We start from the raw sequence: 56,453 nt of genomic DNA on the forward strand, positions 1-56,453 counted from the left end.
CCTTAACTTGACAATTGAATTATTTTTTAATGCAAAAAAAAATAACGATGAGTTGGCAATGCAGGCAGCTTTACTGCGTATATCAACCTTTTTATCAGGACTATATAGCGTTTTTGAACAGACAAAGGAGGATATAGATCGATTTACCTTGCTTCCAGATACTGTAGATTTTCCTGATGATTATAAGATCCCAGAACATTACCATTATCCTATTAAATAATTCTAAGGTCTCGGCCCTTATGGCCGAGATCTTTACTGGTTCTTGCGTTAGGGTCTTATCAGTTTTTTTAACAATATTGCTGGATAGCGCAGGGGATTAGTTTGGAGTGAGATGGAACATAGTGATTATGACAATTTTTATGATGTATTAAACGTAAGCGCATTAAAAAATAAAGACGTATTTGTCATGGCGGATGATGCTGGTATACCTGATATTCAGGATGAATATCAATCTGATAGCTGAAAATGTCTATGATGTTACGGTATTGTCACCAAAATTATTTATCTATAATAATGAAATTATAATACAACCTTTATTACCATCAGAGAGGTTTCGTGTTGGGTTAAGACCAGGACGTTCGTAGCGGGAGACAGCCTGGCGCAGGCGGTAACAGGCGCGGCGGCACCGTACCTGGCAGAGGTTATTCATACTCAGACGCTGAACGCGGACGGTTCGGTGAACGTGCAGGCGAACCTGATGGCGCACGCGGTGGTAGGGGCGGTGACGGCTTACGCGGCGGGTCTCGCGGGCAGATAGCGGGCGAGGGGGACCCGGCCGCGCTGGCCGGCAAAGGCTATCGTTGCATCTCTGGCTGGTGCATCTGGGCTGAAGAGTGTGGCAGAGAAAGCAGCGGGGAACGCGGCGGCTGAATAGCCTTCAACATCTGAAAGAGTATCAGCCCCGGTACTGGCTTATCCGGCAGTTTGCGCCAGCAAAAATCGGGCCAGCGTCTGGATCTGTAATAGGATTTACTTTGTTCGCAGCTGGCGTCATAAAAAAACCGCCCGCAGGCGGTTTTTAGTCAGCTCAGCGCATAGTGCATAGCGCTACTCGCGCGTTTTGCCCTCTTCAATAAACTCTTCATCAATCTCTTCGGCGTTGTCGCGGTTATCGCGGCCGGAGAGGAGATTCCAGCAGGCGATGAACAGAGCGGCAATCAGCGGGCCAATCACAAAGCCGTTGATGCCGTAGATTTCCATGCCGCCCAGCGTGGCGATCAGGATCATATAGTCCGGCATCTTGGTGTCTTTACCCACCAGCAGCGGGCGCAGAATGTTATCTACCAGGCCGACAATCACCACAAAGAAGCCGACCAGGAAGAGGCCTTTCCACAGCGCGCCGGTGGCAAAGAAAAAGATCGCTGCCGGCACCCAGACGATGGCGGATCCGACCGCCGGGATAAGCGACAGAAACGCCATCAGCGCACCCCACAGCAGGCTGCCGTCGATGTCAGTGATCCAGAAAGCAAAGCCGCCCAGTACACCCTGAACAATTGCCACTACCACGGTTCCTTTCACCGTCGCGCGCGACACCGCAGCAAACTTCATCAGCAGATGATGCTTCACATAGGTGGAGAGCGGCAGCGCTTCGAGGATCAGCCCCACCAGCCAGGCACCATCTTTCAGCAGGAAGAACAGTAAATAGAGCATCACGCCAAAGCTCACGGTAAAGGTAAACGTGCCTTTACCAATCAGCAGCACGCTGCCCGCCATATACTGGCCACCTTTCAGCGCGAACTCAGAGAGCTTTTGCTGAATCTGGGTAGAGTTGTTGAGATCGTGGTCGGCCAGATAGCGCTGCGCCCAGCCCGGCAGATGCTGCAGCAGCTCAGCAAACACTGTCGGAAACTGCGCTGAATTATTCTGCAGCTTGACGTAAACGGTATTGATCTCCACCACCAGCGATGAGGTGATGATCGCCAGCGGCGTAAATACAATCAGACAGATAATCATCAGCGTGACAAAAGAGGCAAGCCCGTTACGGTCGCCCATTTTACGCCGCAGCAGCACCTTCAGCGGGGCAAAAATCACCGCCAGGATAGCCGCCCAGAGAATGGCAGAGAAATAAGGTGACAGCACATCAAAAAAGGCGATGGTGACAATCGCCAGGATAAGAATAAAGAAACCGATATTTAAGCCTTTAACACGCATTCCATAGCCTCGCAAATAAACGTAGCGAAAGAACTATAGAACGGCTGGCGCAGAATGTAATCTGTTTCACATGATTGAATGCAGTAACGGATAAAAATCTGTCCTGAGCCTGCGCTAAACCGGAGAATCCTATGCTTGAACTGCGACCTAACTGTGAGTGGTGCGATACCGATTTACCGCCGGAAAGCGCGGAGGCACGTATCTGCTCATTTGAATGCACATTCTGCGCAACCTGCGCTGAGCATGTTCTGCTGCAGCGCTGTCCGAACTGCAGCGGCGAACTGGTCCGTCGCCCGATACGACCTGCCGCAGCGCTGGCGCGGCATCCGGCTTCTCTGCTGCGGCACATCCGGCAGCCGTAATTCCGGCGCGCGCAATGAGTGACCAGCAGATAATTAATTGTGCTACTTATAATGTTATCCGCAGTGAAACCAGAGATCAGAAAGGGCAGTTATTTTCCTGTTGCCAGCCCCAAAAGGTAATTATTTTAATTTTATGTTTTTTATGAGATTTTAATTCCGTCACTGGCGTGAGGTCAGAGCACTGACCTTATTTATAAGCAGCGTTAATCTGCCTGGCAGCGTTAAGTAATATTCCTAAATCCGATTAATTTTATTTATTGTTTTAGCGGTGAAGTGTTATTCTGCGCGCGCAATGCTGGTGATGTGGCGTTGTGTGCTTCAGTTTTACCCTCTGATTTGCAGGGTTTCCCTGTTTCTGAATAATGAAACATTTTTATTTACCCGATCCCTGCGGTCGGGTTTTTTTATGTTTTTTTCTCTGCGGTACTTATTTGTATCCGGCCGGACATCTTCGTTAAGAAAGCGCTAAGGCAGTGTAATTTACTGTAATAATGAGGTTTTTAAGAATGAAAGAACTATTATTCGCTGCGTGACTGGTTAATAGTCTCTGCCGGCAGCGCACTTATTGCTGCTGTGATGGAGACCATGATGAAAAAAATTAAAACGCAGATCGCTATTACCCTTATTGCATGCAGCACGCTGTTTTCTGCGCTGAGTCAGGCAGAAGGTCCTGGCGGTCCCCGCTGGAATACACATGAAAGCCAGCACGCATCCGGGCGGGAAGCCGATCGCCGTGGGCCAGATAATGAGCGTCACGGCGAGCGGGGCGGGCCGGAAGGGCATCATCACGCTGACCGTTTTGCCTGGCAGGGGCATGAGTTCCGGCGCGGCCAGCCGATGCCACCCGCCTATCGCGGTGCCGGATACCGCGTGGATAACTGGCGCGATCGCGGCCTTACCGCACCGCCGCGCGGTGAGCACTGGGCCTTTATCGACGGCAATTATGTGCTGGTAGCGGCTGCAACCGGCATCATCACCGCCATATTACTCAACGGCGCCTTCGATTAATCTCTTGCCGGGAGGAACCACGCCTCCCGCTATCCTTCTGCTTTTACCCTTTGCCAGGCTATTCTGTGAGCTACCGCTAATACACATGTGCTAAGGAGTGATGATGGCCGCAGTAAAAATGGTAGCAGTGGATATGGATGGCACCTTTCTGGATGACCGTAAGCAGTATGACCGTCCGCGGTTCATGGCCTGCTACCAAATGATGAAACAGCGCGGTATCCGGTTTGTCGTCGCCAGCGGCAATCAGTATTACCAGCTGAAATCCTTTTTTCCGGAAATAGCCCATGAGATCGCGTTTGTTGCGGAGAACGGTGCGTGGATCCTCGATAGTGAAGAGGAGCTTTTCTGCGGTGCGTTCAGCCGTGAGGCGGTGTATGCCGTACTGGATACGCTGCAGCAGGGTAACTATCCCGGCCTGCGCTTTCTTATCTGTGGTCGCAACAGCGCCTACTACTTTGCCGGTGCGGACGCGCAGTGGCTGCAGAAGATGCGGCATTATTGTCACCGCCTGCGGCCCATTGAGACGCTGGATGAGATTGCCGACGATCGACTGTTTAAATTTGCCCTGAACCTCTCTGATGACTATGTGCCGGTTTTAATGGCAGACATTGAGCGGCTGCACCAGGGATCGGCTGCGGCCACCTCCAGCGGCCACGGCTCAGTAGATTTGATTGTGCCTGGCCTCCACAAGGCCAACGGACTGCGTCTGCTGCAGCAGCGCTGGGGAATTGAGAGCAGCGAAGTCCTGGCATTCGGCGATGGTGGCAACGATCTGGAAATGCTGACGCAGTCGGGATTTAGCTTTGCGATGCAGAACGCGCCGGCGCGGGTGAAAGCCGCGGCGCGCTATGTCACCGCGGATAATAATCATGCTGGCGTGCTGCAGGTCATTGAGCAGATGCTGGCGGGTGAGGGCCCGTTTGCCTGAGCAGAGCGCGCCGGCAGGCTCAGAGCACGCGCCACGCCTGAACAAGCATGTCGGTCATCTGCGCGCTGTTATAGGTTACCCGGCTATTTTTACTGTTGGCGCGTGCGACAATCCAGTCCACCTCTGTGGCAGAGATCGCAGGTCCCTCCTGCCAGAACGGCACAATAGCGTGCTGCTGCAGCCAGGCTTTCAGCGCCAGCGGGGCAGGCGCAGAGGCGCCGGGCATCAGCTGCGCCGCAAACGTGCTCATCAGGCGCTGCTGTTCAGGGTGGTCGCTTTCTGCCAGCTGATCCAGAAACGGAAACAGCAGGCGGCCGCAGGCTTCACCATGGTGAATCGCTTTGATCGCTCCCAGCTCGCCTGCGATGCCATGGATCACGCCCAGGCCGGCGCTGCTCAGGCAGAGGCCGCCCAGCCAGGACGCCATCATCATTGCCTCACGCGCCTCGTCACCCTGCCGGTCAGCGCGGTTCAGGTAAGGCCAGGCCTGAAAAAAGAGCCGCAGGCCGCTGAGCGCCATCTGCTGAGTAAATACGTTGCCTTTCTTTGACAAGTACGCTTCGAACAGATGCGTAAAGGCGTCAATTGCGCAGGTAGCGAGGACGCTATCAGGTGCGCCGCGCAGCAGGTCGGGATCGAGAATCGCGACGGAAGGAACAAAGTTTGGATGGCGCAGCGACGCTTTTATTTTGATGTGCTGCTGATCGGTGACCACAGCGTTTTGCGTGACTTCACTGCCGGTGCCGGCGGTAGTGGGGATGGCGATCAGCGGCAGCGTGTCGCCCTGCACCGGTGTATCCCCCACTTTTTCCAGGTAGCGCGCCGTCGGCAGCGGATGCTCTATCATGGCGCAGAACGCTTTTGCCGCATCCAGCACGCTGCCGCCGCCAATCGCCACCACCCGTTTAACCCGTCCGCGCCAGCGCGCGACCCAGAGGTCAATCTCTTCCGGAGAAGCTTCATGACTGACGATTTCATAGTCCTGTATAGCGTGTTGCAGCTCACCCTTCAGCTGCTGCCACGTCTCGCTATTGAGAAATGAGCGGCCGCAAAACAGCAGCGCAGGCTGCGGATCCTCAGCCAGCAGCGCGGGCAGAGTGCGAATGCTGCCGCGTCCGCACAGGGTTCGCTGGTTACTGTAAAGTGCAATCAGGTTCTCACTCACCTGTCTATCCTTTCAAATGATTTCAGGCAGCCAGTGTAGCGAAAAGCGCTGCTGACGCAGGTATAAACGCCGGTAGCTTAATGAGCAAAAGTTGATCGCCTTCGCAAAAACGAAATTCAGCCCGCTGCTCTGATGTTACCGGCCCGGTGTTGCCCTTAACATGATACCGGTAACAGTATGACGCATTTCGCAACATCCGGCCGCATCTGGCCGATCCGGTAGTACAACGCAACCCGCTGGCAACTGACGCCGCGCGTAAAAAGTGGAGAATAACCATGCCATTACTCTATGTGGCCATCGGCGTAGCGCTGCTGCTGCTGCTGATGATTCGCTTCAAACTTAACGGCTTTATCGCGCTGATTCTGGTGGCGCTGGCGGTGGGCATGATGCAGGGCATGCCGGTCAATAAAGTGATCGGCTCAATCAAAACCGGCGTAGGCGGGACACTTGGCAGCCTGGCGCTGATTATGGGCTTTGGAGCCATGCTGGGCAAGCTGCTGGCTGACTGCGGCGGCGCGCAGCGTATCGCCACCACCCTGATTGCAAAATTTGGTGAGAAGCATATCCAGTGGGCACTGGTGCTGACCGGTTTTACCGTGGGCTTTGCGCTGTTTTATGAGGTAGGGTTTGTACTGATGCTGCCGCTGGTATTCAGTATCGCTGCCTCAGCGCGCGTGCCGCTGCTTTACGTCGGCGTTCCCATGGCAGCCGCGCTCTCGGTAACGCACGGTTTTCTGCCGCCGCATCCGGGTCCGACCGCGATCGCGACGCTGTTTAACGCTGATATGGGTAAAACGCTGCTTTACGGCACGCTGCTGGGGATCCCTACCGTGATTCTGGCTGGCCCGGTGTATGCGCGTTTTCTGAAAGGCATCGATAAGCCAATTCCGGAAGGGCTGTGGAATCCCAAAACCTTTACAGAAGCAGAGATGCCAGGATTTGGCGTCAGCGTCTGGACCGCGCTGGTGCCAGTGATCCTGATGGCATTGCGTGCGGTGGCTGAGATGCTGCTGCCGAAAGGACACGTACTGCTGCCTTACGCTGAATTTTTTGGCGACCCGATTATGGCAACGCTGATCGCCGTTCTTATCGCTATTTTTACCTTCGGTCTGAATCGCGGACGCAGCATGGATGAGGTGATGGGCACCATCACCGACTCCATCAAGATCATTGCAATGATGCTGCTGATTATTGGCGGTGGCGGAGCCTTTAAACAGGTGCTGGTAGACAGCGGCGTGGATAAATATATTGCGGGCATGATGCATGCGACCAATCTGTCGCCGATTTTTATGGCCTGGTCGATTGCGGCGATCCTGCGTATTGCGCTGGGTTCAGCCACGGTTGCCGCCATTACGGCTGGCGGGATTGTTGCACCGCTGATCGTGACCAGTGGTGCCAGCCCTGAGCTGATGGTGATAGCAGTAGGCTCCGGCAGCGTTATCTTCTCGCACGTTAACGATCCCGGCTTCTGGCTGTTTAAAGAGTATTTTAATCTCACCATCGGTGAGACTATCCGATCGTGGTCGGCGCTGGAGACGATTATTTCCGTATGCGGTCTGGCAGGCTGTCTGCTGCTCTCTGCTGCGCTGTAATGCTTATAACGGGCCACAGAATTGTGGCCCGACAGCCTTAATGTGGCTGCTTAAAACCCGCTTTCACCATCTGCTCGTGCAGTGCACGGGTAATTTCATAATTCCCCCCCGTTATTGGGTAGATGACATTATTTACCACATCATCCACACAGGGCTCATCAAACTCCTGCATGGTCAGCTGTGTACCGCCTTCATCGTTAATAGCGATACTCCCTTTAATATGGCTGCCGACCTCCTTCGCCTTCAGGCTATAACGTCCCATGCTGGTATTAATCGTACTCATAATTTCTCCTCGTTTCGCTAACAGAGATAACCATTGAGGCCCGTCACAGGCGCTTTAAGTTTAGCGCGTCGAAATCTGTAAAGAGCGCCTGCAGGGCCAGTTAATGGCTGAGCTGCGACCCTGCTCGCAGAAATAGCACGGGCTTATTCACCTGGCCGGTGAAGCGAAACGCGTATCGGCAGCGTGCGGCGCGTTCAGGATATTCAGCTATACTCATCGGCGGATGCATAAATTTTCAAACTGAAGGAGCGAATAATGAAAATATTTCTGTGGATCATTGCGATTGTCTTTATTGTCGGGCTGCTGACTATTACGGGTGTATTCAAGCTGATTTTCTGACGTGTTCAGGCACCTGCGGGTGCCTGAAATTGTTATCGCGCATAACGTACAATAGCCTCTCTGACGGCTATTTCAGGCGGTTTAACATCCGAACTGTTTAGCGGCTTTCTGCATACGGCACAGCGTGCGCCGTGATGAGTTGCCGGCTCTGAAGCTTCACTCCGCTGGCACGTATAAAAGAATTTTTTACTGCCGCACTGGCTGCAACAAATCGTCACCGTTTCTCTCCCTGTTCCCTCCCGGAAAATAAGAAATATCGCAATCAGACCCTGGCTTCAAATGATTAATTCTGTTTATCTGTATGGTGGCAGACAAAATTTACGTTATTTTATGATAAATAACATTTTTTTGCTTTTAGCCGATTTTCAAAACTGCACTTTATGTCACAAAAGCACTTTTTCTGATTCGTTTAACTGCGGTTTTATTCGTAACGGCCTTCGCAGGTACAATAGGCCCTTGCATGCGCGTTATTTCAGGCTATATCTGAAAAGGATTACCGCTACTTTTGGCAATTTCAGACGCAAAAATGCAGCAATCACTTTTGCAGAGCTGGCTACAGAGGTTCTGCACGCTATTAAATTTTGCAATAACAGGGTTTTATCCGTGAATCGACACGTTTCAGCAGCCATGTCGGGCTGCGTGTTGACCTTACTGGTCTCATTTTCTGCCTCAGCCGCTACGGCAGGCGCCGCGCTTAAAGCGGGATGGAATAGTTTCAGCGATAATGTGGCTCAGACCTGGTCTGCGCCGCAGCATTACGATCTTTATGTGCCTGCCATCACCTGGCACAACCGCTGGACGTATGATGATGCGCACATCAGAAAATATAACGAACGGCCGTGGGGGGCAGGGGGCGGCATCTCGCGCTGGGACGATAAGGGTAACTGGAACGGGCTCTACGTGATGGCGTTTAAAGACTCCTTCAACAAGTGGGAACCGATTGCCGGCTATGGCTGGGAAGCGACGTGGCGTCCGCTGCAGGATCAGCGTTTTCATCTGGGAGCTGGCTATACGGCTGGCTTCACCGCGCGCGATAACTGGAAATATATTCCGGTGCCGCTGGTGCTGCCGCTGGCATCCGTAGGCTACGGACCCGCCACGTTTCAAATGACTTACATTCCCGGTACTTATAACAACGGCAACGTCTATTTTGCCTGGCTCAGATTCCAGTTTTAAGCGAGCACATAAGTGCAAAAGTGTGATGCAAAGACAAAAATCCGATATTTATCACTTTTTCATCAATTCGGACTGGACAAATGCCACTGCAATTGCTGTACTAGATGACGACACAGTTTAGTGTCCATTTTTCATGTAAAGGTAATATAGATGTCCAAGATCAAAGGTAACGTTAAGTGGTTTAATGAGTCCAAAGGATTCGGTTTCATTACTCCAGAAGATGGCAGCAAAGATGTATTCGTACACTTCTCTGCTATCCAGAGCAACGGCTTCAAAACTCTGGCTGAAGGTCAGCGTGTAGAGTTTGAAATCACCGACGGCGCTAAAGGCCCATCTGCTGCTAACGTTACCGCTCTGTAAGTTAACAGTCAGAATTTTAAAAACCCGCCTGATGGCGGGTTTTTTTTATTCTTTTTTCAGTTCTGCCACCAGGTGATTAGCCAGGCGGCTACCACTACCGCAGCAAAAGTCAGTGCCAGCATCTCTTCCGAAGAACGTGGGATCCAGTTTTTCATTCTACTCGCCTCAGATGTGATTTCCCTCAGCATGCCAAAGCAAGATTAAGTCAGCCTTAAGCTCAGATGACAGAAATATGACGTCGCAGAGTGCGCTCAATGCTTCACAAACCAGAGTTTTAACCACTGCCGCTTGCAGCTTTTCCCGTTCACAGGCTATATAAACATCAGCCCGATATAAGGAGAAGCACTATGCATATACGTGAGGCGCGGCCTGATGACTGTTTCGCCCTGAGCGCGCTGCTGGCTGAGCTTGGCTATAGTGGCACTGAGCACTTTATTGAAGCGCGGCTGGTGCAGCTTTGTACTCATCAGGATGAGATCCTGCTGGTGGCTGAACACGGAACGCAGGTACTGGGATTTTTGTCGCTGCATTTTATTCCGCAGCTGGCGCTGGCAGGTGATTTTGCCCGCATCAGCTACTTTTGCATTGCTGAAGGTGGACGCAGTAAAGGCAGCGGCCAGCAGCTGCTGTCCCACGCTGAACAGCTGGCGCGGCAGCGAGGTTGCGATCGTATGGAGGTGCACTGTCACGCTTCGCGGCTTAAAGCTAATCAGTTTTACGCACGTGAAGGCTATGTGGAGTCACCGCGCTACCATACAAAAGATCTCTGTTAGCGCACCGGTATCGGAGGAGAGACAATGAGAGCGGCAATGGGGCAGTTCGCCGTCAGCAGCGAATGGCAGGAGAATATCGTCACCTGTCGCGATTTGATGCAGCGTGCGCGGGCAGGAGGAGCCGATCTGCTGGTGCTGCCGGAAGCGGTACTGATGCAGGACAGAGAGCATCCCGATCGTATTCTGCAGGCGGCCCAGCCACTTGATGGGCCGTTTGTCAGCGCGCTGCTGGCTGAGAGCGCAGAGAACAGCCTCACCACGATTATGAGCGTGCACGTACCGGCTGCCGCAGGAAAAACGCAAAATGTGCTGATCGCCCTGCGTAATGGCAGGATCATTGCGCACTACGCCAAACTGCATCTCTATGACGCCTTTGCGATGCAGGAATCACAGCGCGTTACGGCAGGCAGCACTATCCCGCCGCTGATTGAGGTCGCCGGCATGAAGGTCGGGCTGATGACCTGCTACGATATCCGTTTTCCTGAGCTGGCGCGACGCCTGGCGCTTGACGGGGCAGAGGTACTGGTGCTGCCCGCTGCGTGGGTCAGAGGGCCGCAGAAAGAGCGTCACTGGGCGTTACTGACAGCGACCCGGGCGCTGGAAAACACCTGTTATCTGGTCGCCACTGGTGAATGCGGGCCGCGTAATATTGGCAACAGCATGACGATCGATCCGCTGGGGGTGACGATCGCGCAGGCTGCTGAATCTGCCACGCTGATCTTCGCCGATCTTGAGGCGGAGCGACTCGCTTACGCACGCCGCATTTTGCCGGTGCTGGAGAACCGTCGCTTTGCCACGCCGCAGCTGCGTCAGGAGTGACCGATCCGATCTTACTCTGTTACAGAATTCTGTTGAGTGCCGGCGCAGAGTGCGCGTTAATAAAGGCTGTCTGTTATACGTGAGAGCTGAAGGTAGAGTATGGAAGGTATCAGTATTGCCAAGCTGCTGATTATCGGTGCACTTATTGTTCTGTTATTTGGTACCAATAAGCTGCGTTCGCTGGGCGGTGATTTAGGATCGGCGATCAAGGGCTTTAAAAAAGCCATGAAAGACGACGACAGCACCGTTGCAAAGAGCAGTGCAGATGAGATCCCGGCAGAGCGCGTCAGCCATAAAGAGTAAAGGCGTGCCCGGGCCGCACAACTGTAACAAGTTGTGATGAAAAAAAACCAGACTCACAGAGGCTGGTTTTTTTGTATCAGGAGGATGTCAGCAGAGGATTATTTTACTTCCAGTCCTTTAGCCTGCATATCCGCATGGTAAGAAGAGCGCACAAACGGGCCGCAGGCGGCGTGAGTGAAGCCCATCGCCATCGCTTCTTCTTTCATCTCATCAAATTCCGCCGGGCTGACATAGCGCTGTACCGGCAGATGATGGCGGCTCGGCTGCAGATATTGTCCCAGCGTCAGCATGGTCACACCGTGACGGCGCAAATCGCGCATCACTTCCACGATCTCCGCGTTGGTTTCGCCCAGGCCCACCATCAGGCCCGATTTGGTCGGAATATCAGGATGCGCCTCTTTAAAGCGCTCCAGCAGCTTAAGTGACCACTCATAGTTAGCGCCGGGACGCACCTGACGGTAAACGCGCGGCACGTTTTCCAGGTTGTGGTTAAACACGTCAGGCGGCGTGGCGGTGAGGATCTCCAGCGCACGATCCATACGCCCGCGGAAATCAGGGACCAGCGTTTCAATTTTGATGCTGGGACTCTTCTCACGAATAGCCGTGATGCAGTCAGCAAAGTGCTGTGCGCCGCCGTCACGCAGATCGTCACGATCGACAGAGGTGATAACCACGTACCGCAGCGCCATATCGGCAATGGTCTGCGCCAGCTTCAGCGGCTCGTTCGCATCAGGGGCGTTAGGACGACCGTGTGCCACGTCGCAGAACGGGCAGCGGCGGGTACAGATGGCGCCAAGGATCATAAAGGTGGCGGTGCCGTGGTTAAAACACTCTGCCAGGTTAGGGCAGGACGCTTCTTCGCAAACAGAGTGCAGGCCATTTTTGCGCATCGCAGCTTTAATGCCCTGGATGCGGCTGGAGTCAGCCGGCAGCTTGATCTTCATCCACTCCGGCTTACGCAGAATTTCGTCGCGCTCGGTGACCACGGTTTTCACCGGAATCAGCGCCATTTTGTCGGCATCGCGATACTTGACGCCGCGTTCCATCTGAATTGGTTTACTCATAAATCTGCAGGTTCCGATCGGGATTGCGATTTGAAAGCTTCCTCACTCAAACTGAGAACCAGGCTTTCAACTTTTTTTGAAAAATTTGCAAAAATTATATCATCTCGCCGCTGCATAAGCAGCCGCTATGCGGTGAGAAAGGTTACAATTTTGTAAATACGCACGCACAGACAAGGTCAGTCCGCGCTTTCATCCTGCCACGCCATCTCTTCAAATCCTGTCAGACGTGCAAAGTGTGCCACCAGACGCGGACGCACATCAGTTGGCATAGCGTCAGGCCGGAACCGGCTCAGCTGCGTCATCTTCATCCCGGCATAGCCGCATGGATTGATACGCAGGAACGGAGCCAGATCCATTGCGATATTCAGCGCCAGCCCGTGGAATGAACAGCCTTTACGGATGCGCAGTCCGAGTGAACAGATTTTGTCATCACCCACATAGACGCCGGGCGCATCTGCGCGCGCGCGCGCCGTCACGCCGTACTCTGCCAGGGTGGCAATGACGGTCTCTTCCAGCGCCGTAACCAGCTCGCGCACGCCCAGCCTGCGCCGCTTAATATCCACCAGCACGTACATGATCTGCTGCCCCGGGCCGTGATACGTCACCTGACCGCCGCGATCGCTCTGCACCACCGGGATATCGCCCGGCATCAGCAGATGTTCAGCTTTACCAGCCTGTCCCTGCGTAAAGACCGGCGCGTGCTCAACCAGCCAGAGCTCATCGGGCGTTTCCGCATTGCGGGTATCGGTGAAGTGATGCATGGCATCGGAGACGGGCTGCCAGTCGCGCAGGCCGAGGTTGCGTACAAGGAGCGTATTTGCAGACACAGCGGAGGTCCGGTAAAGAGGGAAAGCCTGAGTATAACGCTGGCAAAGCGGGCTTTGCCAGCGCCGGTGTTACAGTACCATGCGCACGATATCGATGTTACCCAGCTCTTCATAGAGCGTTTCAACCTGCTCAATATGGGTCGCGTTAATAGTAATGGATACAGAGTGATAGTTGCCTTTGCTGCTGGGCTTTACATCAGGTGTATAGTTGCCAGGCGCATGCCGCTGCACCACTTCAACCACTTGATCAACCAGCTCTGGCTGCGCCAGTCCCATAACTTTATAGGTAAACGGGGTAGGGAATTCGAGCAGTTCATTCAGTTTGGTTTTCATATTGGCTCCGGTGCTTAAAAAAACAGGCTCCCGCCTGGGCGAGAGCCTTGATCATATCTTATTTATGGGCGAGCTGGTGGTTTTTCAACCGTAAATCAGCCAAACCAGTGATGGAACATCAGTTTGATGTAGTCGATGATACGGCCAAAGAAACCGCCTTCCTCAACTTCATTCAGTACTACCAGCGGACGCTGTTCAACCGTTTTACCATCCAGCTGGAAGTTAATGCTGCCAACCACCTGGTTTTTCTTCAGCGGCGCGTGCAGTTCGGTGTTGTTCAGCACATAGCTCGCTTTCAGATCTTTCATCCGGCCGCGCGGGATAGTCAGATAGGCATCTTTCTCCACGCCCAGCTGAACGCGATCGGTATTACCGAACCAGACCGGTTCAGAAGCAAACTCTTTACCCGCTTTCAGGGGTGCCACGGTTTCAAAGAAGCGGAAGCCCCAGGTCAGCAGCTTTTTGCTTTCGGTCTCGCGTCCTTTAAAGGTGTGACCGCCCATTACGGCGGAGATCAGGCGCATCTGGCCTTCGGTGGCAGACGCCACCAGATTGTAGCCCGCGGCTTCAGTATGGCCGGTCTTGATGCCGTCCACCGCCAGACTGCTGTCCCACAAAAGGCCGTTGCGGTTCATCTGACGAATATTGTTAAAGGTGAACTCTTTTTCACGATAGATAGCATACTCATCCGGCACGTCGCGGATCAGCGCCTGACCAATCAGCGCCATATCGCGCGCGGAGCTGTACTGGCCGTCAGCATCCAGCCCATGTACCGTCTGGAAATGGGTGTTTTTCAGACCTAGCGCCCCGACATAGTTATTCATCAGGTTAACAAACGCGTCCTGACTGCCAGCCACATAATCCGCCATTGCGACACAGGCGTCGTTACCGGACTGCAGCACGATGCCGCGTGTCAGCTGGGAGACCGGCACGCGATCGCCTGGCTTAAGGAACATCAGCGATGAGCCTCTGAATACCGGGTTGCCGGTAGCCCAGGCGTCTTTACCCACGGTAACAATGTCATCCTGATGGATTTTACCGGCTTTAACCGCCTGACCAATGACGTAGCTGGTCATCATTTTCGTCAGGCTGGCGGGATCGCGGCGCGCATCGGCGTTTTTTTCGGCCAGCACCTTACCGGAGTTATAGTCGATTAGTACATAAGCCTCAGCATCAATGTCCGGCACGCCCGGAATCATAGTTTTGAGATTGATATCATCAGCAAAGGCAACATGGCTGAGAGAGAGGGCGACCAGTGATCCCACTGTCAGGCGTTTCAGCAAACGAGAAGGTTTCAGCGTATTCATGTTAAGGACTACAACATCCGTGGGGTTAGGGTGAAAAAAGTGCCTTACTATAGCAAATGCGGGATCGGGCAGCATCCCGCATTGCCGGTCAGTTTTAGCCGTAAATGTTACTGTCCGTCACTATCAGGGACGGGCTGTGGTAATAAAGGCGTTAATCTGCGCTTCGGTACTGAGGCGCTGCTGCAGCGCTGCGGCGTCAGCCCGACGGGCAAAGCTGCCAAGCTGAACACGATAGACATTACCGCTGGTCTCAACCTTACCCGGCACGCCGAAGCGCTTACCGAGCGTGCTGGCCAGCTGCTGCGCGCGACCCGCATCGTTCAGCGCGCCAGCCTGAACAACAAAGCTGCCGCTGGCCGGTGCGCCCGCGCTGGCCGCGGCGGCGGTAGCAGCAGGTGCCGCTACCGCGGGTGCTGGCGCAGGGGCCGGAGACGGCTCGCTGCCCTCCAGCACGCCGGTTGCTAACGGCTGCGGCGCGCCCAGAAAGCCGCTGCTCTGTACCGGCGCACCCAGGCTGTCGTCGCCCTGCAGCGAACGGTTATCAACCTCGCGTACGTCTGATTCTGTCGGCTGTGGCGCACTGCCGCCGTTCATCACATTGCCGCCGCTGAGATCGGGACGGGCAGGCAGCGCATAGCTCTGCTTCGCCACCCTGGTGCCAATTGTACCAGGGCCGGAGAGTGAGCCATCAGGCGCAACGTTGATAAAATCGACCCGCACACGGGTGTTATTAGAAATGTTCAGACGATCGCCGGCGGCGCGTGACAGATCGATAATGCGCCCGGGCATGTAGGGACCGCGATCGTTAACGCGCACCACAATCTGCCGGCCGTTCGCCATATTGGTAACGCGTACGTAGCTCGGCAGCGGCAGGGTAGGGTGCGCAGCGGTCAGTGCATCAGGATCGTAAGTTTCACCGATAGCGGTACGGTTGCCTTTAGCCTCATCGCCATACCAGGTTGCCAGGCCAACTTCGCTGAAGTCAGATGGATTTTTGACCACGCGCCAGGTTTTGCCATTCACGCTGTAATCCTGGCTGGTAGCCGGATTAATCGGTTCATAGCGCGGCTCAACGCCCGGGATCTCCACTACCGGACCGTTATACGCCGGCTGTGGCGGCGGCGTATTTGTTTGCGGTTCCTGTGTGGTACAGGCACTTAATACCAGTGACGCCAGTGCAACCCCAAGCCAGTCCTTACGCATGTGCAGCCTCTTAAACGCTTTTAGACAACATTTTTCGATGAGTATGGATCGACATGACAATGCCGAACCCCGCCATTAATACGATCAGCGCCGAACCGCCGTAACTGACCAGCGGCAGCGGTACGCCAACCACCGGTAAGATACCACTTACCATGCCGATATTAACGAAAACATAAACAAACAGAATCAGCATTAATCCGCCTGACATCACGCGACCAAACGTGGTTTGCGCCCGTGCGGCGATGATCAGGCCGCGCATAATCAGCAGCAGATAGAGCAGCAGCAGCAGCAGCACGCCGACCAGGCCCAGCTCCTCTGCCAGCACGGCAAAGATAAAGTCGGTATGGCGCTCCGGCAGAAACTCCAGCTGTGACTGCGTGCCGTGCAGCCAGCCTTTACCGCGCAGCCCGCCTGAGCCGATAGCTATTTTGGACTGAATAATGTGATACCCCGCGCCGAGCGGGTCGCTTTCGGGATCGAGCAGCATCATCACGCGATCGCGCTGGTAGTCATGCATCAGGAAAAACCACAGCACCGGAATAAAGGCCGCAACCAGCAGCACCGCAACGCCAATCAGTTTCCAGCTCATACCGGACAGGAAGAGCACAAACAGGCCGGAAGCGGCGATCAGAATAGAGGTGCCGAGGTCGGGCTGTGCGGCCACCAGCAGCGTGGGCATAAAGATCAGCACCAGCGCGATGCCGGTATTTTTCAGCGTGGGCGGACAGACGTCGCGGTTAATAAAGCGCGCAACCATCAGCGGCACGGCAATTTTGGCGATCTCTGACGGCTGAAAGCGGACGAATCCAAGATCCAGCCAGCGCTGTGCGCCTTTACTGATATGACCAAAGGCGTCAACGGCTATCAGCAAAATCACGCAGACAATATAGAGATAGGGCGCCCAGCTCTCATAAACGCGCGGCGGAACCTGCGCCATGACCAGCATAATCACCGTGCCCATGGCAATCTGACCCAGCTTACGCTCCATCATGCCCGGATCCTGCCCGCTGGCGCTCCAGATCACAATGGCGCTGTAGGTCAGCAGCGCGAGAATAATTAACATAAACAGCGGGTCGATATGGATACGCGTCCAGATCGTCCTTTTCTGCGGACTATCGTTCATCGACATGATTATTCACCTTCGTAGCCGGGCGGCGTCGGGGCGGCTTCAGGCAGCACCGTATTATTGTCACCCAGCATTATGTGATCGAGGATCTGGCGCATCACGGTTCCCACCGCCGGGCCGGCACCACCGTTCTCCAGAATGATGGTCACGGCCACCCGCGGTTTGTCGTACGGCGCAAACGCGGTCATAAGTTTGTGATCGCGCAGGCGCTCGGCAATTTTATGCGCGTTATAGGTCTCATTCTCTTTCAGACCAAATACCTGGGCGGTACCTGATTTGGCAGCAATCTTATAGGGCGCATCAGCAAAGCTTTTGTGCGCAGTCCCGTTAGGCCGGTTGGCGACGCCATACATGCCATCTTTGGCAATTTCCCAGTACCCGGAGTGAATATCGCCAATCGGCGCATCAGGCGGCTGACGATAAGGCACCATGGCGCTGCCCTCACGCGTAGCGCGCAGCAGATGCGGCACTTTGATCACGCCGTCATTAATCAGGATCATCATCGCTTTGTTCATCTGTACCGGCGTAGCGGTCCAGTAACCCTGTCCGATGCCGACCGGAATGGTGTCACCCTGATACCAGGGCTTTTTAAAACGCTTCATTTTCCAGTCGCGCGTCGGCATGTTACCGGCGCTCTCCTGCGGCAGGTCAATACCGGTGCGATGACCATAGCCAAATTTAGTCATCCACTCGGAGAGGCGATCGATGCCCATATCGTAGGCGACCTGATAGAAGAACGTATCGGCTGACTCTTCCAGCGATTTGGTCACGTTAAGACGGCCGTGGCCCCACTTTTTCCAGTCGCGATAACGCTTTTCAGAACCGGGCAGCTGCCACCAGCCAGGATCAAACAGGCTGGTATTACGGTTAATGACCCCCGCGCTCAGCGCTGATACCGCTACGTAAGGTTTTACCGTTGAGGCGGGCGGATAGGCAGCCTGCAGCGCACGGTTATAGAGCGGCCGGTTTTCATCACTGAGCAGCGCCTTGTAATCTTTACTGGAGATCCCATCGACAAACAGGTTGGGGTCGTAGCTTGGCGTGGAGACCAGCGCCAGGATCTCACCGGTGCGCGGATCGCTGACGACTACCGCCGCCCGGCTGCCGGTCAGCAGCGTTTCAATGTACTGCTGCAGCCGCAGGTCAACGGTCAGCCAGATATCGCGGCCCGCCTGCGGGGATTGCTCATGCAGCTGGCGTATCACGCGTCCGCGGTTATTGACCTCAACCTCTTCATAGCCGGTTTTGCCATGCAGCACATCTTCGTAGTAGTTTTCGATACCGAGCTTGCCAATATCATGCGTGGCGGCATAGTTAGGCCACTTGCCCTCTTCATCAAGGCGTTTTACGTCACGATCGTTGATTTTCGATACGTATCCCACAACGTGGGTCAGCGTCTGACCATAAGGATAATAGCGGCGCTGGTAGCCTTTAACTTCCACGCCGGGAAAGCGGTATTGATTCACGGCAAAACGTGCGACCTGTACTTCATTCAGGCCGGTTTTTACCGGAATAGAGGTAAAGCGACGCGAGCGCTTGCGCTCTTTTTCAAAAGCGTCGATATCGTCGTCAGTCAGATCCAGCACTGGTCGCAGCGCCTGCAGCGTCTGCTTAAGGTCGTCAACTTTTTCCGGCACCAGTTCAGCCTGGTAAATCGTGCGGTTCAGCGCCAGCGGAACGCCGTTGCGATCGTAGATGATGCCGCGACTCGGGGCGACCGGCACCAGCTTGATACGGTTTTCATTCGAGCGGGTGCTGTAATCATCAAAGCGCAGGATCTGCAGATGATAGAGGTTGAAAACCAGCACGCAGGAGAGCAGCAGAATGCCGATGAACGCCACAAGGGCGCGGCGGACAAACAGTTTTTGTTCGGCAGTGTAATCGCGAAAAGCGTTGCTCTGTAGTTTCATCCGCTGCGTTTTTATCTGGAGGTTGTCGGGCGTTTATTCACGATGATAAGGGTGATTCGTGGTGATACTCCAGGCGCGGTATAGGCTCTCAGCAACCAGCACGCGTACCAGCGGATGAGGCAGCGTCAGCGCCGACAGCGACCAGCTCTGTTCAGCAGCGGCTTTACACGCCGGAGCCAGGCCTTCAGGACCACCAATCAGCAGGCTGACATCACGACCATCCAGCTTCCAGCGCTCCAGCTGCTGCGCCAGCTGCGGGGTCTCCCACGGCTGTCCGGGAATGTCGAGCGTGACAATACGGTTGCCTTTGCCTGTTGCCGCCAGCATCGCTTCACCTTCTTTTTCCAGAATGCGTTTGATGTCAGCGTTTTTGCCGCGTTTCCCGGCCGGAACTTCAGTCAGCTCAAACGGCATATCTTTCGGAAAGCGCCGCAGATACTCCATAAAACCGGTCTGAACCCAGTCGGGCATTTTGGTGCCAACGGCTACAAGTTGCAGTTTCACTGCTTAGCTCCAGAGCTTTTCCAGCTCATAAAGCTGACGGCTCTCTTCCTGCATTACATGCACAATGACGTCACCGAGATCGACGACAACCCAGTCTGCCGCTGCTTTACCTTCCACGCCCAGCGGAGTCAGGCCAGCTACGCGGGACTCCTGCATAACGTGATCGGCAATAGCGGAGACGTGGCGGGTTGAGGTGCCGGTGCAGATGATCATGTAATCGGTGATGCTGGATTTGCCCTGGACATCAATCGCAATGATATCCTGGCCTTTCAGATCATCAATCTTATCAATAACGAACTCTTGGAGTGCTTTGCCTTGCAAAAGGTTCCCCTTAAAAACAGGTAATGCGGGCTGGCTGAATGCCCGGAAATGCAGCCAAAAATTAAGCGGCGCAGTATAGCATGCTACAACCGGAGGAGATATATATCCGGGTTATTTACCCGCGCCGGCGGGCGGAGCATTCAGATAGAGGCCAGCGCGATCGATATAGTCGATCACCGCTGGCGGCAGCAGCGTGCTGCAGGATTCTCCCTGATGGCGCCGCTGGCGGATCTCGGTGGCAGAAATCGCATAAAGCGGCGTCTCCGCCAGCCAGATATGGCCTGCCGGTGCCTGATGCAGCGCCGCACTGTCCTGCGTCTGATGCTGCTCCAGCCACCGCTGCATCTCAGGCGAACCCATTTTCGTCGCATAGCCCGGCCGTTTGCAAACCAGCAGATGGGAGAGTGACAGCAGTTCCTGCCAGCGATGCCATTTATGCAGCGACAGCAGCGAATCCTGACCGATGATAAAGCCCAGCGGCTGCCGCGGGCCGCGCTCCTGGCGCAGTGCTTCCAGCGTAGTCACTGTCCAGGAGGGGGTCTGACGCTGCAGTTCGCGCGTGTCGATATCAAACAGCGGCCGGTCGGCAATCGCACACTGCAGCATCGCCACCCGCTGTGCGGCACTCGCTTCCGGCTGTGGCCGGTGGGGGGGAACATTGTTAGGCATCAGCGTGACTTTTTTCAGTCCGACCTGCTGCGCCAGCGCCTCTGCCGGACGCAGATGACCATAATGCACCGGATCAAACGTGCCGCCAAACAGGGCGCAGAGTTCAGACATAATGTAATCCTGACGGAAAGTGACGCTGACAGAGCAGCAGCGAGAGCGTTTCCAGCTGCGGCCAGAGGTTCTGGCCATAATCCTGCTTCATGGTGAGCTCCAGCTCAGCCAGCAGGTGTACCGCCTGATGCAGTCGTTCGGCGTCCAGCCGCTGCAGCGCCCCGGTGAAGAGCGCGCGCCGGTTTTGCCAGATGCGCTGCTGATCCATCAGCGTGCGCAGAGGCTGCTTAGCCTGATTGCGCTGCAGATGCAGCAGCGTCAGCAGATCGCGCTGCAGGGTGCGCAGCAGGATCACCGGTTCGCTCTCCTCTTTCTGCAGCTGATGCAGGATATGCAGCGCCCGCTTGCCTTTCCCCGCCAGCAGCGCATCCACCCAGTGAAATGGCGTAAAATGGGCCGCATCATTGACTGCGGCTTCCACGCGCGGCAGCGTCAGTTTGCCGTCAGGCCAGAGCAGCGACAGCCGCTCCAGCGCCTGAGCCAGTGCCAGCAGATTGCCTTCATAGCAGTAGCACAGCAGCTGAACCGCTGCCTCATCGACGCTGAGCTGCATCGCTTTGGCCCGCGCGGCGACCCAGCGCGGCAGCTGTGCCTGTTCCGGCGTCTGACACGGCACCAGCACCGCCTGCGGACTCAGCGCTTTGTACCAGGCGCTGTTTTCCTGCGCTTTGGTCAGCTTTGTCATACGCAGCACCAGCAGGATATCGCTATGCAGCAGGGCAGAGAGGGTAACCAGCTGCTCAGCCATCGCAGCATTCGGGCCGTTTTCCGGCAGCGTCAGCGTCAGCGTCTGGCGCAGGGTGAACAGGCTCAGCGCCTGACAGCTGGCAAAAAGCGCCTGCCAGTCAGTCTGGGCATCCAGCGTGACCGAAAAGTGCTCTTCAAATCCCTGACTGCCGGCAGCAGCGCGGATAGCATCCGCACTCTCCTGGATCAGCAGGGGTTCATTACCGGCGAGAAAATAGCAGGCGCGCAGCCCCTCACGAAGCTGCGCGCGCAGTTGCTCAGGATAAATCCTGATCATTGCAGACTGGTGGCGGAAGAGGAGGGCACTTCCGGTGAATCAGAACCCGGGGCGATGATCTCCGGCTCCGGCAGCGTCTCTTTATTATTGAGCTGCGCGGCATGGACCGTCAGCAGTTTACGCACCAGCTGCTCTGCTCCACGCTGACGCATCTCCTGCAGGATCATATCCTGTTCCGCATCCTTTGCCAGTGCGGCGTTAGGGTTGTCGAAGAACGAGCGGTAGACCGTGGTGCTGATAGGGTAAATCCCTTTGCCGGGCAGCACGACCTGTGCGGTCAGCGTCATCACCAGCGAATATTCTGCCGTGGTACCGCTGATAAACACTGAAGCCGTGTCACGCGCCTGCCGCACGCCTCCCAGACGCAGCGTCGGGTAGGTTGCGCTGGCCTCTTTGCTGTCCTCAATGATGTTTACATCGTTGATGCGCAGCTGCTGACGCACGGTGCGCGCCAGCGGGCCGTAAGGATCGCCACTCTGTACAATCAGCGTTTTCATCTCCGGTGGCACCTGAGTGGTGCCGCGCGGATGAAATCCACAGCCTGCGGTGACCAGCACCGCAAACAGGACAAACAGCCTGATAACTAGTTGTCGCACAGTTCCTCCTGAACTTAACCCACGACCAGGTTAAGCAGTTTGCCAGGGACATAAATCACTTTTCGCAGGGTGACGCCGTCCAGATATTTTGCCACCAGTGGCTCCTGTGCGGCTCGCGCCTGCACCTGCTCCTGAGTGGCATCTGCTGCCACGGTGACTTTACCGCGTACTTTACCGTTAACCTGAACGACAACCAGCATTGAATCGTCGACCATTGCGGCTTCATCCGCTACCGGCCACGGCGCATTATCAATGCTGCCTTCGCCACCCAGCGCCTGCCACAGGACATAGCTGGCGTGCGGCGTGAACGGATAGAGCAGGCGCGTAACGGCGACCAGCGCTTCCTGCATCAGTGCGCGATCCTGTTCGCTCTCCTGCGGCGCGCGCAGCAGCTTGTTCATCAGCTCCATGATAGCAGCGATAGCGGTGTTAAAGGTCTGGCGACGACCAATGTCATCTGCGACTTTCGCAATGGTTTTATGCAGATCGCGACGCAGCGCTTTCTGTTCATCATTCAGTGCGCTGACATCCAGCGCGACAGTTGCGCCTTTCGCTACGTGATCGTAAGCCAGTTTCCAGACGCGTTTCAGGAAGCGGTTAGCGCCTTCCACACCAGACTCCTGCCACTCCAGGGTCATATCTGCCGGCGATGCAAACATCATAAACAGGCGTACGGTATCGGCGCCGTAACGCTCAACCATCAGCTGTGGATCGATGCCGTTGTTTTTCGACTTCGACATTTTGCTCATGCCGGCGTAGATAACGTCGCGGCCCTGATTGTCCACTGCTTTGGTAATACGTCCTTTATCATCGCGCTCAACGGTAACATCAACCGGAGAGACCCAGTTGCGCTCGCCGTTAACGCCAACATAGTAGAACGCGTCCGCCAGCACCATGCCCTGACACAGCAGGCGTTTTGCTGGCTCATCGGAGTTAACCAGGCCCGCGTCACGCAGCAGCTTGTGATAGAAGCGGAAGTACATCAGGTGCATGATGGCGTGTTCGATACCGCCTACGTACTGGTCTACCGGCAGCCAGTAGTTGGCCGCCGCCGGATCCAGCATGCCTTCGTTGTAGTTAGCGCAGGTATAGCGCGCGTAGTACCAGGAAGATTCCATAAAGGTGTCAAAGGTATCAGTTTCGCGCAGTGCTGGCTGACCATTCACGGTAGTTTTAGCCCACTCCGGGTCCGCTTTGATCGGGCTGGTGATACCATCCATGACCACATCTTCCGGCAGGATAACCGGCAGCTGATCTTCTGGCGCAGGGACGACCGTGCCATCTTCCAGCGTGACCATCGGAATAGGTGCACCCCAGTAGCGCTGACGCGAAACGCCCCAGTCGCGCAGACGGTAGTTAACTTTGCGTACGCCAACGCCTTTTGCCGTCAGCGCGTCGGCGATTGCGTTAAAGCCCGCCTGGTGATCCAGACCGTCAAACTCACCGGAATTAAACAGCGTGCCTTTTTCGGTCATGGCACCGCTGCTCAGATCGGGTTCTGTGCCATCGAGGTTGCGGATAACAGGCTTGATGTTCAGGCCATATTTAGTCGCAAACTCCCAGTCGCGCTGGTCATGACCAGGTACCGCCATCACCGCACCGGTGCCATATTCCATCAGTACAAAGTTCGCGACCCATACCGGAATGGCTTCACCGGTCAGCGGATGGATAGCAGACAGGCCGGTCGCCATGCCTTTTTTCTCCATCGTGGCCATATCCGCTTCTGCGACTTTAGTCGTACTGCACTCGGCAATGAAATCGGCCAGCACCGGATTGCCTGCGGCAGCCTGTCGCGCCAGCGGATGACCCGCCGCCACGGCGACGTAGGTCGCGCCCATAAAGGTATCGGGACGGGTGGTGTAAACCGTGACCTTTTCGTCGCTGTGCGCAACGTCAAAGGTGATTTCAACCCCTTCTGAACGGCCGATCCAGTTGCGCTGCATGGTTTTAACCTGCTCCGGCCACTCATCCAGCTTGTCGAGGTCGTTAAGCAGTTCTTCAGCGTAGTCGGTGATTTTGATAAACCACTGCGGGATCTCTTTGCGCTCAACTTTGGTGTCGCAGCGCCAGCAGCAGCCATCGATTACCTGCTCATTAGCCAGCACGGTCTGATCGTTCGGGCACCAGTTCACCGCCGAGGTCTTTTTGTACACCAGGCCTTTTTCGTAAAGTTTGGTGAAGAACCACTGTTCCCAGCGATAGTACTCTGGCTGACAGGTCGCCAGTTCACGGCTCCAGTCGTAGCCAAAGCCCAGCAGCTTCAGCTGGTTCTTCATGTAGTTGATGTTGTCGTAGGTCCATGGCGCCGGCGCAGTATTATTTTTTACCGCAGCGCCTTCAGCGGGCAGACCAAAAGCGTCCCAGCCAATCGGCTGCAGAACGTTTTTGCCCAGCATGCGCTGATAGCGGGCAATAACATCGCCAATGGTGTAGTTACGCACGTGACCCATGTGCAGGCGGCCAGAAGGATAGGGCAGCATCGACAGGCAGTAATATTTCTCTTTGCCTTCCTGCTCGGTGACTTTGAAGGTTTCATTTTCGTCCCAGTGCTGCTGGACGCGGGATTCTATCTCTTCCGGGCGGTATTGCTCTTGCATGGCTGCCTGTGATCCTTAGTAAAAATCGTTTTCCCGGACCGTCTGGTGCAGCAGCAGAGCCGCTGACATCGTCGCCTGATGGCTTGACCGCCGCATCGGACAGGCCGGGTTTGTCTACTTATGATCCGCATAGCATACCCATAAGCCCCGCCCTCAACAACATTTCACCGTCCCTCTCCGCCGCTTTTCTGCGGAATGCGTTGCGGCTTCCGCGCTTTTGCAATTTCCGCGATGACCGTCAGAGCTTTTGCGATAAAGCGGCTAAACTTACAGCAGCCCTCACAGCAGAAAGGAGAATAAAATGAATAACGTGGCGCAGGCGTATCGAACCACGGTAGCAACGTTAACCCAGCGACTGGAGCACGGTGAACGCGATATCGACGCGCTGGTCGCGGAAGCGCGTCAGGATCTGCTGACCGACGAGAGTCTCTCATCTTCTGAAGTGGATGAAGTAATGCGGGCGGTGCGACGCGATCTTTACGAATTCTCCCGCAGCTATCCCGAAGCGGAGAGCGCGCTGGAAGATTCGGTCTTTTTACGTGTGATCCGTGAGAGCCTGTGGAAAGAGCTGGCGGATATCACAGATAAGAGTCAGCTGGAGTGGCGTGAGGTGTTTAAAGACCTGCATCATCACGGCGTTTATCAGAGCGGTGAGGTGGTGGGGCTGGGTAATCTGGTGTGCGAAAACTGCGGCTTTACGCGCGCTATCTATACGCCTGAAAGCCTGACGCGCTGCCCTGAGTGCAATCACGATCAGTTTCAGCGCCAGCCGTTTGAACCCTGACAGATTGCGTTAACAGCGCGCCGCTGCGTGTGTGCAGGCGGCGCGCATGGTTCAGCGGTTAGTGCAGAATTTTTGCCAGGAACTCTTTCGCGCGCCCGGACTGCGGATTATTAAAGAAGTCATCTTTGCGGGTATCTTCGACAATTTTTCCTTCATCCATAAAGATAACGCGATTAGCCACCTTACGCGCAAAGCCCATTTCGTGCGTCACCACCATCATCGTCATGCCTTCGTTTGCCAGTTCAACCATGACATCCAGCACTTCATTGATCATCTCCGGATCGAGCGCGGAGGTGGGCTCATCAAACAGCATGGCGATCGGGTCCATACAGAGCGCACGGGCGATGGCCACACGCTGTTGCTGGCCTCCTGAAAGCTGCCCCGGAAACTTCTCCGCGTGGGCAGAGAGCCCCACGCGCTTCAGCAGGGCTTGTCCTTTATCTCGCGCCGCCGTTTTATCGCGCTTCAGTACTTTTACCTGCGCCAGCACCAGGTTATCGATAATGCTCAGATGAGGAAACAGCTCAAAGTGCTGAAACACCATGCCGACCTGACTGCGCAGTTTGGCCAGATTAGTCTTTTTATTGTTCACTTCAGTGCCGTTGACCTGAATGCTGCCCTGCTGAACCGGCTCCAGTCCGTTGACGGTTTTAATCAGCGTGGATTTGCCCGAGCCCGAGGGCCCGCAGACCACCACCACTTCTCCTTTTTTTACCTCGGTTGAGCAGTCGGTCAGCACCTGAAAGTGCCCATACCACTTAGAAACATTTTTCAGGCTAATCATTTAAACTGTCCTTTTTCTTTTCAGATAGCTAACCAGCAACGACGCGCTCAGGCTGATCGCGAAATAGACCAGACCGGCAAACAGAACCATTTCTACCTGGGTACCATCGCGCTCGCCAATGGTAGAGGCGGTGCGGAAAAAATCAGCCAGGCTCAGTACATAGACCAGTGAGGTATCCTGGAACAGCACAATGCCCTGAGTAAGCAGCAGCGGCACCATGGCGCGAAACGCCTGCGGCAGAATAATCAGCTTCATTGATTGCCACTGCGTCATGCCGAGCGCCAGTGCGGCATTTGATTGTCCGCGAGAGATGCTCTGGATACCGGCGCGAATAATCTCCGAATAATAAGCAGCCTCAAACAGCGCAAAGGCCACCATGGCAGAGATAAGACGAATATCCGTCTGCGGCGACAGGCCCAGCACCTGCTGCAGAAAACTCGGCACAACCAGATAGAACCACAGCAGTACCATCACCAAAGGGACTGAACGGAACAGGTTGACGTAGAGTTTTGCAAACCAGCGTACCGGGGCAAACGTTGAGAGGCGCATAACGGCCAGAATGGTGCCCCAGATAATGCCGAACACCACCGCGACGGCGGTAATTTTAAGCGTAATCACCATGCCATTAAGCAGGTAGGGCAGGCTGGGCGGAATAGAGCTCCAGTCAAAATCGTACATTATTTCCCTCCCAGGTTGCCGGGCAGGCGAATTTTGCGTTCTACCAGACCCATGACCAGCATAATCACCAGATTGATGCCGACATAGGCGAGCGTAATCGCAGTAAAGGACTCATAGGCGTGCGCCGAGTAGTCGAGCAGCTTGCCCGCCTGGGCAGCCAGGTCGACCAGGCCAATCGTGGAGGCGATGGCGGAGTTCTTGACCAGGTTCAGCATTTCCGAGGTCATCGGCGGCACAATCACCCGGTAGGCGTTAGGCAGCAGCACATAACGATAGGTTTGTGGCAGCGTCAGCCCCATAGCCAGTCCGGCATTTTTCTGTCCGCGCGGCAGCGACTGAATCGCCGCCCGCACCTGCTCGCAGACGCGCGCTGCGGTAAAAAGTCCGAGACAGATCATGGAGGAGAGGAAGAACTGAATGTTTGGATCAAGCTCCGCCTTAAACCACATGCCGAGCTTCTCACCAACCAGTTCCGGCGCCACCAGATACCAGAAGAAAAACTGCACAATCAGCGGGATATTACGAAACAGCTCTACATAGCAGGTGCCAATCGCAGCCAGCAGGCGATTCGGTACGGTACGCAGAATGCCAAACAGCGATCCCACCAGGAAGGCGATAATCCAGGCGCAGCAGGAGACCGCGACGGTCACCTGAAATCCGGACCACAGCCAGCCAAGGTAGGTCGTATTGCCGAACGGAGCCTGCTGTAAAAAGATGCCCCAGTTCCAGTCGATACCCATAACGAGCTCCGGTAAAAAAGGGTAGCCAGGCTACCCATAAGATTGTTGAGCGGTCTCTTTTTTCCTGCCGCAGGGGAACGACCCGCAGCAGTCTGTCTGTCCGTACCGCATGTTCAGCAATCAGGAGGGCAGCCTGGCCGCCCTTGTTATCGTTGTTACGTTACAGCGCCTTGTCGTTAGGTGATTTAAACAGGGCCTGCATATCGGAGGAGAGTTCAAAATTCAGATTGAGGTTTTTTGGCGGAATAGGCTGTTTAAACCATTTATCAAACCATTTGGTCGCTTCACCGGAGGTCTGTGCCTTAGCAATGGTTTCATCCAGCAGCTGTTTGAACTGTGGATCGTCTTTACGCAGCATGCAGCCGTAAGCCTCTTTGGATTGCGCGGTACCCGTAATCTCCCAGTTATCAGGCTTTTTCGCCTTGGCGCGCTCACCGGCCAGCAGGGCATCATCCATCATAAAGGCGACGGCACGTCCGGTTTCCAGCGTGCGGAACGAATCGCCATGATCTTTAGCGCTGATAATGCGCATATCGAGCTTTTTCTCATCATTCAGCTTGCGCAGCAGAATTTCAGAGGTGGTACCGGAGGTGACCACAACCGTTTTGCCTTTCAGATCGGTGAAATCTTTAATGTCACCGCCTTTTTTCACCAGTAAACGGGTGCCGATGATGAAGATGGTGTCAGAGAAGGCCGCCTGCTGCTGACGCTCAACGTTGTTTGTCGTGGAACCACATTCAAAATCGTAAGTGCCGTTCTGCAGCAGAGGAATGCGGTTCTGCGAGGTAATTGGCAGCATCTTGATCTGCAGATCGGGTTTATTCAGTTTGGCTTTGATCGCTGCCACAATGGCGCTGGAGTAGTCCTGCGAATAGCCGACGACTTTTTGCTGGTTGTCATAATAAGAAAAGGGAACGGATGACTCACGATGGCCGACGACAATAACGCCGCTGTCGTTAATCTTTTTCAGCGTGCCGGTGAAATCTTCTGCCTGAGCCGCGCCCGCTGCTGCTCCCAACAGCAGAAGTGATAAGGCCACTTTGCGCATTTGCATGTTCCAACTCCTTCGTGTGAATGTCGCGCAGAATAAAACTGCGCAGAGCGTGATGTTATGTCTGTGTCCTGCTGCTTTTTTAATAATCCTTTAGCGCAACTGCGCGCAGGATAGGGGACTAACATAGCGAAATGTTAACGCAATGAAACAAAAAAGTTTGTTTTTTGCGAGCCGCTCCGCACCATTACAAGGCAATGTAGCTGCCTTGCGCTGTTTCAGTGCGCAATCATGCCCGTTAACAGTGCGTGAAATTCACGACAACAAGCCTGCTGCCGGGATTCGCCGCTGTCGTTATGGTTAACAGCAAGCTTCGTGCCACATTACGCAGCATTGCAGGAGAATGTTTCAGCGGAAAGACAAAAAAAAGCGAAGCCGTGGCTTCGCTTTCAGGGAGACGCGAGCGTCAGACGCGCCGGCGTGCAATGGCGGCGGTGATCGCTGCCAGCGTCAGTAACCAGACCGGCCAGATACCGCTGCGCGCATAGGGCGTTTCGCCTGCAGCAGGCGTTACGCGCGCCTCCAGTACCCGGCGGGTAAACTGCGGGATCATCTTTTCAACGTCGCCGTCGGCGTTGACCACGGCCGTAACGCCATTGTTTGTCGAGCGCAGCAGCGGGCGTCCCAGTTCAAGCGCACGCATGCGCGCCATCTGAAAATGCTGCCACGGACCGATCGAGTGGCCGAACCAGGCATCATTTGAAACCGTCAGCAGGAAGTTGGTATCTGGCCGGAAGTTGGCACGTACCTGTTCGCCCAGAACGATTTCATAGCAGATGGCGCTGGTGAGGTTATAACCCGCCACGTTCAGCTGTGGCTGGATGTAAGCACCGCGGCTGAAAGAGGACATGGGCAGATCGAAGAACGGCGCCAGCGGACGAAGCAGGCTCTCCAGCGGCACAAACTCGCCGAACGGCACCAGGTGATTTTTCTGATAGCGGTTACGGCTCTGGTAGTTATAAGGCTGTTTGCCACCGAGCACGATGACGGAGTTATAGTCGTGATAGCGGTTATCACCCTCAACGCGTGAGTCAACAATGCCGGTGATCAAACTGCTGCCGCGCGCGCGCAGTTCCGCGTCCAGCGCCTGTAAAAAGGGCTGCTGGTTACTTTCAAGATCGGTAATAGCTGATTCAGGCCAGATAATCAGCGGCGCACTGCCGATATAGGGCTGACTGTAGCTGGTATAGACGCGCAGCGTGTCGCGCAGCTGCTGCGGATCCCACTTCATCGATTGCGGGATATTACCCTGTACCATCGCCACGTCCACACTGCGTGCCGGCAGCGGCTGATACCAGTGCAGCATACGCAGCGGCCACGGCAGCAGCAGCAGGGCTGCGGCAACAATCAGGCTTTTCAGACTGCGCTGATGCAGGGCAAAGACCAGCAGGCCGGCAATCATCATCAGCAGAAAGGTAATGGTCTCTACGCCCGCAAGCGGCGCAATACCTTTCAGCGGACCGTCAATCTGGCTGTAGCCAAACTGCAGCCAGGGGAAACCCGTCAGGACCCAGCCGCGCAGAAACTCACTGATTTGCCATAACGCCGGCGCCGCCAGCGCCAGCCGCCATAGAGTAGCGCGCGGCCAGAAGCGGTTGAGCACCACGGCAAACAGCAGCGGATAGAGCGCCAGATATGCTGCCAGCAGCAGCACCAGAAAGACGTTTACCGGCCCGGGCATACCGCCAAAGGTAGCGATGCTGACATAGACCCAGTTAATGCCGCTGCCAAACAGGCCAAAGCCCCATGTAAAGCCAAGCGCTGCAGCCTGGGCAGGACGACGGTTTAGCAGTAATACCTGCAAACCCGCCAGGGAGATAAGCGCCGCAGGCCAGAAATCGTAAGGAGAAAAGGCGAGGGTGCCGGTGGCACCCGCTATCAGCGCCAGCAGCAGACGCACCCGCTGGCGGGAAAAAAGAGAGGCAGATGCCATAAAGTTATTCGTCTTCGAGTTGCGGTTGTGGAGAATCTTCCGGAATTTTCACATGCACCTGAATAATACGACGGCTGTCCGCCATAGCGACTTTGAAGTGGTAGCCATCAATAGTGATACTCTCGCCGCGAGCCGGAAGGTGGCCAAAGCCCTGCATAACCAGACCGCCAATCGTATCCACTTCGTCATCGCTGAAATCGGTGCCGAACGCCTCGTTGAAATCTTCAATCGGCGTCAGCGCGCGTAACGTGTAGGTATGGCGATTCAGCTGACGGATGTCGCGATCTTCTTCGTCGTCATACTCATCTTCGATTTCGCCGACAATCAGCTCCAGAATATCTTCGATGGTCACCAGGCCAGATACGCCACCAAATTCATCAATAACAATCGCCATATGATAGCGCTGCGAGCGGAACTCTTTCAGCATGCGGTCAACGCGCTTGCTTTCCGGCACCACTACCGCAGGACGCAGCACCTTTTCCATACTGAAGGGCTCAGCGCTGCTGCTCATAAACGGCAGCAGATCTTTCGCCATCAGAATGCCTTCAACGTGATCTTTATCTTCGCTGATGACCGGAAAACGGGAGTGCGCAGATTCAATAATCACGGCCAGGCACTCTTCCAGACTCTGATTGCGCTTCAGGGTGATCATCTGTGAGCGTGGGATCATGATATCGCGTACGCGCTGTTCGGCGATGTCGAGCACCCCTTCCAGCATGTCGCGGGTATCCTGGTCAATCAGCTCTTTTTGTTCAGAATCACGGATCAGACCCAGCAGTTCATCACGATTTTTAGGTTCACCGTGAAACAGCTGGCTAAGCAGCAGGGAAAAGAAGCCCTTTTTACTACTGGGGGCGTCGTTGTTTTGAGAATGGTCGTCGCTCATGGCGTTTTAATTACGATCTCGCTGTTAGATAAGGATAGCTGCCCGCGTCCCGCCGGCAGCACAGTAGCCTGAACCCACGGCTCAGGCGTCTTCTTTCTCCGAAATGTACGGGTCAGGATAACCAAGAGCAAGCATTATCTCAGTCTCCAGCGCCTCCATCTCTTCGGCTTCACTGTCTTCAATATGGTCATAGCCCAACAGATGCAGCGTGCCGTGTACGACCATGTGTGCCCAGTGTGCTTCAGTGCTTTTACCCTGTTCAGCCGCTTCCTGCTCAACCACCTGGCGACAGATAATTAAATCACCCAGCAGCGGCAGCTCAATTCCTGGCGGCGCTTCAAAAGGAAAAGAGAGCACGTTGGTCGGCTTGTCTTTGCCGCGATAAGTCAGGTTTAGCTCGTGACTCTCCGCTTCATCAACCAGGCGAATCGTGACCTCACTTTCTGGCTGAAAGGGGGTAACGGCCGCTTCCAGCCAGCGCTGAAAAGCGGTTTCTTCCGGCAGGCCGTGCGCGTCGGCGCAGGCCTGCTGTAAATCCAGTACTACCGTACTCATGACGGCTCCTGTGGTGGTGTGGAGTGCACAGCCTGTGCGGCCAGCGACTCCCGTTTACGCTCTTCCGCCAGTTTATCACGACGCTTCTGATCCGCCTCTTCCCAGGCTTCATAAGCGTTCACAATACGTGCCACTACCGGATGGCGTACCACATCTTCGCTGTGGAAGAAGTTAAAGCTGATCTCTTCAACGTCAGCCAGCACTTCAATCGCGTGGCGCAGACCCGACTTGGTGCTGCGCGGCAGGTCAATCTGCGTCACGTCACCGGTGATCACCGCTTTGGAGTTAAAGCCGATGCGCGTCAGGAACATCTTCATCTGTTCAATGGTGGTGTTCTGGCTTTCATCAAGGATCACAAACGCATCATTCAGCGTACGACCGCGCATATAGGCGAGCGGTGCGACCTCAATCACGTTGCGCTCCATCAGCTTCTCAACCCGTTCAAAGCCGAGCATCTCAAACAGCGCGTCATAAAGCGGGCGCAGATAGGGATCAACCTTCTGGCTCAGATCGCCAGGCAGAAAGCCCAGTTTTTCACCCGCTTCTACCGCCGGGCGGGTCAGCAGGATACGACGAATCTCCTGGCGCTCCAGCGCATCAACCGCGGCGGCAACCGCAAGATAGGTTTTACCGGTACCCGCCGGGCCGATACCAAAGGTGATATCGTGGTCGAGGATGTTGGCGATGTACTGCGCCTGATTCGGCGTGCGCGGCTTAATCACACCGCGTTTGGTTTTAATGTTTACCGCTTTGCCATACTCCGGCACACTTTCAGCGGTCTGCTCCAGCACCCGGCTCTCTTTAATGGCCAGATGGATGTGATCCGGTTCGATATCCGGAATATGGCCGCGTACCGGGGCAGTATCCACGTACAGCGTACGCAGAATATGCGCGGCGGCCTCCACGCTGAGCGCGCGGCCCACCAGTTTGAAATGGTTGTCGCGGCGGTTGATTTCGATGCCCAGACGGCGTTCCAGCTGCTTCACATTGTCATCAAACGGACCGCACAGGCTCATCAGACGCTGGTTATCGGCGGGTTCCAGGGCGATTTCACGAGTTTCGATATTCAATTGAATCCTTTGGGTCACACAGGGCCAGTTGAAAAGGTGTATGGATGCCGCGCGTGCGCGTCATAAGCGTATGACAAAATTATTTATGGGACAGCACCAGGACGCAAGCGCAGGGAAAGATATTTGGGCGACCGCTGCAGAATGCAAGGGGTGGCGGATGAAACAGGCGGCAGCACGCTGCGTGCTGCCGCACAGTGATTAACTGTCAGGGTTGATACAGGCCGACGCCGGTTTCATCCTCTTTGCGGGTACGGGCAATGACGGCCGCCGGACTCTGCGCCACGCGCAGTCCCATGCGATCTTCAGTGCGTACGACCACGCCGCGCAGTGAGTTGGCATAGACATCGACGATTTCAACATCGACAAATTTGCCAATCATGTTCACCGAGCCTTCAAAGTTTACCACGCGGTTATTTTCAGTACGGCCGGTCAGTTCCATCACATTTTTACGTGATGTACCCTCAACCAGAATACGCTGAACGGTACCCACCATACGGCGGCTGATCGCCATCGCCTGCTGCTGGATACGATCCTGCAGAATATAAAGGCGCTGCTTTTTCTCCTCTTCCGGCACGTCGTCTGGCAGGTCAGCCGCAGGCGTACCCGGACGGGCGGAGTAGATAAAGCTGTAGCTGGTGTCAAAGTTAACGTCGTGGATCAGCTTCATGGTCTGTTCGAAGTCGTGCTGAGTTTCACCCGGGAAACCGATGATAAAATCAGAGCTGATTTCGATATCAGGACGTGCTGCGCGCAGCTTGCGAATAATCGCTTTGTACTCCAGCGCAGTGTGCGCCCGCTTCATCAGCGTCAGAATACGGTCAGCGCCGCTCTGGACCGGCAGATGCAGGAAGCTCACCAGCTCTGGCGTATCACGATAGACATCAATGATGTCATCGGTGAACTCAATCGGATGGCTGGTGGTAAAGCGGATGCGGTCGATACCATCAATGGCGGCGACGAGGCGCAGCAGCTCAGCAAACGTGCAGATCTGGTCATCAAAGGTCGCGCCGCGATAGGCGTTGACGTTCTGACCCAGCAGGTTAACCTCGCGCACACCCTGAGCGGCCAGCTGGGCGATTTCCAGCAGGATATCGTCGCAGGGACGGCTGACTTCTTCGCCGCGGGTATACGGCACCACGCAGAAAGTGCAATATTTATTGCAGCCTTCCATGATGGAGACAAAAGCCGTCGGGCCTTCAGCGCGCGGTTCCGGCAGACGGTCAAATTTTTCAATTTCCGGGAAGCTGACGTCAACTACCGGGCTTTTATTCCCGCGTACCTGATTGATCATTTCCGGCAGGCGATGCAGCGTCTGTGGTCCAAAGACGATATCAACACACTGTGCACGCTGGCGCAGTTTATCGCCTTCCTGCGACGCCACGCAGCCGCCCACGCCGATGATAAGATCGGGATTGGCCGCTTTGAGCTTTTTCCAGCGCCCTAACAGGTGAAAGACTTTCTCCTGCGCTTTCTCACGGATAGAGCAGGTATTAAGCAGCAGAACATCTGCGTCTTCGGCTTCCTCCGTCAGAGTGTAGCCGTGCGTGCTGTTCAGCAGGTCAGCCATCTTGGATGAATCGTACTCATTCATCTGACAGCCCCAGGTTTTGATATGCAGTTTTTTGGTCATTGAACCAGCCATTGAATCTGAGCAGGGAAGTGCAGGGGGCATAGTGTAATGCTTTGGGGGGGATGTGACCAGCGTACCTGTCATACTTCGCGCACCAGCGTGACAGCCAGGCTGCTGCAGGCAGCGCGGACACAAAAAGATGTGGCAGCGGCTCAGCCCCCTTCCGGATGATTTCCGGTACACTTTGTTTATCAGCAAACGCCGTGGGGCGTCAGGGCAACAGGAAAGGTGAGGATTGATGCAGGAGAGACAGTATGACGTGGTCATCGTCGGAGGTGGCATGGTGGGGGCGGCGCTGGCGTGCGGGCTGGCGCAGCAGCAGTTCCGCGTCGCTGTCATTGAGCGTGCAGAACCTGAGCCGTTTGATAGCAGCTGCGAGCCTGATATCCGCATCTCCGCGATTGGTGCTTCTTCAGTTGCGTTACTGCAGCAGCTGGGCGCCTGGGCGCGCGTAGAGACGATGCGCAGTGCGCCCTATCGCAAACTGGAAACCTGGGAGTGGCAGAGCGCGCACGTCACGTTTGATGCAGCATCGCTGGGGCTGCCGGTGCTTGGCTATATGGTAGAAAACCGCGTGTTGCAGCGGGCACTGTGGGAGCAGATGCAGCAGGATGGCGTCGCGCTGCTGTGCCCGGCAACGCTGCAGGATCTGCAGCCGCATAGCGGCGGCTGGCACATCACCCTGGACCAGGGCGCACCGCTTGATGCCCGGCTGGTGGTTGGCGCGGATGGCGCTAACTCGCGGGTGCGGCAGCTGGCAGGCATCGGCGTGCACGGCTGGAACTATGCGCAATCCTGCATGCTTATCAGTACCGAGTGTGAGCATCCGGCGGGTGATGCTACCTGGCAGCAGTTTACGCCGCAGGGGCCGCGAGCTTTTCTGCCGCTTTTTGACCAGCATGCATCGCTGGTGTGGTATGACGCACCCGCGCGTATCCGTCAACTGCAGGCGCTGCCGCTGAGCCAGCTGGAGAAAGAGGTAAAGCTGAATTTCCCGGCCCGTCTCGGCCGTTTTCAGATAAAGAGCGCGGCGTCGTTTCCGCTGGTCCGGCGTCATGCCACGCGCTACGTCATGCCGGGGCTGGCGCTGGTGGGCGATGCTGCGCATACGATTAATCCGCTGGCGGGGCAGGGCGTTAACCTGGGCTATCGCGACGTGGATGCGCTGATTACCGTGCTGACTGAGGCGCGCAGTCAGGCGCAGACGTGGTCAGGAATGGCGGTGCTGCAGCGCTATCAGCGTGAACGCTATCGCGATAATCTGCTGATGCAGGGTGGCATGGATCTGTTCTATTTTGCGTTCAGCAACTCACTGCCGCCGCTGCGCCTGGCGCGTAATCTGGGGTTGATGGCGGCAGAGCGTGCCGGCGGCCTGAAGCGTCGTGCGCTGCGCTACGCGCTGGGACTCTGACCTCACCCACGCTTACTGCTGGCGCGGCGCGCTGGCAGAAAGCCCTGCCGTTTCAGAACGTCAGAAACAACAAAGCCCGCAAAAGCGGGCCTGTTGTGCAATTTGGCTGGGGTGCAGGGATTCGAACCCCGGAATGCTGGTATCAGAAACCAGTGCCTTACCGCTTGGCGACACCCCAATAGGTGTTTGATCAAATTGTCTTTGTATGGCTGGGGTGCAGGGATTCGAACCCCGGAATGCTGGTATCAGAAACCAGTGCCTTACCGCTTGGCGACACCCCAATTATCTGGTGGCTACGACGGGAATCGAACCTGTGACCCCATCATTATGAGTGATGTGCTCTAACCGACTGAGCTACGTAGCCATAATACTGCTTTACTGCTTTTCCCGATGCTGGCTGGGATACCTGGATTCGAACCAGGGAATGCCGGTATCAAAAACCGGTGCCTTACCGCTTGGCGATATCCCATCTGTTAACGCGTATCCACGAAAACATATCGGATTGGCTGGGGTACCTGGATTCGAACCAGGGAATGCCGGTATCAAAAACCGGTGCCTTACCGCTTGGCGATACCCCATCCGGCTGCCGAAGACTGAAATGGTGCGGGAGGCGAGACTTGAACTCGCACACCTTGCGGCGCCAGAACCTAAATCTGGTGCGTCTACCAATTTCGCCACTCCCGCAAAAAAGATGGTGGCTACGACGGGAATCGAACCTGTGACCCCATCATTATGAGTGATGTGCTCTAACCGACTGAGCTACGTAGCCATCTTTTTTCGCGTTACCTTCAACGGCGTTGCGGGGCGCATTATGCGTATTGAGCTTTGTAGCGTCAACAGTTTTTTTGCCGTTTTTTACCTTGCGGCGCCTGTTTGTCTGGCTTGTAACCAGGCTGGCGCTTTATTCAGCAATTTTCGATCACATCCGCGTCAGTTGCAACTAAAAAGGGACCGCAGCGGGTCCCTTACACTATCCGGCGATGCGCTTATTTGTACGCGGACTGATGTACGCCAACGGCACGGCCGGAAGGATCGTCCATGGATTTGAACGCCTCATCCCACTCAATCGCTTTAGCAGAAGAGCAGGCCACAGAAGGTCCGCCAGGCACGCACTCTGCTGCGCTCGGCAGCGGGAACAGCTCCTCAAAGATTTCGCGATAGAGATACGCTTCTTTTGAGCCAGGCGTGTTGTGCGGGAAGCGGAAATGTGCGGTTGCCAGCTGCTGATCGCTGACCTGCTTCGCCGCCACTTCTTTCAGCGTATCGATCCAGCTGTAACCGACCCCATCAGAAAATTGCTCTTTTTGACGCCACGCCACGCTCTCCGGCAGATACGATGAGAAGCATTCACGCAGAATGTGCTTTTCCATCTTCCCGTTGCTGCCGCACAGTTTATCTTCCGGGTTGATGCGCATTGCCACATCCAGGAATTTTTTATCCAGGAACGGCACGCGTGCCTCTACGCCCCAGGCTGACATCGCTTTGTTCGCACGCGCGCAGTCAAACATATGTAGCGCCAGCAGCTTACGCACGTTCTCCTCATGGAACTCACGGGCGTTTGGTGCTTTATGGAAGTAGAGATAGCCGCCAAATACTTCATCTGCGCCCTCACCAGAAAGCACCATCTTGATACCCATCGCCTTGATTTTGCGTGACATCAGATACATCGGCGTTGAGGCGCGAATCGTGGTGACATCATACGTTTCGATGTGGTAAATCACGTCACGGATCGCGTCCAGGCCTTCCTGTACCGTGAAATGAATTTCGTGGTGTACGGTACCGAGATGATCGGCGACCGCCTGCGCAGCTTTCAGATCGGGTGAACCCTCCAGGCCCACAGCAAACGAGTGCAGCTGTGGCCACCAGGCGTCGCTCTTATCAGCATCTTCCACCCGTTTAGCCGCAAAACGCTTGGTAACGGCCGAAATGATTGAAGAGTCCAGTCCGCCTGAGAGCAGCACGCCGTAAGGGACATCAGACATCAGATGGCTTTTTACTGACTCTTCCAGCGCATGTTTCAGGCCTGCAGCATCGGTGGTGTTCTGCGCAACCGCTGCAAAATCCATCCAGTCGCGCTGCCAGTAACGACGGATCTCACCATCAGTGCTGGAGAGGAAGCTTCCCGGCGGGAATTCTTTAATAGAGCGGCAGACCGGAACCAGCGCTTTCATTTCAGACGCCACGTAAAGGTTACCGTGCTCATCATTGCCCATATAGAGCGGAATGATACCGATATGATCGCGACCAATCAGGTACTGCTGTTTAACGCTGTCCCACAGGATGAAAGCGAACATACCCTGCAGGTCATCAAGGAAATCGACGCCTTTTTCCTGATAGAGCGCCAGAATCACTTCGCAGTCGGAGCCGGTCTGAAACGCATAACGATCGCTCAGCTCAGCGCGCAGCGCCTGATGGTTATAAATTTCGCCGTTCACGGCCAGTACGTGGGTGTGGTCAGCGTTATACAGCGGCTGCGCGCCGTTGTTAACGTCAACGATTGAGAGGCGCTCATGCACCAGGATAGCCTTATCATCTGCAAACACCCCGGACCAGTCCGGGCCGCGGTGACGCATCAGACGGGAAGACTCCAGCGCTTTCTTGCGCAGTTCAACAGGATCGCTTTTCAGATCCAGCACACCAAAAATCGAACACATAACTGACTCCTGATCTCACCCTGTGGCGATGTTATTTTGCATTTGTCCGGCAGCCTGCGCTGCGTGATGTATAAGAAAATGCGCTAATTGATGGTGGTTGCGCAAGCAAAATAACGTTTTTATGATAAATAGAGTGTTGCACAGGTGAATAAATTGAATATACACCAAAATAAAGGCTATTTTTTTAGATGATATCTAATAATTTGCCGATTTAGCTCTTTTTATCATCAGGCGCCAAAAACAGTAACGCCCCGCACACCGGCAGGTGGGCAGGGCGTCAGCAGGTGCACGGCGCCGGTCAGAACAGATCGATATCGGCGACGGAAGGGAAAATCCAGTCGGGGCGGAATGGCATTGCGTCGATATCGCTCAGGGTGGAAACACCAGAGAGCACCAGAATAGTTTCCAGTCCCGCCTGGAAGCCCGCCAGAATATCGGTGCGCAGGTTATCACCCACGATCACTGTCTCTTCAGAGTGCGCATGCATTTTGTTCAGCGCCGCCCGCATAATGTAGGGGCTGGGCTTGCCAACATAAAAAGGCTTACGGCCCGAAATGGTTTCGATACCGGCACAGAGGGCACCGCAGGCGGGAATAAATCCACGCGCGTGGGTATCCGGATTGGTCGCAATAAAGCGCGCGCCGTTAGCCACAAAAAACGCGGCTTTATGCATCATATCCCAGTTAAACGAGCGGGTTTCACCGACGATAACAAAATCAGGATTGACGTCAGTAATGGTAAAGCCGGCGTTGTAGAGTTCATGAACCAGCGCACCTTCTCCGATCACATACGCTTTTTTCCCCTCCTGACGCCGCAGGAAATCAGCGGTGGCCATGGCTGAGGTATAAAACACCGAGTCAGGAATGTCGACGCCGGCGTTGGAGAAACGGTTGGCCAGATCCTGAGCAGTCTGCGACGGATAGTTAGTCAGCACGACCAGCGGCATGCCTTTTTCCAGGATACGCTGCAGAAATTCATTAGCCCCTTTCACGGCCGTGTTGTCATGCATCAACACGCCATCGATATCACAGATTACGCTTTTAATGGTCATACAAGATCCCGTCAGGCCTGCTCAGGCAGGTTACAATTAATCTTCCAGCAGATGCTGCAGCAGAATGCCATTCAGCATAGCGCGTTTTGCCAGCGCAAACGCCCCAATCGCGGAGCGATGATCCAGCTGTGAGCGCACCACCGGCAGGTTTTTACGAAACTCACGCAGCACCTGCGTATTGATACAGCTCTCGATGGCGGGAAACAACACTTTGTCGGCGTCGGTGATTTCGCCCGCCAGCACCACCTTTTGCGGGTTAAAAAGGTTGATTGCAATGGCAATCGCTTTGCCGAGATAACGCCCCACATACTCAATCACTTCACACGCCAGCGCGTCGCCCTGATTAGCAGCGTGACAGATTTGCGGCATCAGGCAGTTATCCAGCGACAGCGTACTTGGATATCCCTGATTCAGCAGATGGCGTACGCGGTTTTCAATCGCGCCATTTGCGGCGATGGTTTCCAGACAGCCGAAGTTGCCGCAGTGGCAGCGTTCGCCTAACGGATCGACCTGGATATGGCCAATTTCACCCACGTTACCGTTACTGCCGAGAAAAATCTGTCCGTTAGCAATAATGCCGGCACCGGTTCCTCGATGCAGCCGCACCAGAATCGAGTCAGCGCAGTCGCGGCTTGCACCGAAGTAGTGCTCAGCCAGCGCCAGACTGCGGATATCATGCCCTACAAAGCTGGTCACGCTGAACCGCTGCTGCAGGCTGGCAACCAGCGGCCAGTGGCTGACGGCAATGTGCGGCATATAGCGGATAATCCCTTTAACCGGATCGACCAGCCCGGGCAGGATCACGGCAATAGCGATCAGCTCATGAATTTTCCGCTGATGCACGTTGATAAACGCGCTGATAGCGTTAAACAGCGCGTTCTCCAGCGTCTCCTGCGTGCGCTCCGGTAGCGGATAATCTTCCTGCGCCAGCGATTTGCCGCTTAGATCAAACAGGGTAAGCGTGGCGTCGTTGCGTCCGAGACGGACGCCGATGGTATGGAAATGACGGGTTTCCGTGATAATGGAGATGGCGCGGCGACCGCCGGTAGAGGCCTGCTGCTCGACCTCTTTGATCAAACCGCGTTCAATCAGCTGACGGGTAATTTTAGTGACACTGGCGGGCGCAAGCTGGCTGAGATCGGCAATCTGAATGCGCGAAATCGGCCCCTGTTGATCGATCAACCGATAAACGGCTGCGCTATTGAGTTGTTTGACAAGATCGACATTTCCTATTTGAGTCTGGCCGCCAGTGGTCATTCAATGCTTACTCGCTGAGGACGCTCTCTCCATTGACGAACGTCTTGATGATTTGATAATCGCGGGTAAAAACAGTGAGGTTGGCGGCTTTTCCTGCTGCTACCGTGCCCAGCTGTTTCTCCACGCCCATGGCTCTTGCCGGATAAAGCGTTGCCATACGTAACGCCTCATCCAGGGCAATGCCGCAATACTCTACGCTGTTCTGCACTGCTTCAATCATTGTCAGTGCTGAACCGCTCAGGGTTCCATGCTCATCCACGCACAGACCATTGCGATAGTATATTGTTTTACCTGCAAAAATGAATTTATCAATCGCAGCACCTGCCGGCGCAGTCGCGTCAGTAACCAGAATCAGCCGTTCGCCTTTGAGACGTTTTGCCATGCGCACGTTAGCGTAATTGACATGTAAGCCATCTGCAATGATGCCGCAGTATACATCAGGCGAATCAAACAGCGCACCGACCAGTCCAGGTTCACGGCCGCTAAAAGGACTCATCGCATTATAAAGATGGGTCGCAAAGGTAATGCCGGCGCTGAAGCCGGCTTTTGCCTCGGCATAGGTCGCATTAGAGTGACCGGCAGAAACGATGATACCGGCTGCGCTGAGCTGACGAATAACCTCGCTGCCTGCCTGTTCAGGCGCCAGCGTGACTTTAGTAATGACATCCGCGTTGGCACAAAGGTAGTCGACCAGTGCGGGATCGGGCTGGCGTATCAGAGCCGGATTGTGCGTTCCTTTTTTCTCCCGGTTGAGCCACGGACCTTCAAGGTGCAAACCCAGCGCCTGATTCTGGCGCGTTGTCAGCCAGGCGCGCATGGTTTCCACCGCCTGCTTCATCAGTTCATCACTGCTGGTAATCAGCGTTGGAAGAAAGCTGGTACAGCCTGACTTTTCATTAGCACGCTGCATTATCTCCAGCGTTTCCACGCTCAGCGCTTCAGGCGAATCGTTGAATTGCACACCGCCGCAGCCGTTGAGCTGCAGGTCGATAAAGCCGGGAGCGATAAACGCGCCGGCCATATCCTGTTGCGGTAGCGCTGCATCCAGCATGGCGCGCGGGCAAACCCGATCAATAATACCGTCCGCGATAACTACCGCGTGATCGTCCAGAATGTCATAGCCGGTAAAAATCCGACCGTTTACTAATGCGTACATTATCTCTCTCCCGGCTGCGCCAGCTGTCAACGACAGCAGGCTTCTACATCGTGCTCTCAGACGCCCTGCATATTTTCCGCTTCAAGCTCGCGGAAATATTTTACCGTTTTAATTTTCAGTTCCATTGTCGCTGGCTCATCACATACCACAACCGCTTTTGGATGCAGCTGCAGACAGCTGATGGTCCACATATGGTTTACATTGCCTTCTACCGCGGCCTGAAGCGCCAGCGCTTTGACGTGGCCTGTCACCAGGATCATTACCTCTTCGGCATCAAGCAGCGTACCCACGCCAACGGTCAGCGCATATTTAGGGACCTGGCTGACATCGCCATCGAAAAAGCGTGAATTAGCGACACGCGTATCATGCGTCAACGTTTTTATACGTGTACGCGATGAGAGCGAGGAGGCGGGTTCATTAAACGCAATATGGCCATCATTGCCTACACCACCCATAAACAGATGGATTTTACCAAACGCACGAATCTTCTCTTCATACTGGCGACATTCTGCGTCAATATCTTCCGCATTGCCATTCAGAAGATTGATGTTTTCTGACGGAATATCAACGTGATCGAAAAAGTTGCGATACATAAAGCTGTGATAGCTTTCCGGGTGCGCTTTCGGCAGACCGACATACTCATCCATATTGAATGTGACAACATGCTTAAAGCTAACCTGGCCCGCTTTGTGCATCTCAATCAGATGCTTGTAAGCTTCCAGCGGCGTGCCGCCCGTAGGCAATCCCAGAACAAAGGGACGCTCAGGGCCTGGGTTAAAGGCGTTAATCCGGTTGACGATATGGCGGGCTGCCCATTTGCCAACCTGAGCAGGTGTAGCCAGCGGAATCAGTCTCATAGTGCACCTCGGTTAAACAGATAAAAAGAATATGCTGTAGCAGCCGTGATCAAGTGTGAATGAGGTTAACGCGTTTATCAGCAGGCTACAGCGAAAAAGAGCGGTTGATATTTTTTATCATAAAATAAGTTTGTGGCAGTGACCAGTATTAAGCGACTTATATTGGCTATTAAGGTGATAAAAGTCACAACTGGAGCGGTTTTAATTTGCGAGGCGAATTAATTTATCTTTACACTGCATCTCGCAGAGAATCGTCTTATCAACACGCCAGGTGCCGGGATAATAAAACCAACCCGTACCAGGGGATACGCCAGTCTCATAGGGGGAGAACAAGGTGAGTATATTAGGCTATTTACAAAAAGTCGGCCGTGCGCTGATGGTGCCGGTGGCCACGCTGCCGGCGGCCGCTATCCTGATGGGGGTAGGCTACTGGATCGATCCCGACAGCTGGGGGGCAGGTAACGCACTGGCGGCACTGCTGATAAAGTCAGGCTCCGCGATTATCGACCATATGTCGGTACTGTTTGCGATTGGTGTCGCGTACGGTATGTCTAAGGATAAAGATGGCGCAGCGGCCCTGACCGGCTTTGTTGGCTTTCTTGTGGTGACCACGCTCTGTTCGCCTGCTGCAGTCGCTATGATCCAGAAAATGCCGCTTGAGCAGGTGCCTGCGGCGTTTGGCAAAATTGAAAACCAATTTGTCGGTATCATGGTGGGTATCCTTTCGGCGGAGATGTATAACCGCTTCAGCCATGTCGAACTGCCTAAAGCGCTCTCTTTCTTCAGCGGGCGTCGCCTGGTACCGATTCTGGTCTCCTTCCTGATGATTGTCGTGGCGTTTATCCTGATGTACGTCTGGCCGGTGATCTTCGGTGGTCTGGTAAGCTTTGGGGAACATATCCAGAAACTGGGTTCTGTCGGGGCGGGGGTATACGCCTTCTTTAACCGACTGCTGATCCCGGTTGGCCTGCACCACGCGCTCAATTCCGTGTTCTGGTTTGATGTTGCGGGTATTAACGACATTCCAAAATTCCTCGGCGGCGCGCAGTCTATTGCTAACGGCAGCGGCATTCCGGGTATTACGGGTCGCTACCAGGCAGGCTTCTTCCCGATCATGATGTTTGGCCTGCCGGGTGCGGCACTGGCTATCTATCACTGCTCGCGTCCTGAGAATCGGGCAAAAGTGGGCGGCATTATGCTGGCAGCCGCTTTTGCCGCATTCTTTACCGGTATCACTGAGCCGCTGGAATTCTCCTTTATGTTCGTGGCCCCGGTGCTCTATGTGATCCACGCGGTACTCACCGGTATTTCCGTGTTTATTGCGGCCAGCATGCAGTGGATTGCCGGCTTTGGCTTCAGCGCCGGCCTGGTAGATATGGTGCTCTCGTCGCGTAACCCGCTGGCGGTGCACTGGTGGATGCTGATCCCGCAGGGCCTGGTCTTCTTCGTGATCTATTACGTCGTCTTCCGTTTCACTATCCGCAAATTTAATCTGCTGACGCCGGGCCGCGAGCTGGCAGCGGATGATGAAACCGATGGTTATGATGTGAATGTCACGCCTGAAAGTAGCGGTGAAACGGCGACTGAATCGCTGGCGCGTCGCTATATTGCTGCCGTCGGCGGCTCTGAAAACCTGACGCATATTGATGCCTGTATCACGCGCCTGCGCCTGAACGTGAAAGATTCCGCACAGGTCAGCGAAGGTGTGGCAAAACGTATCGGCGCTTCAGGCGTTATTCGTCTTAATAAGCAGAGCGTGCAGATTATTGTGGGTACGCAGGCGGAGAGTATCGCTACTGCGATGAAGTCCGTATTGACCAAAGGCCCGGTGGCGGCCGCCAGCGCTGCGCCTGTTGCTAAACCGGTTGTGGCAGCAGCAGCGCCTGCGCCCGCGGCTACACATAAGGCGATTGCCACGCTGCTGGCACCGGTATCAGGTCATGTAGTGGCGCTGGATAAGGTGCCGGATGAAGCGTTCGCCAGCAAAGCGGTAGGTGATGGCCTGGCCATTCAGCCGTCGGATAGCCGCGTGGTGGCACCGATTGCCGGTACCATAGTGAAAATCTTCAATACCAATCACGCCTTCTGTCTGGAAACAGAGAGCGGCGTTGAGATAGTGGTGCATATGGGGCTGGACACCGTTGCGCTGGCAGGGCGCGGTTTTACCCGGCTGGTGGAAGAGGGCGCGACCGTTACCGCTGGCGAGCCGATCCTGGAGATGGATCTGGACTATCTGAACGCTCACGCGCGCTCGATGATCAGTCCGGTGGTGGTCAGCAACAGCGACGACTTCGCAGGTCTTACGCTGCTGGCAACCGGCACGGTCGTTGCCGGCGAAACGCCGCTCTATGAGGTGAAAAACTAACCCCGGGCGTCTAACCGATAAGGCAGGAAGCGATTCCTGCCTTTTTTGTTTTAAAAGCGCCAACAAACGGTTGTTTCCCTTCAGCGCTTTGTGGATCATACTCCGTTACTTCGAGGTAAAATCACCCGTTATTGTTTGAGGATTTTGAGATGAGTGAGGCTGAAGCCCGCCCAACGAACTTTATTCGTCAGATCATCGACGAAGATTTGGCGAGCGGTAAGCACAGTAGTGTGCATACCCGTTTCCCGCCAGAGCCCAATGGTTATCTGCATATTGGCCATGCAAAATCGATCTGCCTGAACTTTGGAATCGCACAGGATTATCAGGGGGAATGCAATCTGCGTTTCGATGATACCAATCCGGTTAAAGAGGATATGGAGTTCGTCGAGTCGATCAAAAATGATGTGCAATGGCTGGGCTTTGAGTGGAGCGGCAACATTCGTTACTCATCCGACTATTTTGATCAGCTGTTTAATTATGCTGTCGAGCTTATCAACAAAGGACTGGCGTACGTTGACGAACTGTCACCCGAGCAGATCCGCGAGTATCGCGGCACGCTGACGGCGCCGGGCAAAAACAGCCCGTATCGCGATCGCAGCGTCGAAGAGAACCTGGCGCTGTTCCGGAAAATGCGCGATGGTGGCTTTGAAGAGGGTAAGGCGTGCCTGCGTGCCAAAATCGATATGGCTTCCAGCTTTATTGTGATGCGCGATCCGGTGCTCTACCGCATTAAGTTTGCCGAGCACCATCAGACCGGTAACAAGTGGTGCATCTATCCGATGTACGATTTCACGCACTGCATCTCCGATGCGCTGGAAGGGATCACGCATTCGCTCTGTACGCTGGAGTTTCAGGATAACCGTCGCCTGTATGACTGGGTGCTGGATAACATTACGATTCCGGTGCATCCGCGGCAGTATGAATTTTCGCGCCTGAATCTGGAATATGCGGTGATGTCGAAGCGCAAGCTGACGCAGCTGGTGAGCGAGAAGCGGGTTGAAGGCTGGGACGATCCGCGCATGCTGACCGTTTCAGGCCTGCGCCGTCGTGGTTACAGCGCGGCATCAATTCGTGAGTTCTGCCGCCGCATCGGTATCACCAAACAGGACAATATCGTTGAGATGGCTTCGCTGGAGTCATGCATTCGTGACGACCTCAACGAAAATGCGCCGCGTGCTATGGCCGTGCTCGACCCGCTTAAAGTCGTGATTGAAAACCTGCCTGCCGGGCATGATGAGATCATCACCATGCCAAACCATCCTAACCGGCCGGATATGGGAACGCGCGACGTGCCTTTCAGCCGCGAAGTGTGGATCGATCGCGCAGATTTCCGTGAAGAAGCTAACAAGCAGTATAAGCGTCTGGTACTGGGTAAAGAAGTGCGCCTGCGTAACGCTTATGTGATTCGCGCTGAGCGCGTGGCAAAAGATGAGGCGGGCAACATCACCTGCATCTATGCAACCTGCGATGTGGATACGCTGAGCAAAGACCCGGCTGATGGCCGCAAAGTAAAAGGGGTGATCCACTGGGTCTCCGCAATTCATGCGCTGCCCGCTGAGTTCCGCCTCTATGATCGTCTGTTCAGCGTGCCTAACCCGGGCGCGGCAGAGGATTTCCTCGCGACCCTGAATCCGGACTCGCTGCAGATCAAGCAGGGCTTTGTGGAGCCAGGACTGCGCGAAGCGGCAGCAACCTCGCCATACCAGTTCGAGCGTGAGGGCTACTTCTGCGCGGACAGCGTCTACTCGCAGCCATCAGCGCTGGTATTTAACCGCACGGTAGGCCTGCGTGATACCTGGGCGAAGATTGGCAGCGAATAATAACCGCTTCCGGCATCATAAAATTATATAAGGGCGAGCATTCGCCCTTTTTTATTATCCTCTTTTGCTCCCCGGCAACCATTTATTCTGCGTTAAATAAAATCGAGCTGGTATGCGGGTTTACGACTTGTCTGACTTTAAAAAAATTAACGCATTTGACCGTGTTAAATCCTTTTTTTCAGGTAGGCTATGCGCACTCCGGACTTGGTCTGTGGCTAGCAAAAAGGGAAAAATAATGACAAGCCTCGCTCAGGAAGCCAAACATAGCGTTGTGGTTTTACATCAGCTCATTGAACGTATTTTTAATCATGCGGATGTCAGCAACGATACCATGGGGCTGCTGCTGTCGCATTTCCATCCTGATTTCCGGATGGTTACGCCACAGGGCAGACAGCTGAATCTGAATGACGTTGAAGATCTTTTTCGCCGCCTGTGCGGACAGCGTGAAGGAATGCGCATCGCGACCAGCGAACATGCAATCATTTCTGAGCAGCAAAAAGAGGTCACCATTCAGTATCGCGAACTGCAGATACTGAACGGCGAGAGCCACAGCCGTATTTCGCTGGCGGTGCTGGACTGCACAACGGAAAATCCGCGCTGGCGCTATCTGCAGGAGACACTGGTCGCCTGAACTGCAGCAACAAAAAAACCGGTGCCTGCACCGGTTTTTTTATTTTGCAGCGTAGCTGACGTTATTTATCGTTATGCAGCGTTTCATCTTCCCGGCAGTCACCCACTTCGCAGTGACCATACAGATAGAGGCTATGGTTAGTAAGCTTAATGCCGTGGCGGGTCGCGATTTCGCGCTGGCGCGTTTCGATCGACTCATCGCTGAACTCAATCACTTTACCGCAGTCCAGGCAGATAAGATGATCGTGATGCTGCTGCTGCGTTAATTCAAAAACGGACTTGCCGCCTTCGAAGTTATGACGGGTTACAATGCCCGCGTCGTCAAACTGGTTCAGAACGCGATATACCGTGGCCAGACCAATCTCTTCGCCCATATCGATCAGGCGTTTGTACAAATCTTCCGCACTGACGTGATGGCACTGGGGTTCCTGAAGCACTTCCAGAATCTTTAATCTGGGCAGCGTGACTTTCAGGCCAGCCTTTTTCAATGCGGAATTGTTGTCAGTCATGCGGATATTGTCCTGTTACTTTGCTAGTCATTTGCGGCTTAACAGCCTTGAATGTGTGGTTAACGCGCATTCTCATTTGCGTCTCATTATAGAACCGGGGCAGGCGAATAGAAACCAGGCAAATGCTAAAGAAATCACCAGAGGCGGAAGTAACGCTCTTGCTGTCGCCGGCGGGATTATACAGTGCTGGGTTCTCAGTTCACTCAGCCTCAGCCTGCTGACAGAGGAATAAGCCGTTAACCGTTGCGGGTATTCTACAGAATTGCAGGGAAAAGTTAAAAAAGCGTAGCTATTATTTTTATAGGCAATTCCGTTACCCGATGTTAACCGTGCCTGCATCGGGTAACGGCAACACATTATGCCTCAATAATTTCTTTAAGCTGCAGCTCATCAAAAATCTGCTTCACCCAGCCTTCGACGCGCGCATTCGTCAGCTCTGGCTGACGATCTTCATCGATGGCGAGCCCGAGGAAATGCTTCTCATCGGCCAGACCTTTAGAGGCTTCAAAGTGGTAACCTTCAACAGGCCAGTGGCCCACGATGATTGCGCCATTTGGCTCAATAATGTCGCGAATCGTACCCAGCGCATCGCAGAAGTACTCGGCATAATCTTCCTGGTCGCCACAGCCAAACAGCGCAACCAGCTTGCCATTGAAGTCAATCTCTTCCAGCGTCGGGAAAAAGTCATCCCAGTCGCACTGCGCCTCACCATAATACCAGGTAGGAATACCCAGCAGCAGAATATCAAACGCTTCCAGATCTTCTTTCGTGCTCTTAGCAATGTCATGCACTTCGGCGACATCTTTACCCAGTTGTTTCTGGATCATCTTTGCAATGTTTTCAGTGTTGCCGGTATCGCTGCCGAAGAAAATGCCTACGATTGCCATGGGTTAGGTAGCCTCTTAAATCCTGAATGTGAGAGTAAGTCAACAGACTATACAGATAAGCGAATGATAGCAGACCCTGAAAAAGCGCGGAACGCGCAAAGCGCAGAGTTTGTGTTCCAGTGTGCGGTCTGCATAAATTATATGAGTTTGAGCTGCGTCAGCAGCATCTGCTCAATCAGCTCGCTGCGGCTGATATTTTGTTGCTCAGCCAGCGTATTGAGCGTGTCAACCGCTTCGCCGGACATTTTGAGCTCCACGCGCCGTAGCCCACGAACCTTATCGCGTTTAAGCTGATTGCGCTTATTAATGCGCAGCTGCTCATCGCGCGACAGCGGGCTGGTTTTCGGGCGGCCCGGTCGTCGCTCGTCTGCAAAGAGATCAAGCGTGGTACGGTCTGTCTGTTCTTTTGCCATGATTTGCGAAACTGAGTGGGCGCGAACGGCGCCGCGCGATTAAACACATTATCGGCCAGCCACAGTGTCTGACCACCGTGGCAAAATTTTAGCGCGACATCATACTCCAGCGTCAGACGTGACGCCAATCTTAAACATAGCGCAGTAAGCTTTTGCTTTCAGAGCGTAAAAAAGCGCCGCACGGCACGTAACACGGCATCAGGCTTCTCTGCATGCACCCAGTGCCCGGCACCGGCAATGACCTGCGCCCGCGCCTCAGGAAACTGGGCCAGCAGCGCGGCCCGATAGTGATTATCCAGATAAGGAGAGTCGCCGCCGCGAATAAACAGCGCCGGATGAGCCGAGGCGGGAATAGGTTCCCAGCCCGATATCGTCGCGTAGTTATCCCATAATACCGGCACGTTGAACCGCCATTCTCCTTCAGCAAAGGACTTCAGGATAAACTGAATGATCCCCTCTTCAGGGATAAACTGTCGCATCACCGCTGCGGCTTCACTGCGGCGCGTCACGCCGGCTGCGGATACCGCGCGAATCGCCGCAAAGATCTCATCGTGCCGGCGCGTCTGATAGTCAACGGGAGCGATATCAATCAGCACCAGCTTGCCAACGCGTTCAGGCGCCAGCGCACTCAGTGCCATAGCGATTTTGCCCCCCATCGAGTGGCCAATCACATCAACCTGCGTGATCTGCTGCGCATCCAGTGTATCAACCATATCCTGCGCCATTGCAGCATAGCTCATGCTGTTGCTGCGCGCCGATAAACCGTGGTTGCGCACATCCACCTGCAGCGTAGTACGCGCATCGGCTACGCCACGCGCCAGCCCGCCAAGGTTATCCAGGCTGCCGAACAGGCCATGGATAAGCAAAACCGGTGCGCTGTGAGAATCAGATTGTGCAGTTTGCAGACGGGCATTCAAAATCATGGCTAAAGTTCTTACAGTTGAGAGCGTGGGTTAGGGTATCATGATTCTACCTGTCCGGGTGGCGGTCGCCAGGTATTAGGGCATATTCTGACTTTTGCCCGTAAACGTTGCCAGCGCTATCAGCTATTGCGGATTTAACTTTATAATCAATATGTCAGATCCCAGGCTCTCTGCGTGCCCGCTACCGGTAAGGGCGTTGCAGAATGCGGGATTCTGCTAGTTGCCAGACTCGTACGGAATAAGATGAAAACGATTGAAGTTGACGAAGAACTCTACCGTTATATTGCCAGCCACACGCAGCACATCGGTGAAAGCGCCTCAGACATACTGCGTCGCATGCTGAAATTTACCGCCAGCTCGCGCGCTGCAGCAGCGCCAGCAGTAACGGCCCCGGTAAAAGAGGCGACAGCAGCAGCAGAGCCTGAAGCGCGTCCGCAGGACCGCGTGCGTGCCATGCGCGAGCTGATGCTGTCAGATGAGTATGCCGAGCAGAAAAAAGCGGTTAACCGCTTTATGCTGATTTTGTCAACGCTCTATCGTCTCGATCCTGATGCATTTGCCGATGCTACCGCATCGCTGCAGGGACGTACGCGCGTCTATTTTGCCGGTGATGAGCATACGCTGCTGCAAAATGGCACGCATACCAAACCTAAGCATGTGCCAGGTACACCTTACTGGGTCATCACAAACACCAATACAGGCCGTAAATGCAGCATGGTGGAGCACATCATGCTGGCTATGCAGTTCCCTCCGGAGCTGACAGAGAAAGTTTGCGGCACCATTTAAACTGAAGCGTCAGGGAGAAGCGCCAATGGCCAATCACCCCCGTGCCGGGCAGCCTGCCCAGCAGAGCGATTTGATTAACGTTGCACAATTAACCTCGCAGTATTACGTCCTGAAGCCGGATGCGGCTAACCCGGACCATGCGGTGAAATTTGGCACATCTGGCCACCGCGGCAGCGCGGGACGTCACAGCTTCAATGAAGAGCACATTCTGGCTATCGCACAGGCGATCGCCGAAGAGCGCAAAAAGAACGGTATTACGGGTCCATGCTACGTGGGCAAAGATACGCACGCGCTCTCTGAGCCCGCTATTCTGTCAGTACTGGAAGTGCTGGCGGCGAACGGTGTGGATGTCATCGTGCAGCAGGATAACGGCTACACGCCAACGCCCGCTATCTCCAATGCTATTCTGGAGCATAACAAACGCGGCGGCGCGCAGGCTGACGGCATTGTGATCACCCCTTCACACAATCCACCGGAAGATGGCGGCATTAAATACAATCCGCCAAACGGTGGGCCGGCTGATACCAACGTCACAAAAGTGGTGGAAGATCGCGCTAACCAGCTGATCAAAGGCGGTCTGCAGGATGTGAAACGTCTGCCGCTGGATCAGGCGTGGCAGAGCGGCCACATTGTTGAGCAGGATCTGATTCAGCCTTATGTTGAAGGACTGGCGCAGGTTATCGACTTCCCGGCGATTCAGAAAGCGGGACTGAAAATTGGCGTCGATCCGCTTGGCGGCTCAGGTATGGCTTACTGGCAGCGTATCGCTGAGCATTACAACCTCGATCTGACCATCGTTAATGACGCTATCGACCAGACCTTCCGCTTCATGCATCTGGATAAAGATGGCGTGGTGCGCATGGACTGTTCATCAGAGTGCGCGATGGCGGGTCTGCTGGCGTATAAAGACAAGTTTGATCTGGCCTTCGGCAACGATCCCGATTATGACCGTCACGGTATTGTCACGCCAGCTGGCCTGATGAATCCAAACCACTACCTGGCCGTCGCTATCAACTATCTTTTCCAGCATCGTCCGCAGTGGGGTAGTGATGTTGCCGTGGGCAAAACGCTGGTCTCCAGTGCGATGATCGACCGCGTGGTTAATGATATCGGGCGCAAGCTGGTAGAAGTACCGGTGGGCTTTAAGTGGTTCGTTGATGGCCTGTTCGACGGCAGCTTTGGCTTTGGCGGCGAAGAGAGCGCGGGGGCTTCCTTCCTGCGTTTTGATGGTTCAGCCTGGTCAACGGATAAAGATGGCATTATTCTCTGCCTGCTGGCCGCTGAAATCACGGCGGTGACCGGTAAAAATCCGCAGCAGCACTATGATGAGCTGGCGGAGCGCTTTGGTGCGCCAAGCTACAATCGTCTGCAGGCGTCTGCGACCTCGGCACAGAAAGCCGCGCTGTCAAAGCTGTCACCAGAGATGGTCAGCGCTGATACGCTGGCGGGCGATCCGATTACCGCACGCCTGACGGCTGCTCCGGGTAACGGCGCATCTATTGGCGGACTGAAAGTCATGACGGAGAACGGCTGGTTTGCCGCGCGTCCGTCCGGCACTGAAGATGCTTACAAGATTTACTGCGAAAGCTTCCTTGGCGCTGAGCATCGCGAGCTGATTGAGAAAGAAGCGGTGGAAATTGTCAGCGAAGTTCTGAAGAACGCCTGAGGGTGATACCGTGAAAAGGGCCGCTGCTGCGGCCTTTTTTTATGGCATAAAACGGTAGCCGATACCGGTTTCCGTCAGCAGGTGAGCAGGCTGCGTCGGGTTTTCTTCGAGCTTCTGACGCAGGTGGCCCATATAGATGCGCAGATAGTGGCTGTGTTCCACCGCATTGGGGCCCCAGACCTGATTCAGCAGCTGGCGCTGCGTCAGCACCTTGCCGGCGTTATTCAGCAGCAGACTGAGCAGGCGAAACTCGGTTGGCGTCAGATGCACTTCCTGACCGCTGCGGGTGATACGGCGTGCAGCAAGGTCAACGCAGACTTCACCAAACAGCACGCGCGCATCGGGCTGACTGCCCTGATGACGACGTAAAGCCACCCGCACCCTGGCCAGCAGTTCGCCAATGCCAAACGGTTTTGTCAGATAATCATCCGCACCCGCGTCCAGCGCTGCGATCTTATCCTGCTCGTCACTGCGGGCTGAAAGCACAATAACCGGCATAGTGCTCCACTGGCGTACTTCACGAATAAACGCGATGCCATCACCGTCAGGCAGGCCGAGATCGAGGATCGCCAGATCGGGCTTGCGCGTTGCCGCTTCAATCAGACCACGCTGCAGCTGTTCAGCTTCGACAATTTTTACGCCTTCGCTCTCTAACGCCAGGCGTACAAAACGGCGGATCTCTTTTTCATCTTCCACAATCAAAATGGTTGTCACGTGGGCTCCTGCGACACGGTTTTCTCTACTTTAGCAATAAACCGCAGCGGCGTCCGCGCAGCGATTTACCCCAATAAAATAACCCGTTATTCACACTGTTGTAACGCCATTCTGTGAAGCGGAAAAATGGTCAAAAAAAGTTCAGAATAAGTGGTCTGATGAGTAGCAAAAGTGAGCAGCCAGGAGTAATATTTGCGGCAGATCACACTTTACAACAGATTGCTCAGGAGGAACGCAATGGATAAACGCTATTCACTGCCAAAAATCGTTATACGGCGCACGCTGGTGCTGATTGCAGGCGTTGCGGCGCTTCCTTTTATGCTATTCCGCCGCGATCGTGCGCGTTTTTATAGCTACCTGCACCGCATCTGGTGCAAAACCAGTACCAAGCCGGTATGGCTGGCGCAGTCCGAAATCGCTGGCGGTATTTACTGGTAACAGAGTTTTTTTGACTGAGGCGGACGCTTTTACCCGAAGCGGCCGCTTTTTTTTAACAAAATTTTCCTTATAGCGCCTGCTACATCCTGCCATTCATCGTCATTTGCGCTACACTTAAACCTCTACAAGATTCTGGAGGTTGTACAAGTATGAGCGAGAAAATTCCTGTCGGCATCAGTGCCTGCCTGCTCGGGGATAGCGTCCGATTTGATGGCGGCCACAAGCGTTTTGCCTTTGCAACGGACGAACTCGCGCAATTTGTGCGCTACGAGCCCGTCTGTCCTGAGATGGCTATCGGCCTGCCCACACCGCGTCCGGCATTGAGGCTGGTCAAGCAGGGCGACGATCAGATTCATATCTGTTTCAGCAAAGATGATAATCAGGAAGTCACCAGCGAAATGCGCAGCTGGTCTGCGGAGCGTGTCAAATCGCTGCACCATCTTTGCGGCTATATTCTCTGCGCCAAATCACCCAGCTGCGGTCTGGAGCGGGTGCGCGTTTACGATCCTGCCACAAACAATAATCGCAAATCGGGCATCGGCATCTTTACCTCCTTTTTACAGCAGGAGATGCCCTGGCTGCCGCTGGAAGAGGATGGCCGCCTGCACGATCCGGTTCTGCGCGAAAACTTTACCGGACGCGTATTTGCACTGCATGAGTTCAACGAAATGTGGCGCAGCGGACTGACGCGGCACAAACTGATCGCCTTTCACAGCCGGTACAAACTGCTGCTGCTGTCGCACGCGCAGGATGCCTATCGCGAACTGGGACGCTTCGTGGCCGCTATGGATAAATGGGCGTCGCTGGAAGAGTATGCGTTTGAGTACCGCAACCGGCTGATGCAGCTGATGTCGCATCGCGCATCGCGCCGTAACCACACCAATGTGCTGATGCATGTACAGGGCTATTTCCGGCCAAAACTCAGCTCTCCTCAGCGTCAGGAGCTGGCGCAGCTGATCGATCGCTATCGCTGTGGCGTTCAGCCGCTGCTGGCCCCTATCACCATGCTGAAACACTACATGGCTGAGTATCCGCATCCCTGGCTGGCGCAGCAGCGCTATTTCGATCCCTACCCGGAAGCACTGCGCCTGCGTTACGGACAATAAGGACAAGGCCCCATGACCACACACCTGCTCTGGCTGCGCAACGATCTGCGTATTAACGATAACAGCGCGCTGGCGGCAGCGTGTCATGATAAAAAAGCGGACGTCATGGCGCTGTTTATCGCCACGCCGAAACAGTGGCGGCAGCACAGCATGTCAGCAAAACAGGCGACCTTTATTCACCAGAATCTGTGTGAGCTGCAGCAGGCGCTGGCGGAACGCGGCATTCCGCTGCATTTTCATCAGTGCGATGATTTTGCTGCTTCGGTTGATTACCTGAGCGACTTCTGCAAAACACATCGGGTGGATGCGCTGTTTTACAATTATCAGTATGAAATTAACGAGCGCGAGCGCGACGCTGCCGTCGAAAAGCAGCTGGATGAGCAGGGCGTTACCTGTCAGGGATTTGATGACAGCCTGCTGCTGCCGCCGGGTAGCGTGCAGACCGGCAATAATACGACGTTCAAAGTCTTCACGCCGTTCAGCAAAGCGTTTGTAAAACGGCTGCAGCAGGGGCTGCCAGAGTGCCATAGCGCTCCTGTCGCGCGCGGTGATGCGCCGCTGAACAGCCTGAAAAAGATCCCCGCATTTGATTATCCGACTGAAAAACCCGATGAAAAGCTGTTTCCGGCCGGCGAACAGGCGGCGTTAAAACGCCTGCGCGCGTTTGCCAGACAGCCGGTGCTGGATTATCCGTCAGAGCGCGATACACCTGCCAGCGACGGGACCAGCCAGCTGTCAGCCTATCTCTCAACCGGCGTACTCTCACCCCGGCAGTGTCTGCATCGGATTGTGAAAGAGCATGCTGATGCGCTGAAAGGAGGAAAAGCCTTTACCTGGATCAGTGAGCT

56 protein-coding genes and 7 tRNA genes (2 of these 63 only partly in view) are annotated in these 56,453 nt (G+C 54.8%); 21 read left to right on the forward strand and 42 right to left on the reverse strand.

Annotated features, from left to right (window positions below):
- Nucleotides 1-220, forward strand: the 3' portion of a protein-coding gene (locus F3J39_RS01095) for a hypothetical protein (RefSeq protein ID WP_104084645.1). Its footprint begins 146 nt before the window's first position; 220 of the gene's 366 nt are visible here — the last part of the coding sequence; its start codon lies beyond the left edge, outside the window; its stop codon occupies nt 218-220.
- Between the two features lie 111 nt (nt 221-331).
- Nucleotides 332-463, forward strand: coding sequence for a hypothetical protein (locus F3J39_RS18910; RefSeq protein WP_255402022.1), 132 nt, complete (start codon nt 332-334; stop codon nt 461-463).
- A 584-nt stretch (nt 464-1,047) separates the two neighbouring features.
- On the opposite strand, the gene F3J39_RS01100 is transcribed toward F3J39_RS18910, so the two are convergent.
- Nucleotides 1,048-2,151, reverse strand: a complete 1,104-nt coding sequence (locus F3J39_RS01100; RefSeq protein WP_166713765.1) for an AI-2E family transporter — start codon at nt 2,149-2,151, stop codon at nt 1,048-1,050.
- Nucleotides 2,152-2,282: 131 nt separating this feature from the next.
- Here F3J39_RS01100 and F3J39_RS01105 point away from each other — a divergent pair, with 131 nt between their 5' ends.
- From F3J39_RS01105 to F3J39_RS01115, 3 genes are all read left to right on the forward strand, one after another.
- A complete protein-coding gene (locus F3J39_RS01105) occupies nt 2,283-2,513 on the forward strand; it encodes a DUF1272 domain-containing protein (RefSeq protein ID WP_039383097.1) in 231 nt (76 codons plus the stop codon).
- A gap of 588 nt (nt 2,514-3,101) precedes the next feature.
- The gene (locus tag F3J39_RS01110; protein WP_104084653.1) at nt 3,102-3,521 is read left to right on the forward strand and encodes an RcnB family protein; all 420 of its coding nucleotides are present in this window, start codon (nt 3,102-3,104) and stop codon (nt 3,519-3,521) included.
- A gap of 103 nt (nt 3,522-3,624) precedes the next feature.
- On the forward strand, nt 3,625-4,449 hold the full coding sequence (locus tag F3J39_RS01115) for a Cof-type HAD-IIB family hydrolase (RefSeq protein WP_104084654.1): 825 nt from the start codon (nt 3,625-3,627) through the stop codon (nt 4,447-4,449).
- A gap of 19 nt (nt 4,450-4,468) precedes the next feature.
- Here F3J39_RS01115 and F3J39_RS01120 read toward each other — a convergent pair whose 3' ends face one another.
- Nucleotides 4,469-5,614, reverse strand: a complete 1,146-nt coding sequence (locus F3J39_RS01120; RefSeq protein WP_166713766.1) for an iron-containing alcohol dehydrogenase — start codon at nt 5,612-5,614, stop codon at nt 4,469-4,471.
- A 275-nt stretch (nt 5,615-5,889) separates the two neighbouring features.
- Between F3J39_RS01120 and gntT the strand changes: the two genes are divergently transcribed.
- Complete coding sequence (gene gntT / locus F3J39_RS01125; RefSeq protein ID WP_039383106.1) at nt 5,890-7,206, forward strand: gluconate transporter; 1,317 nt, start codon at nt 5,890-5,892, stop codon at nt 7,204-7,206.
- A gap of 37 nt (nt 7,207-7,243) precedes the next feature.
- Here the strand turns inward: gntT and F3J39_RS01130 are convergent, their stop codons facing one another.
- Nucleotides 7,244-7,489, reverse strand: a complete 246-nt coding sequence (locus tag F3J39_RS01130) for a hypothetical protein (protein ID WP_104084656.1) — start codon at nt 7,487-7,489, stop codon at nt 7,244-7,246.
- Between the two features lie 942 nt (nt 7,490-8,431).
- Between F3J39_RS01130 and pagP the strand changes: the two genes are divergently transcribed.
- The 5 genes from pagP to tatE all read left to right on the forward strand — a co-directional run bounded on the left by pagP (nt 8,432) and on the right by tatE (nt 11,259).
- Nucleotides 8,432-9,004 carry a lipid IV(A) palmitoyltransferase PagP gene (gene pagP / locus F3J39_RS01135; RefSeq protein ID WP_071669036.1) on the forward strand — a complete coding sequence of 191 codons (573 nt, stop codon included), beginning with the start codon at nt 8,432-8,434 and terminating at the stop codon, nt 9,002-9,004.
- 150 nt (nt 9,005-9,154) lie between these two features.
- Nucleotides 9,155-9,364 carry a transcription antiterminator/RNA stability regulator CspE gene (cspE, locus tag F3J39_RS01140; RefSeq protein WP_010615627.1) on the forward strand — a complete coding sequence of 70 codons (210 nt, stop codon included), beginning with the start codon at nt 9,155-9,157 and terminating at the stop codon, nt 9,362-9,364.
- Nucleotides 9,365-9,711: 347 nt separating this feature from the next.
- A complete protein-coding gene (locus F3J39_RS01145; RefSeq protein WP_166713767.1) occupies nt 9,712-10,137 on the forward strand; it encodes a GNAT family N-acetyltransferase in 426 nt (141 codons plus the stop codon).
- 24 nt (nt 10,138-10,161) lie between these two features.
- Complete coding sequence (locus F3J39_RS01150) at nt 10,162-10,956, forward strand: deaminated glutathione amidase (RefSeq protein WP_108569685.1); 795 nt, start codon at nt 10,162-10,164, stop codon at nt 10,954-10,956.
- A gap of 99 nt (nt 10,957-11,055) precedes the next feature.
- Nucleotides 11,056-11,259: a twin-arginine translocase subunit TatE gene (gene tatE / locus F3J39_RS01155; protein ID WP_039383119.1), complete on the forward strand. Its 204-nt coding sequence runs from the start codon at nt 11,056-11,058 to the stop codon at nt 11,257-11,259.
- Between the two features lie 98 nt (nt 11,260-11,357).
- Here the strand turns inward: tatE and lipA are convergent, their stop codons facing one another.
- From lipA to leuS, 13 genes are all read right to left on the reverse strand, one after another.
- A complete protein-coding gene (lipA, locus tag F3J39_RS01160; protein WP_039383121.1) occupies nt 11,358-12,323 on the reverse strand; it encodes a lipoyl synthase in 966 nt (321 codons plus the stop codon).
- 176 nt (nt 12,324-12,499) lie between these two features.
- Nucleotides 12,500-13,150 (reverse strand): lipoyl(octanoyl) transferase LipB, encoded by a 651-nt coding sequence (gene lipB, locus F3J39_RS01165; protein WP_166713768.1) that lies wholly within the window; start codon nt 13,148-13,150, stop codon nt 12,500-12,502.
- A 69-nt stretch (nt 13,151-13,219) separates the two neighbouring features.
- Complete coding sequence (ybeD, locus tag F3J39_RS01170) at nt 13,220-13,483, reverse strand: DUF493 family protein YbeD (protein ID WP_166713769.1); 264 nt, start codon at nt 13,481-13,483, stop codon at nt 13,220-13,222.
- 95 nt (nt 13,484-13,578) lie between these two features.
- On the reverse strand, nt 13,579-14,790 hold the full coding sequence (gene dacA, locus F3J39_RS01175; RefSeq protein WP_039383127.1) for a D-alanyl-D-alanine carboxypeptidase DacA: 1,212 nt from the start codon (nt 14,788-14,790) through the stop codon (nt 13,579-13,581).
- 123 nt (nt 14,791-14,913) lie between these two features.
- Complete coding sequence (gene rlpA, locus F3J39_RS01180; protein ID WP_104084660.1) at nt 14,914-15,993, reverse strand: endolytic peptidoglycan transglycosylase RlpA; 1,080 nt, start codon at nt 15,991-15,993, stop codon at nt 14,914-14,916.
- A gap of 10 nt (nt 15,994-16,003) precedes the next feature.
- A complete protein-coding gene (gene mrdB, locus F3J39_RS01185; protein ID WP_039385756.1) occupies nt 16,004-17,116 on the reverse strand; it encodes a peptidoglycan glycosyltransferase MrdB in 1,113 nt (370 codons plus the stop codon).
- A gap of 8 nt (nt 17,117-17,124) precedes the next feature.
- Complete coding sequence (gene mrdA, locus F3J39_RS01190; RefSeq protein WP_071668977.1) at nt 17,125-19,029, reverse strand: peptidoglycan DD-transpeptidase MrdA; 1,905 nt, start codon at nt 19,027-19,029, stop codon at nt 17,125-17,127.
- A gap of 33 nt (nt 19,030-19,062) precedes the next feature.
- Nucleotides 19,063-19,533, reverse strand: coding sequence for a 23S rRNA (pseudouridine(1915)-N(3))-methyltransferase RlmH (gene rlmH, locus F3J39_RS01195; RefSeq protein WP_071668978.1), 471 nt, complete (start codon nt 19,531-19,533; stop codon nt 19,063-19,065).
- A 3-nt stretch (nt 19,534-19,536) separates the two neighbouring features.
- Nucleotides 19,537-19,854: a ribosome silencing factor gene (rsfS, locus tag F3J39_RS01200; RefSeq protein WP_071668979.1), complete on the reverse strand. Its 318-nt coding sequence runs from the start codon at nt 19,852-19,854 to the stop codon at nt 19,537-19,539.
- A 111-nt stretch (nt 19,855-19,965) separates the two neighbouring features.
- Nucleotides 19,966-20,634 (reverse strand): nicotinate-nucleotide adenylyltransferase, encoded by a 669-nt coding sequence (gene nadD / locus F3J39_RS01205; protein ID WP_166713770.1) that lies wholly within the window; start codon nt 20,632-20,634, stop codon nt 19,966-19,968.
- Entirely contained in the window at nt 20,627-21,658 is a 1,032-nt protein-coding gene (holA, locus tag F3J39_RS01210; RefSeq protein WP_039383140.1) for a DNA polymerase III subunit delta, read from the reverse strand. The genes nadD and holA overlap by 8 nt, the downstream gene beginning before the upstream one ends.
- Complete coding sequence (gene lptE / locus F3J39_RS01215) at nt 21,655-22,254, reverse strand: LPS assembly lipoprotein LptE (RefSeq protein WP_039383142.1); 600 nt, start codon at nt 22,252-22,254, stop codon at nt 21,655-21,657. The genes holA and lptE overlap by 4 nt, the downstream gene beginning before the upstream one ends.
- Nucleotides 22,255-22,268: 14 nt before the next feature.
- Nucleotides 22,269-24,851, reverse strand: coding sequence for a leucine--tRNA ligase (gene leuS, locus F3J39_RS01220; RefSeq protein WP_071668981.1), 2,583 nt, complete (start codon nt 24,849-24,851; stop codon nt 22,269-22,271).
- Between the two features lie 301 nt (nt 24,852-25,152).
- On the opposite strand from leuS, the gene F3J39_RS01225 reads away from it, so the two are divergent.
- Nucleotides 25,153-25,635, forward strand: a complete 483-nt coding sequence (locus F3J39_RS01225; protein WP_039383147.1) for a zinc ribbon-containing protein — start codon at nt 25,153-25,155, stop codon at nt 25,633-25,635.
- Nucleotides 25,636-25,693: 58 nt separating this feature from the next.
- On the opposite strand, the gene F3J39_RS01230 is transcribed toward F3J39_RS01225, so the two are convergent.
- The 9 genes from F3J39_RS01230 to miaB form a co-directional block, all read right to left on the reverse strand.
- Nucleotides 25,694-26,419 (reverse strand): amino acid ABC transporter ATP-binding protein, encoded by a 726-nt coding sequence (locus F3J39_RS01230; RefSeq protein ID WP_039383149.1) that lies wholly within the window; start codon nt 26,417-26,419, stop codon nt 25,694-25,696.
- On the reverse strand, nt 26,420-27,097 hold the full coding sequence (gene gltK / locus F3J39_RS01235) for a glutamate/aspartate ABC transporter permease GltK (protein WP_039383151.1): 678 nt from the start codon (nt 27,095-27,097) through the stop codon (nt 26,420-26,422). It lies immediately after the preceding gene.
- On the reverse strand, nt 27,097-27,837 hold the full coding sequence (locus tag F3J39_RS01240; RefSeq protein WP_039383152.1) for an amino acid ABC transporter permease: 741 nt from the start codon (nt 27,835-27,837) through the stop codon (nt 27,097-27,099). Before F3J39_RS01240 ends, gltK begins: the two co-directional genes overlap by 1 nt.
- 160 nt (nt 27,838-27,997) lie before the next feature.
- Complete coding sequence (locus F3J39_RS01245) at nt 27,998-28,891, reverse strand: glutamate/aspartate ABC transporter substrate-binding protein (RefSeq protein ID WP_104084662.1); 894 nt, start codon at nt 28,889-28,891, stop codon at nt 27,998-28,000.
- A gap of 403 nt (nt 28,892-29,294) precedes the next feature.
- Complete coding sequence (gene lnt, locus F3J39_RS01250) at nt 29,295-30,821, reverse strand: apolipoprotein N-acyltransferase (RefSeq protein WP_039383154.1); 1,527 nt, start codon at nt 30,819-30,821, stop codon at nt 29,295-29,297.
- Between the two features lie 4 nt (nt 30,822-30,825).
- Nucleotides 30,826-31,707: a CNNM family magnesium/cobalt transport protein CorC gene (corC, locus tag F3J39_RS01255; RefSeq protein WP_039383156.1), complete on the reverse strand. Its 882-nt coding sequence runs from the start codon at nt 31,705-31,707 to the stop codon at nt 30,826-30,828.
- Between the two features lie 81 nt (nt 31,708-31,788).
- Nucleotides 31,789-32,262 (reverse strand): rRNA maturation RNase YbeY, encoded by a 474-nt coding sequence (gene ybeY / locus F3J39_RS01260; protein WP_071668982.1) that lies wholly within the window; start codon nt 32,260-32,262, stop codon nt 31,789-31,791.
- Nucleotides 32,259-33,332: a PhoH family protein gene (locus F3J39_RS01265; RefSeq protein ID WP_094111648.1), complete on the reverse strand. Its 1,074-nt coding sequence runs from the start codon at nt 33,330-33,332 to the stop codon at nt 32,259-32,261. Before F3J39_RS01265 ends, ybeY begins: the two co-directional genes overlap by 4 nt.
- Before the next feature lie 205 nt (nt 33,333-33,537).
- The gene (gene miaB / locus F3J39_RS01270) at nt 33,538-34,962 is read right to left on the reverse strand and encodes a tRNA (N6-isopentenyl adenosine(37)-C2)-methylthiotransferase MiaB (protein WP_071668984.1); all 1,425 of its coding nucleotides are present in this window, start codon (nt 34,960-34,962) and stop codon (nt 33,538-33,540) included.
- Between the two features lie 238 nt (nt 34,963-35,200).
- Between miaB and ubiF the strand changes: the two genes are divergently transcribed.
- Nucleotides 35,201-36,373, forward strand: coding sequence for a 3-demethoxyubiquinol 3-hydroxylase (gene ubiF / locus F3J39_RS01275; RefSeq protein ID WP_039383164.1), 1,173 nt, complete (start codon nt 35,201-35,203; stop codon nt 36,371-36,373).
- 103 nt (nt 36,374-36,476) lie between these two features.
- Here ubiF and F3J39_RS01280 read toward each other — a convergent pair.
- From F3J39_RS01280 to nagB, 12 genes are all read right to left on the reverse strand, one after another.
- Nucleotides 36,477-36,551: transfer RNA gene (locus tag F3J39_RS01280), tRNA-Gln, on the reverse strand.
- Nucleotides 36,552-36,579: 28 nt separating this feature from the next.
- Nucleotides 36,580-36,654 (reverse strand) — tRNA-Gln (locus F3J39_RS01285).
- A 6-nt stretch (nt 36,655-36,660) separates the two neighbouring features.
- Nucleotides 36,661-36,737: transfer RNA gene (locus tag F3J39_RS01290), tRNA-Met, on the reverse strand.
- 30 nt (nt 36,738-36,767) lie between these two features.
- Nucleotides 36,768-36,842, reverse strand: a tRNA-Gln gene (locus F3J39_RS01295).
- A gap of 34 nt (nt 36,843-36,876) precedes the next feature.
- A tRNA-Gln gene (locus tag F3J39_RS01300) sits at nt 36,877-36,951 on the reverse strand.
- Nucleotides 36,952-36,972: 21 nt separating this feature from the next.
- A tRNA-Leu gene (locus F3J39_RS01305) sits at nt 36,973-37,057 on the reverse strand.
- Between the two features lie 8 nt (nt 37,058-37,065).
- Nucleotides 37,066-37,142: transfer RNA gene (locus F3J39_RS01310), tRNA-Met, on the reverse strand.
- A gap of 217 nt (nt 37,143-37,359) precedes the next feature.
- Nucleotides 37,360-39,027 carry an asparagine synthase B gene (gene asnB / locus F3J39_RS01315; protein WP_039383166.1) on the reverse strand — a complete coding sequence of 556 codons (1,668 nt, stop codon included), beginning with the start codon at nt 39,025-39,027 and terminating at the stop codon, nt 37,360-37,362.
- Between the two features lie 298 nt (nt 39,028-39,325).
- Complete coding sequence (locus F3J39_RS01320; RefSeq protein WP_039383168.1) at nt 39,326-40,078, reverse strand: HAD-IIA family hydrolase; 753 nt, start codon at nt 40,076-40,078, stop codon at nt 39,326-39,328.
- A 36-nt stretch (nt 40,079-40,114) separates the two neighbouring features.
- Nucleotides 40,115-41,335 carry an N-acetylglucosamine repressor gene (locus F3J39_RS01325; RefSeq protein WP_039383170.1) on the reverse strand — a complete coding sequence of 407 codons (1,221 nt, stop codon included), beginning with the start codon at nt 41,333-41,335 and terminating at the stop codon, nt 40,115-40,117.
- A gap of 7 nt (nt 41,336-41,342) precedes the next feature.
- Complete coding sequence (nagA, locus tag F3J39_RS01330; protein WP_039383172.1) at nt 41,343-42,491, reverse strand: N-acetylglucosamine-6-phosphate deacetylase; 1,149 nt, start codon at nt 42,489-42,491, stop codon at nt 41,343-41,345.
- Nucleotides 42,492-42,547: 56 nt separating this feature from the next.
- Entirely contained in the window at nt 42,548-43,348 is an 801-nt protein-coding gene (nagB, locus tag F3J39_RS01335) for a glucosamine-6-phosphate deaminase (protein WP_071668986.1), read from the reverse strand.
- A 340-nt stretch (nt 43,349-43,688) separates the two neighbouring features.
- Between nagB and nagE the strand changes: the two genes are divergently transcribed.
- The 3 genes from nagE (at nt 43,689) to F3J39_RS01350 (ending at nt 48,164) form a co-directional block, all read left to right on the forward strand.
- Complete coding sequence (gene nagE / locus F3J39_RS01340; RefSeq protein WP_039385758.1) at nt 43,689-45,713, forward strand: N-acetylglucosamine-specific PTS transporter subunit IIBC; 2,025 nt, start codon at nt 43,689-43,691, stop codon at nt 45,711-45,713.
- Between the two features lie 149 nt (nt 45,714-45,862).
- Nucleotides 45,863-47,533 carry a glutamine--tRNA ligase gene (gene glnS / locus F3J39_RS01345; RefSeq protein ID WP_166713771.1) on the forward strand — a complete coding sequence of 557 codons (1,671 nt, stop codon included), beginning with the start codon at nt 45,863-45,865 and terminating at the stop codon, nt 47,531-47,533.
- Nucleotides 47,534-47,768: 235 nt separating this feature from the next.
- Nucleotides 47,769-48,164, forward strand: a complete 396-nt coding sequence (locus F3J39_RS01350) for a hypothetical protein (RefSeq protein WP_039383180.1) — start codon at nt 47,769-47,771, stop codon at nt 48,162-48,164.
- Between the two features lie 61 nt (nt 48,165-48,225).
- Here F3J39_RS01350 and fur read toward each other — a convergent pair whose 3' ends face one another.
- From fur to ybfF, 4 genes are all read right to left on the reverse strand, one after another.
- Nucleotides 48,226-48,672 carry a ferric iron uptake transcriptional regulator gene (fur, locus tag F3J39_RS01355; protein ID WP_039383181.1) on the reverse strand — a complete coding sequence of 149 codons (447 nt, stop codon included), beginning with the start codon at nt 48,670-48,672 and terminating at the stop codon, nt 48,226-48,228.
- A gap of 356 nt (nt 48,673-49,028) precedes the next feature.
- Entirely contained in the window at nt 49,029-49,559 is a 531-nt protein-coding gene (fldA, locus tag F3J39_RS01360; RefSeq protein ID WP_039383182.1) for a flavodoxin FldA, read from the reverse strand.
- 137 nt (nt 49,560-49,696) lie between these two features.
- Complete coding sequence (gene ybfE / locus F3J39_RS01365; protein WP_166713772.1) at nt 49,697-49,972, reverse strand: LexA regulated protein; 276 nt, start codon at nt 49,970-49,972, stop codon at nt 49,697-49,699.
- Between the two features lie 158 nt (nt 49,973-50,130).
- Nucleotides 50,131-50,895, reverse strand: a complete 765-nt coding sequence (ybfF, locus tag F3J39_RS01370) for an esterase (protein ID WP_039383185.1) — start codon at nt 50,893-50,895, stop codon at nt 50,131-50,133.
- A 243-nt stretch (nt 50,896-51,138) separates the two neighbouring features.
- Here ybfF and seqA point away from each other — a divergent pair, with 243 nt between their 5' ends.
- Together seqA and pgm are read left to right on the forward strand one after the other, a co-directional pair.
- On the forward strand, nt 51,139-51,681 hold the full coding sequence (seqA, locus tag F3J39_RS01375; protein WP_039383187.1) for a replication initiation negative regulator SeqA: 543 nt from the start codon (nt 51,139-51,141) through the stop codon (nt 51,679-51,681).
- A 25-nt stretch (nt 51,682-51,706) separates the two neighbouring features.
- The gene (gene pgm, locus F3J39_RS01380) at nt 51,707-53,347 is read left to right on the forward strand and encodes a phosphoglucomutase (alpha-D-glucose-1,6-bisphosphate-dependent) (RefSeq protein ID WP_039383189.1); all 1,641 of its coding nucleotides are present in this window, start codon (nt 51,707-51,709) and stop codon (nt 53,345-53,347) included.
- A gap of 39 nt (nt 53,348-53,386) precedes the next feature.
- Here pgm and kdpE read toward each other — a convergent pair whose 3' ends face one another.
- Entirely contained in the window at nt 53,387-54,061 is a 675-nt protein-coding gene (gene kdpE / locus F3J39_RS01385; RefSeq protein WP_039383191.1) for a two-component system response regulator KdpE, read from the reverse strand.
- 237 nt (nt 54,062-54,298) lie between these two features.
- Here kdpE and F3J39_RS01390 point away from each other — a divergent pair, with 237 nt between their 5' ends.
- The 3 genes from F3J39_RS01390 to phrB form a co-directional block, all read left to right on the forward strand.
- Nucleotides 54,299-54,499: a YbfA family protein gene (locus F3J39_RS01390; protein WP_071668988.1), complete on the forward strand. Its 201-nt coding sequence runs from the start codon at nt 54,299-54,301 to the stop codon at nt 54,497-54,499.
- A 149-nt stretch (nt 54,500-54,648) separates the two neighbouring features.
- Nucleotides 54,649-55,605 carry a 2-thiouracil desulfurase family protein gene (locus tag F3J39_RS01395; protein ID WP_039383196.1) on the forward strand — a complete coding sequence of 319 codons (957 nt, stop codon included), beginning with the start codon at nt 54,649-54,651 and terminating at the stop codon, nt 55,603-55,605.
- 12 nt (nt 55,606-55,617) lie between these two features.
- Nucleotides 55,618-56,453 carry the 5' portion of a deoxyribodipyrimidine photo-lyase gene (phrB, locus tag F3J39_RS01400; protein ID WP_166713773.1) on the forward strand. It continues 592 nt past the right edge of the window, so only the first 836 of its 1,428 coding nucleotides appear in the window; its start codon is at nt 55,618-55,620; the stop codon falls past the right edge of the window.

The sequence above is a fragment of the Pantoea sp. Acro-807 genome, assembly GCF_011752675.1.
Classification (GTDB): Bacteria; Pseudomonadota; Gammaproteobacteria; order Enterobacterales; family Enterobacteriaceae; genus Pantoea; species Pantoea eucrina.

What these genes read in the sequence shown, in the direction of transcription:
- F3J39_RS18910 (WP_255402022.1), top strand. Translation starts at nt 332, where the DNA reads ATGGAACATAGTGATTATGACAATTTTTATGATGTATTAAACGTAAGC.
- F3J39_RS01100 (WP_166713765.1), bottom strand. Translation starts at nt 2,151, where the DNA reads ATGCGTGTTAAAGGCTTAAATATCGGTTTCTTTATTCTTATCCTGGCG.
- F3J39_RS01105 (WP_039383097.1), top strand. Translation starts at nt 2,283, where the DNA reads ATGCTTGAACTGCGACCTAACTGTGAGTGGTGCGATACCGATTTACCG.
- F3J39_RS01110 (WP_104084653.1), top strand. Translation starts at nt 3,102, where the DNA reads ATGAAAAAAATTAAAACGCAGATCGCTATTACCCTTATTGCATGCAGC.
- F3J39_RS01115 (WP_104084654.1), top strand. Translation starts at nt 3,625, where the DNA reads ATGGCCGCAGTAAAAATGGTAGCAGTGGATATGGATGGCACCTTTCTG.
- gntT (WP_039383106.1), top strand. Translation starts at nt 5,890, where the DNA reads ATGCCATTACTCTATGTGGCCATCGGCGTAGCGCTGCTGCTGCTGCTG.
- F3J39_RS01130 (WP_104084656.1), bottom strand. Translation starts at nt 7,489, where the DNA reads ATGAGTACGATTAATACCAGCATGGGACGTTATAGCCTGAAGGCGAAG.
- cspE (WP_010615627.1), top strand. Translation starts at nt 9,155, where the DNA reads ATGTCCAAGATCAAAGGTAACGTTAAGTGGTTTAATGAGTCCAAAGGA.
- F3J39_RS01145 (WP_166713767.1), top strand. Translation starts at nt 9,712, where the DNA reads ATGCATATACGTGAGGCGCGGCCTGATGACTGTTTCGCCCTGAGCGCG.
- F3J39_RS01150 (WP_108569685.1), top strand. Translation starts at nt 10,162, where the DNA reads ATGAGAGCGGCAATGGGGCAGTTCGCCGTCAGCAGCGAATGGCAGGAG.
- tatE (WP_039383119.1), top strand. Translation starts at nt 11,056, where the DNA reads ATGGAAGGTATCAGTATTGCCAAGCTGCTGATTATCGGTGCACTTATT.
- lipA (WP_039383121.1), bottom strand. Translation starts at nt 12,323, where the DNA reads ATGAGTAAACCAATTCAGATGGAACGCGGCGTCAAGTATCGCGATGCC.
- ybeD (WP_166713769.1), bottom strand. Translation starts at nt 13,483, where the DNA reads ATGAAAACCAAACTGAATGAACTGCTCGAATTCCCTACCCCGTTTACC.
- dacA (WP_039383127.1), bottom strand. Translation starts at nt 14,790, where the DNA reads ATGAATACGCTGAAACCTTCTCGTTTGCTGAAACGCCTGACAGTGGGA.
- rlpA (WP_104084660.1), bottom strand. Translation starts at nt 15,993, where the DNA reads ATGCGTAAGGACTGGCTTGGGGTTGCACTGGCGTCACTGGTATTAAGT.
- mrdB (WP_039385756.1), bottom strand. Translation starts at nt 17,116, where the DNA reads ATGAACGATAGTCCGCAGAAAAGGACGATCTGGACGCGTATCCATATC.
- mrdA (WP_071668977.1), bottom strand. Translation starts at nt 19,029, where the DNA reads ATGAAACTACAGAGCAACGCTTTTCGCGATTACACTGCCGAACAAAAA.
- nadD (WP_166713770.1), bottom strand. Translation starts at nt 20,634, where the DNA reads ATGTCTGAACTCTGCGCCCTGTTTGGCGGCACGTTTGATCCGGTGCAT.
- holA (WP_039383140.1), bottom strand. Translation starts at nt 21,658, where the DNA reads ATGATCAGGATTTATCCTGAGCAACTGCGCGCGCAGCTTCGTGAGGGG.
- leuS (WP_071668981.1), bottom strand. Translation starts at nt 24,851, where the DNA reads ATGCAAGAGCAATACCGCCCGGAAGAGATAGAATCCCGCGTCCAGCAG.
- F3J39_RS01225 (WP_039383147.1), top strand. Translation starts at nt 25,153, where the DNA reads ATGAATAACGTGGCGCAGGCGTATCGAACCACGGTAGCAACGTTAACC.
- F3J39_RS01230 (WP_039383149.1), bottom strand. Translation starts at nt 26,419, where the DNA reads ATGATTAGCCTGAAAAATGTTTCTAAGTGGTATGGGCACTTTCAGGTG.
- gltK (WP_039383151.1), bottom strand. Translation starts at nt 27,097, where the DNA reads ATGTACGATTTTGACTGGAGCTCTATTCCGCCCAGCCTGCCCTACCTG.
- F3J39_RS01240 (WP_039383152.1), bottom strand. Translation starts at nt 27,837, where the DNA reads ATGGGTATCGACTGGAACTGGGGCATCTTTTTACAGCAGGCTCCGTTC.
- F3J39_RS01245 (WP_104084662.1), bottom strand. Translation starts at nt 28,891, where the DNA reads ATGCAAATGCGCAAAGTGGCCTTATCACTTCTGCTGTTGGGAGCAGCA.
- lnt (WP_039383154.1), bottom strand. Translation starts at nt 30,821, where the DNA reads ATGGCATCTGCCTCTCTTTTTTCCCGCCAGCGGGTGCGTCTGCTGCTG.
- corC (WP_039383156.1), bottom strand. Translation starts at nt 31,707, where the DNA reads ATGAGCGACGACCATTCTCAAAACAACGACGCCCCCAGTAGTAAAAAG.
- ybeY (WP_071668982.1), bottom strand. Translation starts at nt 32,262, where the DNA reads ATGAGTACGGTAGTACTGGATTTACAGCAGGCCTGCGCCGACGCGCAC.
- miaB (WP_071668984.1), bottom strand. Translation starts at nt 34,962, where the DNA reads ATGACCAAAAAACTGCATATCAAAACCTGGGGCTGTCAGATGAATGAG.
- ubiF (WP_039383164.1), top strand. Translation starts at nt 35,201, where the DNA reads ATGCAGGAGAGACAGTATGACGTGGTCATCGTCGGAGGTGGCATGGTG.
- asnB (WP_039383166.1), bottom strand. Translation starts at nt 39,027, where the DNA reads ATGTGTTCGATTTTTGGTGTGCTGGATCTGAAAAGCGATCCTGTTGAA.
- F3J39_RS01320 (WP_039383168.1), bottom strand. Translation starts at nt 40,078, where the DNA reads ATGACCATTAAAAGCGTAATCTGTGATATCGATGGCGTGTTGATGCAT.
- F3J39_RS01325 (WP_039383170.1), bottom strand. Translation starts at nt 41,335, where the DNA reads ATGACCACTGGCGGCCAGACTCAAATAGGAAATGTCGATCTTGTCAAA.
- nagA (WP_039383172.1), bottom strand. Translation starts at nt 42,491, where the DNA reads ATGTACGCATTAGTAAACGGTCGGATTTTTACCGGCTATGACATTCTG.
- nagB (WP_071668986.1), bottom strand. Translation starts at nt 43,348, where the DNA reads ATGAGACTGATTCCGCTGGCTACACCTGCTCAGGTTGGCAAATGGGCA.
- glnS (WP_166713771.1), top strand. Translation starts at nt 45,863, where the DNA reads ATGAGTGAGGCTGAAGCCCGCCCAACGAACTTTATTCGTCAGATCATC.
- F3J39_RS01350 (WP_039383180.1), top strand. Translation starts at nt 47,769, where the DNA reads ATGACAAGCCTCGCTCAGGAAGCCAAACATAGCGTTGTGGTTTTACAT.
- fur (WP_039383181.1), bottom strand. Translation starts at nt 48,672, where the DNA reads ATGACTGACAACAATTCCGCATTGAAAAAGGCTGGCCTGAAAGTCACG.
- fldA (WP_039383182.1), bottom strand. Translation starts at nt 49,559, where the DNA reads ATGGCAATCGTAGGCATTTTCTTCGGCAGCGATACCGGCAACACTGAA.
- ybfE (WP_166713772.1), bottom strand. Translation starts at nt 49,972, where the DNA reads ATGGCAAAAGAACAGACAGACCGTACCACGCTTGATCTCTTTGCAGAC.
- ybfF (WP_039383185.1), bottom strand. Translation starts at nt 50,895, where the DNA reads ATGATTTTGAATGCCCGTCTGCAAACTGCACAATCTGATTCTCACAGC.
- seqA (WP_039383187.1), top strand. Translation starts at nt 51,139, where the DNA reads ATGAAAACGATTGAAGTTGACGAAGAACTCTACCGTTATATTGCCAGC.
- pgm (WP_039383189.1), top strand. Translation starts at nt 51,707, where the DNA reads ATGGCCAATCACCCCCGTGCCGGGCAGCCTGCCCAGCAGAGCGATTTG.
- F3J39_RS01390 (WP_071668988.1), top strand. Translation starts at nt 54,299, where the DNA reads ATGGATAAACGCTATTCACTGCCAAAAATCGTTATACGGCGCACGCTG.
- F3J39_RS01395 (WP_039383196.1), top strand. Translation starts at nt 54,649, where the DNA reads ATGAGCGAGAAAATTCCTGTCGGCATCAGTGCCTGCCTGCTCGGGGAT.